Source organism: Sphingomonas sp. A2-49, from assembly GCF_025548555.1.
Classification (GTDB): domain Bacteria; phylum Pseudomonadota; class Alphaproteobacteria; order Sphingomonadales; family Sphingomonadaceae; genus Sphingomonas.
On the sequence record NZ_JAJLPA010000003.1, the window covers coordinates 1 to 54,705 of the forward strand.

Genomic DNA, 54,705 nt, shown 5'->3' on the forward strand with positions numbered 1-54,705 from the left:
GGCGCTGATCGACGATCCCAAGCTGCGCTGGATGTTCGGCAATTGCTATCCGAACACGCTCGACACCACCGTGCGGCTGACGACGCGCGACGGCAGGCCCGACGCATTCGTCATCACCGGCGACATCCCCTGCCTGTGGCTGCGCGATTCGTCGGCGCAGGTGAAACCCTACCTCCACCTCGCGCGGCAGGCGCCCGAGCTGCGCACGCTGCTGCGCGGGCTGATCGCGCGACAGGCGGCGTGCATCCTGATCGATCCCTATGCCAACGCCTTCATGGAGGATCCCGCCGCGCGCTCGACGCTGGAATGGTCGCAGAAGGACGAGACGGCGATGAAGCCCGGCGTCGCCGAGCGGAAGTGGGAGGTCGATTCGCTCTGCTACCCGATGCGCCTCGCGCACGGCTATTGGCGCGCGACGGGCGATGCGACGCCGTTCGACGCGCGATGGGCGGAGGCGGCCCGCGCGAGCGTGCGGACCTTCCGCGAACAGCAGCGCAAGGACGGCCCCGGCCCGTACAGCTTCCGCCGCGCCGCCGCCCAGCCGACCGAGACGCTGCTGTGGGGCCTCGGCAATCCGACCCGGCCGGTCGGGCTGATCCATTCGGGGTTCCGCCCGTCGGACGACGCGTGCCTCTATCCCTTCCTGATCCCCAGCAACCTGTTCGCCGTCACCGCGCTGCGCGAGCTGGCGCAGGTCGCCGGGGAGGCGCGCCGCGATACCGCGCTCGCCGCCGATGCGACCGCGCTGGCCGCGGAGGTGGAGGCGGCACTGCGCCAGTACGGCACGATGCGGCTGCGCGACGGGCGCGAGGTCTGGGCCTATGAGGTCGACGGCTACGGCAACGCCGTCTTCATGGACGATGCCAACGTGCCCTCGCTGTCGGGCCTCGGCTATCTCGGCTGCGTTCCCGCCGGCGATCCGCTGTGGCAGCGCACGAGCGAAGCCTGCTGGAGCGACGCCAACCCCTGGTTCTTCCGCGGTCGCGCGGGCGAGGGGATCGGCGGCCCGCACGTCGGCGCCGGCCAGATCTGGCCGATGTCGCTGACCATCCGCGCGCTGACCGCCACCGACAACGCCACCATCCGCGCCTGCCTGCGCATGCTGCGCGACACGGACGGCGGCACCGGCTTCATCCACGAAAGCTTCGACCGGGACGATCCCGCCAAATTCACCCGCGCCTGGTTCGCCTGGGCCAACGGATTGTTCGGCGAACTGATCGTCCACCTCGCCCGCACCCGTCCCGCCATCCTGAAGGCGCCGCTATGATCGACCGTCGTACCCTGCTCGCCGGCACCGCCGCGATCGGCCTGCCGCTGCCCGCGTTCGCCGCCGCCGCGGCGTCGCCCGCGCGGCCCAACCTGTTCGTCGGCACCGGCGGCCACGGCCATACCTATCCCGGCGCGACCCTGCCGTTCGGGATGGTGCAGCTGTCCCCCGACACCGACGTCGAGCGGTGGGATGCATGTTCGGGCTATCACCGCACCGACACGTCGATCATGGGGTTCAGCCACACGCACCTGTCGGGCACGGGCATCGGCGACATGCTCGACGTGCTGGTCGTGCCGACGCGCGGGCCGGTCAAGTTGCTGCCCGGGCCGCTCGCCGACCCCGACGCGGGCTATCGCCAGCGCTTCACCGCGGAGCATGCCGAGCCCGGCTATTACCGCGTGACGCTGGAAAGCGGGGTCCGCGCCGAACTGACCGTGACCGAGCGGACCGGCTATCACCGCTACACCTTCCCGGCGGGGCCGGGCCATATCCTCGTCGACCTGTCGCATCTGGTCCACGACAGCTCGGACCAGGCACCGCTCGTCACCGACGCACGGCTCGACCTTTCCGCCGACGGCACTCTGACCGGCAGCCGCACGGTCAACCGCTGGGCGAAGGGGCGCCGTATCCATTTCGCGATGCAGCTGTCGCGTGCACCCAGCCGCATCGTCTTCTACGGCGACGGCGACGCCGAACGCCCCGCCGGCACGCGCGGCGTCGCGGGCAACCGGCTGAAGGCGGTGCTGCATTACGACGATGCCGGCGCCGCGCCGGTGCTGATCCGCTGCGGCCTATCCGCGGTGGACGTCGCCGGCGCGCGGGCCAACCTCGCCGCCGAGGCGAAGGGCTGGGATTTCGACGGAGTCCGGGCCGCCGCGCAGGCGCGCTGGGCCGACGAACTCGCCGCCGTGCACGTCGAGGGCGGCACCGCCGACCAGCGCGTCATCCTGTCGTCCGCGCTCTATCACGCGCTGCTGGCGCCGACGCTGTTCTCCGACGTCGACGGCCGCTACGTCGGGCTCGACCGGCAGGTGCACCGCCTGCCCCCCGGCGACGCCGCCTACAGCACGCTGTCGCTGTGGGACACGTATCGCGCGCTGCATCCGCTGCTGACGATCGTCGCGCCGGCGAAGGTGAGGAGCATCGTCGCCGATGTCATTCGCCAGACGCGGCAGAGCCCGTACGGCCCGCCGGTCTGGCCGTTGCAGGGTGTCGAGACGGGGACGATGATAGGCTGGCACGGCGTCTCGGTTCTCGCCGAGGCGCAGGCGAAGGGCATTCCCGGCGATTATGCCGCGGCGTGGCCGGCGATCGCGCGGCGATCGTTCGATGTCTCCGCCCCGGACCTCGACAACAGCAAGGGCCGCGACCTGTACGACGCCAAGGGCTATGTTCCTGCGGACAAGGTGTTCGAAAGCGTCAGCCGGACGCAGGAATATGCCTATGACGACTGGGCGTCGGCGCACCTCGCCCGTGCCGCCGGGCGTCGCGAGGACGCCGACCGCCTGCTCCGGCGGTCGGGCAACTGGCGCAACGTCATCGACGGCAAGGCGGGCTTCGCCAGGCCGCGCTTCGCCGACGGCCGCTGGTGGGGGCCCTACGATCCGATCCAGCTCGGCCACATGCCCAAGCCATGGTGGCGCGATTATACCGAGGCGAACGGCTGGCAGGCGACGTTCCTCAACCAGCACGACGTCTATGGCCTGATCGCGCACATGGGCGGCGACGCCCGGTTCGAGGCGCGGCTGGATGCGCTGTTCACCGCGCCCTCGACCCTGCCCGCCAACGCGCCGCCCGACATCAGCGGGCTGGTCGGCCAATATGCGCACGGCAACGAGCCCGATCATCACGTCGCCTATCTCTATGCCTATGCCGGCGCGCCGTGGAAGACGCAGGCGATAATCCGCCGGCTGTGCACCGAAATGTATCGCAACGACCCCGACGGCGTCATTGGCAACGACGATTGCGGTCAGATGAGCGCCTGGTTCGTGCTGTCGTCGCTCGGCTTCTATCCGGTCGACCCGGTCGAGGCGGTCTACGTCTTCGGCTCCCCCCTGTTCGAGCGCGCGACGATCCGGCTTCCTTCGGCCAGGCGCCTGACGATCGAGGCGCCCGGCAACACCGCCGACACGCCCTACGTCCGTTCGGTGACCTTCGACGGCAAACCGTGGACGAAGAACTGGATCGCCCACGCCGAGCTGATGAAGGGCGGGCGCCTGGTCTTCACGATGAGCAGGACGCCGGTGAAGACCTTCGGCGCGGCGAAGGCGGACCGCCCGCCGTCGAACGGGCGCGCGGCGGGATGACGCCCCCGCCCGACGCCAACGCATCGATGGAACGCCCATTCTCCCGGAGCACCGACGTGACCGACCTCTCCCGCCGCACCCTGATCGCCTCCGGCCTCGCCGCCACCGCGACGGCCACGCCCGCCCTCGCGGCCACGCCGGCCACCGGACCGAAGCCCTGGGGCGCGACGCCGTCGGCGCGCCAGCTCGCCTGGCATGCGCGCGAACGCTACGCCTTCGTCCATTTCTCGATCAACACCTTCACCGATCGCGAATGGGGCTATGGCGACGAGAGCCCCAAATTGTTCGACCCGACCGACTTTTCCGCCGACCAGATCGTCGCCGCGGCGAAGGCGGGGGGCATGCGCGGCATCGTGCTCACCGCCAAGCATCATGACGGCTTCTGCCTGTGGCCGACGATGCTGACCGAACATTGCATCCGCAACAGCCCCTACCGGAAAGGAAAGGGCGACATCGTGCGCGAGATGGAGCAGGCGACGCGCCGCGCCGGCCTCGCGTTCGGCCTGTACCTGTCACCCTGGGATCGCAACCACCCCGAATACGGCCGGCCGGCCTATATCGATTACTATCGCAAGCAGGTGGTCGAGCTTTGCACCCGCTACGGCGAATTGTTCGAATTCTGGTTCGACGGTGCCAACGGCGGCGACGGCTATTACGGCGGCGCGAAGGAGACGCGCACGATCGACGCGCCGAAATATTACGACTGGCCCGCGATCATCGCGCTGGTGCACCGGCACCAGCCGATGGCCTGCACCTTTGATCCGCTCGGCGCGGATATCCGCTGGGTCGGCAACGAGGACGGCATCGCCGGCGATCCCTGCTGGCCGACGATGCCCGACCATTCCTATGTCCAGGCGGAAGGCAACAGCGGCGTCCGCGGCGCGCCCCTGTGGTGGCCGGCGGAAACCAACACCTCGATCCGCCCCGGCTGGTTCTACCACCCGGACGAGGACGCGCGGGTGAAGACGCCGGCCCGGCTGGTCCGCTTCTTCGACGAATCGGTGGCGCGCGGCACCAACATGCACCTCAACCTGCCGCCCGACCGCCGCGGCCGCATCCCCGATCACGACGCTGCCGTGCTGAAGAGCTTCGGCGACGCGATCGCCGCCAGCTTCGCCACCGACCTCGCGCAGGGCGCGGTCGCGGGCGCCAGCGCAACGCGTGGTCCGGCATTCGCCCCGGCGCGGGTGCTGGACGGGAACCGCGACACCTATTGGTCGACGCCGGACGCGGTCACCACGCCGACGCTGACGCTCGACCTGCCGCCGGGCCGCAGCTTCGACCTCATCCGCCTGCGCGAATATCTGCCGCTCGGCGTGCGCGTGACGCGCTTCGCGATCGAGGCGGAGGTCACCGGCCGCTGGCAGCGGCTGGCGACCCACGAATGCATCGGTGCGCAGCGCATCGTCCGCCTGCCCGCGCCGATCTCCGCCCGCCGCGTCCGGCTCGTCATCCTCGACGCGCCCGCCTGCCCCGCGATCAGCGAATTCGCCCTGTTCCGCAGCGTCGCGCCGGTCCCGGTCGCCGCGCCGCGCAGCACCGACACCGCGATCCTGTCGCCGCGCGGCTGGACGATCGTCGCGGCGAGCGCGCCGGGCGCGGAGGCGCTGCTCGACGGCGACGGATCGACGGTCTGGAGCCAGCCGGCCCCGGCCGGCACGCCGGCGAGCGTAACGCTCGACCTCGGCACCGCGCAGCGCGTCGCGGGCTTCAGCCTGACGCCCTGGCGCCATCCCGACAAGGCGAGCGCGCCCCCGCGCGGCTATCGCGCCGAAACCAGCCTCGACGGCAAGACATGGGCGCCGGCGGCGGAGGGCGAATTCCAGAACATCGCCTATGCACTGGCGACGCAGCGCATCCCGTTCACCGCCCCGCGGTCGCTGCGCTACCTGCGCCTGACCTTCGCGGCGACCGCGGTGCCGGCCGCGAAGCTCGCGATCGCCGATGTCGGCGCCTTCGCGAGGTAGCGGCGGCAGGATCATTGGCCCGGCCACCGCTGCCGCGGATCATGTGGCGGCCGGTCATCGGCCCATCCGTCATTGCGAGCGTAGCGAAGCAATCCAGACCAGGACGCCCCGAATTGCTTCGCTACGCTCGCAATGACGAGCATGGGACGCAGTTCCTGGTCCCCTCGCAGGAGAGCGTCAGATCCCCTCGGGGAATACCGTGCGGCCGCAGGCCTCGAGGTCGCGCGTCAGGTCCGCGATGCATTGCGCGACGAGCGCCGCATCGGGGCTGCGCACTACGAAGTTCGCGCCCGTCCGCCCTTCGCGAAAGAACGGATAGCTGCCGATCGAGACGCCCTCGTGCGTCTTTTCGGCGTTGCGCAGCAGGTCGGCGACCTCGCTTTCGGCGACCCAGCAGCCGATCGTCTCCGACACCACCGGCCGGCCGCCCTCCAGCGTACCGGTCAGAGCATCGAGCATGCCGGCGGTGATGTGCGGCACGCCCGCCATGATGAAGATGTTGCCGATGCGGATGCCCGGCGCCCCCGATACGCGATTGGGGATCAGCCCCGCCCCCGCCGGCACCCGCGCCATCCGCGCCCGCGCATCGTTCAGGCCGCCGCGAGTCGCATAATAGCGTTCCAGCACCGCCATCGCCTCCGGATGATGCTCGACGCCGACGCCCAGCGCCGCGGCGATCGCGTCGACGGTGATGTCGTCGTGCGTCGGGCCGATGCCGCCGGTCGTGAACAAATAGTCGTTGCGCGCACGCAGCGTGTTGACCGCCTCGACGATCGCCTCGGTCCGGTCGGCTACGACGCGGACCTCGACCAGCCGGATGCCCTGGACGTTGAGCCAGCTCGCGAGCTGCGCGACGTTGCGGTCCTGCGTGCGGCCCGACAGGATCTCGTCGCCGATGACGATCAGTGCGGCCGTCCAGATGCGTTCCTGTTCCATGCCCCCGCCATAGCCTCGCAAAACCGCGCCGACCACGCTATATCGCGGCCATGACCGAATACGTGACCGTCACCTCCGACGCGCCGGAAGGGCGCACCGGCGCCATCAAGCTGCACGGCCCCGCCGCCTTCGCCGGCATGCACAAGGCCGGGCGGCTCGCCGCCGAGACGCTCGACATGCTGACGCCGCACATGGTGCCCGGCGTGTCGACCGCGGAACTGGACCGGCTGATCTACGACTTCATCCGTGCCGGTGGCGGCGTGCCCGCGACGCTCGGCTACCGCGGCTATACGCATTCGACCTGCATCTCGATCAACCACGTCGTCTGTCATGGCATTCCGAGCGAGAAGACGCTGAAATCGGGCGACATCGTCAATGTCGACGTCACCCCGATCGTCGATGGCTGGCACGGCGATTCCAGCCGTATGTACCTGATCGGCGACGTACCGCTGAAGGCGCGGCGGCTGGTCGAGGTGACCTACGAATGCCTGATGCTGGGCATCGAGCAGGCACGGCCCGGCGCGCACATGGGCGATGTCGCCAATGCGATCCAGCGCCACGCCGAAAAGCATCGCTACGGCGTCGTCCGCGATTTCTGCGGGCACGGGCTCGGCCGCCTGTTCCACGACGCGCCGGAGGTGGTGCACGTCGGCAAGCCCGGCACCGGCCCGGAACTACGCCCCGGCATGATCTTCACGATCGAACCGATGATAAACATCGGCCGCCCCGACGTGAAGCTGCTCGACGACGGCTGGACGGCGGTGACGCGCGACCGGTCGCTGTCGGCCCAGTTCGAACATTCGATCGGCATCACCGAGGACGGGTGCGAGGTCTTCACCGTCTCGCCCGCAGGCTTCCACCAGCCGCCCTATTCCTTATCCGCCGCGCGCCGGCGCGAGCGGGGCCGCGGCCCCAGCGCGTCGAGCGCATCGGCATTGTCCCGGCCCCAGGCGTAGAGCCATTCGACCGGCGCGACGAAGCGCGCACCGAGCGGCGTCAGCCGGTATTCCACCGCCGGCGGCATCGTCCCCTGTACGTCGCGCGACACGAGGCCGCTGCCCTCCATCTCGCGCAGCGTCTGCGTCAGCATCTTCTTCGATATGCCCGGCAGGCTGCGCAGCAGCACCCCGGTCCGCGCCGCGCCGCCGTGACGGGCGTGCAGCGTGTGTAGGATCATGCTCGTCCATTTGGTCGCGAACAGATCCAGCACCCGCCGCGGCGCGCAATCCTCGCGCCATTCCGCCTCGTCGCTTCCTGCCTGCATCGCCGGTTACCTCCTGGTGCCTGGGTCCCCAGATGGTGCCGTCTGGCGGCACGCGCCACCGCTCCCTAGCTGGCGGGGACAGGATAATCGCGAAAGGACACAAAGCGAATGACCGGTACGGCTTTGATCGTGGGGGCGAGCGGCATCGTCGGCAGCGCGACCGCGGAGCTGCTCGTCGGCGAAGGCTGGACGGTGCACGGCCTCGCGCGGCGGCCGGTGACGCAGGCCGGCGTGCAGCCCGTCGTCGCCGACCTGCTCGATGCGGACGCGACCGCGACGGCGCTCGCGGATCTGCGGCCCGATGCGGTGTTCATCGCGACGTGGCTGCGGCAGGACAGCGAGGCGGAGAACATCCGCGTCAACGCGGCGATGGTCCGCAACCTGCTCGACGGGCTGCGCACGCACGGCGCCCCGCGCCACGTCGCGCTGGTCACCGGGCTGAAACATTATCTCGGCCCGTTCGAGGCCTATGGAAAGGGCAGCCTGCCGCAGACCCCGTTCCGCGAGGAACAGGGGCGGCTCGACGTCGAGAATTTCTATTATGCGCAGGAGGACGAACTGTTCGCCGCCGCCGCCCGCGACGGCTTCACCTGGAGCGTCCACCGGCCGCATACGGTGATCGGCAAGGCGGTCGGCAACGCCATGAACATGGGCACCACGCTCGCCGTCTATGCGACGCTGTGTCGCGAAACCGGCCGCCCCTTCCGCTTTCCGGGATCGGCGGCGCAGTGGAACGGCCTGACCGACATGACCGACGCCGCCCAGTTGGCGCGGCATATGCTGTGGGCGGCGACCACCCCCGCCGCCGCGAACGAGGCGTTCAACGTGGTCGATGGCGACGTCTTTCGCTGGAGCTGGATGTGGGGCCGGATCGCCGGCTGGTTCGGGCTGGAGCCCGCGCCGTTCGACGGCACGGTCCGTCCGCTGGAGACGCAGATGGCGGACGATGCCGCGACGTGGCGCCGGATCGCCGCGCGCGACGGGCTGGCCGAGGCCGACCTGTCCCGACTCGCCTCGCCCTGGCATACCGACGCCGATCTCGGCCGCCCGATCGAGGTCGTCACCGACATGTCGAAAAGCCGCCGGCTGGGCTTCACCGCATATCGGCCGACCGACGACGCCTTCTTCGCGCTGTTCGACCGGCTGCGTGCCGATCGCATCATCCCGTAACCGCGTGGCACGGGGGCGGCGCTGGTGCGTTCGGACTCACGGGCCACCGCCTCCGGTGCGCCCTGCCGCCCCGCCGGCCCGTTCTCGAAGGATCCGATCATGGCCGATGACAGCAATCCGCGCGGCCGCGCGGTTCCGAGTGGACGGCTCGCCCGGCTCGGCGCGTTCGGCCGGCTGGCGGCGGGCGTCGGCGGCGGCGTGGTCGCGGAGGGCGCGCGGCGGCTGGCGGCGGGCGAACGGCCGCGGATGGGCGACATGTTGCTCACCCCCGCCAATGCGTCACGCGTCGCCGACCAGCTGGCGCACCTGCGCGGCGCGGCGATGAAGCTCGGCCAGATGATCTCGATGGACGCGGGCGACATGCTGCCGCCGGAGCTGTCCGCGATCCTCGCCCGGCTGCGCAACCAGGCGCACCACATGCCGCCACGGCAGCTCGATACCGTGCTCGCCGCCGAATGGGGCCGCGACTGGCGGCGCCGGTTCGCGCATTTCCAGGCGCATCCGATCGCCGCCGCCTCGATCGGGCAGGTCCATCGCGCGCGTTTGCCCGACGGCACCGATCTGGCGATCAAGGTCCAGTATCCCGGCGTCAAGGCGAGCATCGACGCCGACGTCGACAATGTCGCGACGTTGCTGCGCGTGTCCGGGCTGCTGCCGAAGGAACTGGATGTCGCGCCCCTGCTGGGCGAGGCCAAGCGCCAGTTGCACGAAGAGGCGGATTATCTGCGCGAAGGCGCGATGCTGACCCGCTACCGCGCGCTGCTCGCCGACGCGCCCGGCTTCGTCGTGCCAGAGCTGCACGCCGATCTCACCACCCCGCGCGTGCTGGCGATGGGCTTCGTCGCAGGCGGGCCGATCGAGGCGCTGGAGACCGCCGACCAGCCGGTCCGCGACGCGGCGATGCATGCGCTGATCGGGCTGGTGCTGCGCGAACTGCTCGACTGGGGGCTGATGCAGACCGACCCCAATTTCGCCAATTATCGCTGGCAGCCGGACACGGGGCGGATCGTATTGCTCGATTTCGGCGCGACGCGGGACATTCCCGCGGCAACTGCGGAGGGCTATCGCACGCTGCTCGCCGCGGGCCTGTCGGGCCGGCGCGATGCGGTACGCGAGGCGGCGATCGGCGCCGGATTCCTGGGGGCCGCGGCGGCGGAACGGCATCGTGCGCTGGTCGACCAGATGATCGATATCATCCTCGCCAACCTCAACCGGCCCGGGCTGTTCGACTTCGGCGACCGCGCGTTCGTCGGCGTCGTCCGCGAGCAGGGGATCGAGATGGCGCGCGACCGGACGACGTGGCACATTCCGGCCGCCGACACGCTGTTCGTACAGCGCAAGATCAGCGGCACGGCCCTGCTCGCCGCCCGGCTGAAGGCACGCGTCGACATCCGGACCATGGCCGAGGCCGCGGTCGGCGCGCGCGCGCTGCCGGCCTAGTGGCGACCGCGGCGGGCTTCGGCCTGCCGCGCCGAGGCGATCGTGTCGACGACCAGTTCGTAGAATGCGGGGGAATAGCCCGCCGCGACGAACGCCTTCACCTCGGCGGATGCGATCGAATAGCCGCGCTTCCAGCTCAGCACGGCGATGCGGCGCAGCGCCTCCAGCTTGGGGTCGGCGAGCTGCGGGCTGATCCGCACGCCGAACACCAGTCCCAGCCAGCGCGACAGCCGCCCGGGCTGGCGCAACGTCGCCATGCCGTCCTGCCGCGCGATGCCGATCACCGAGCGTTCGAGTTCCGTCAGCACCGGCCGCACCTCCCCCAGGTCTGTCGTCACGGGCGCCACGGTCGCGACGTACTCCACCGGCGGACGCACCGGCGGACGCACCGGCGCGCTGGCGCGGGCGTAACCGGCATTGCCGGGTTCGGCGAAAGCAAGAAAGGCCATGGCGTAACTCCCTTTTCGGACCGCAGGCGAGCGTGCCGCATCGACCGGGATGCAGCGGCGTACCGCAGGATTGTTGCGTCCCTTTTGCCGACGTCGACCGACAGGCTTCCGGGATGTTGCGAAACCACGACCGGCCCTGACCGCCCCGTGTTTCTATACTGGCCGGTATATAAGCCCGTCCGGATCGCGTCAACGGGTTTTGTACCGGTCGGTAGTGAAAAGTTCGACCAGCCTGCCGGCCGGCACCGTCCGCCCCGCCGGCGCGTTGAGGACGTCCCGGACAACAGGAGCGCAGCGATGATCGATACCCCCGACACGACGCCGGACGACGCCGACATTCCCCCCGACAACGGCCGCCGCGCCTCGATCGACCCACGGACGGGCGAGGTCCACGGCAGCGGCAGCGGCGCCGGCGGCGGCAATCCGGGCGAGGACTTCGCGAGCGATGCCGCGGGCGGAGACGGCTATCCGGTCGACGGCGGCGAGGGACGTACGAAAGGCGCACCGGTGGACAAGCAGGCGACCCGGCCCTGATGCCCGGCCCGGCGAGGCCGGTCGTCACGCTATTTGAGCGGGACGATCACCTCGTCGGGATGCGCGACGTTCAGTTCCTTGCGCACCATTTCGTCGACCATGTCCGGATTGGCATGGTCGGGATCGAGCAGCGCGACGCGGTTCTTGAGCACCGCACGCCGCTGGTCGAGCGCCGAGAACTGCTTCTCGCGTCGCGCCAGCTGCTTCTTGTAGTCGCCATAGGCGAGCATGCCGTTCGGCCCGAGCACCGCATAGGCGCCGAAGAACGCCATGATCGTCAGGCCGAGCGCGGGCAGCGCGGCCCGGCGCATCACCTTGTGGAATGTCGATCGCCTGATGACCCGCGCCATGGCCGCTATCCTCGCCTGCTACGATCCGCGGATCAAGCCCTGAGGACGTCGCGGCCCGCATAGCGCGCCGCATCGCCCAGCTCTTCCTCGATCCGGATCAGCTGGTTGTACTTGGCGAGCCGGTCGCTGCGTGCAAGGCTGCCGGTCTTGATCTGGCCGCAGTTCGTCGCGACCGCGAGGTCGGCGATCGTCGCGTCCTCGGTCTCGCCCGACCGGTGGCTCATCACCGCGGTATAACGCGCGCGCTGCGCCATGGTCACCGCCTCCAGCGTCTCGGTCAGCGTGCCGATCTGGTTGACCTTCACCAGCAGCGAATTGGCGTAGCCGCCCTCGATCCCGCGCTTCAGGCGCTTGGGGTTGGTGACGAACAGGTCGTCGCCGACCAGCTGGACCGTGTCGCCGATCAGGTCGGTCAGCGCCTTCCAGCCCTCCCAGTCGTCCTCGCTCATGCCGTCCTCGATCGAGAAGATCGGGTAGCGGCGCGTCAGGTCGGCGAGATATTCCGCCATCGCGCCGCTTTCCAGCACCTTGCCCTCGCCCGAGATGTCGTAGCGGCCGTTCTTGTAGAATTCGGTCGCGGCGCAATCGAGCGCCAGCATCACGTCGTCGCCCGGGGTATAGCCCGCCTTCTCGATGCTCTGCATGATGAAGCCCAGCGCCTCGTCGGTCGATGCGATGTTGGGGGCGAAGCCGCCCTCGTCGCCGACGCCGGTCGCAAGGCCCTTGTCGTGCAGCGCCTTCTTGAGCGTGTGGAAGATCTCCGATCCGCAGCGCACCGCCTCGACGATATTTTCCGCGCCGACCGGCACGATCATGAATTCCTGGAAATCGATGGGGTTGTCGGCATGCTCGCCGCCGTTGATGATGTTCATCATCGGCACCGGCAGCACATGCGCCGACACGCCGCCGACATATTTGTACAGCGGCATGCCGCGCGCCTCCGCCGCGGCCTTGGCGGCGGCAAGGCTGACGCCGAGGATCGCATTGGCGCCCAGTCGCCCCTTGTTCTCGGTCCCGTCGAGTTCGATCATCGCGCGGTCGAGGTCCGCCTGATCCTCGGCATCGAGCCCGATGAGCGCCTCGACCAGTTCGCCGTTGACCGCCTCGATCGCGTCGTCGACGCCCTTGCCGCCCCAACGGCTCGCGTCGCCGTCGCGCTTTTCGACCGCCTCGTGCGCGCCGGTCGATGCGCCCGAGGGCACCGCGGCACGACCGAAGCTGCCGTCCTCCAGCAGCACGTCGACCTCCACCGTCGGATTGCCGCGGCTGTCGAGGATCTGGCGGCCATGGATGTCGATGATTGCGGTCACGTAACGAAGCTCCTACCTCTGCCGGCGTATGCGGCGCCCTCTACCCTGCCGCACCGGGCGCGGCAATCTCCCCGACCGTCAGGGAACCGCACTCGTGGCGGCGGGGTTGAGGGTGTCGGACAACAGCAAAGGGCGCGTCATGGCCGATAACGACCTGAAACCGATCACCGACGGCGACATCGCGCCGCCGCCGTCGACCACCACCTTCACCCCGGCCGAACCGCTCAAGACGGCGGGCGTCGATTTCGATCCGGCGCCGGGCAGCAAGACCGAACAGGTCAAGCAGACGGTGAAGGACTATTCGGCCAAATACGGCACGCAGGCGAGCGATCGTGTCCGCAGCCTCGCCGACACCGGCAAGGAGCGCGCGGTCGGCGGGCTCGACCAGCTGTCGCAGATGATTACCGACGCGGCGGGCCAGGTCGACGAGAAGCTGGGCGCGCAATATGGCGAATATGCACGCTCTGCGGCGGGCGCGGTGTCCAATTTCTCCGACCAGATCAGGGGCAAGGACGTCGACCAGCTGCTCGACGAGGCCCGCGAATTCGTCCGCAAGAGCCCCGGTGTCGCGGTCGGCGTCGCGGCGGCGCTCGGTTTCGCGGTCGCGCGCCTCGTGCAGTCGGGGATCGACGGCAACAGCACCGACGGCCGGAACTGAACGGCCAATGGCGGTGATCGAGCCGGTGACGGGCGATGAAGGCATCGGCACGTTGGTGTCCCAGCTGGTGGAGGACGTCCGCGGCCTTGCCGGCGCCGAGGTGGCGCTGGTCAAGGCGCGCGTCGGCGAGCGTGCCAGTGCCTACCGGAATGCGGCGATCTTCTTCGCCGTGGCGGGCGTGCTGGCGCTGGCGGCGCTCGTCGCGCTGCTCGTCGGCATCATCATGGCGCTCGCCACGCTGATCGGTCCCGGGCTCGCGACCGCCGCGGTGGTGCTCGCGACGCTGGCGATCGCCGCGGTGCTCGCGATCGTCGGCAAGGGCCGGCTCGCGCCGGGGGTGACGCGATGAGCGTGATCGACCCCGCCGCCCGCCTTGCCGAGGCGGAGGCACAGGCCGCCGCGGCCCGCGAGCGCCTGTCCGGTACGCTCGGGCGGCTTCAGGTGAAGCTCAATCCGCGCACGCTGGCGTTGCAGGCTGCACGCGACGTCGCGGATCGTGGCAATGCCGCGGCGCAGGCGGGCCTCGACACGGCGGTGCGCAATCCCGGCGCGGTGGCGGGCGTCACCGCCGTGGCGGGGCTGTTCCTCGCGCGTCACCGGATCGCCACGCTCTTCCGCCGCAAGCCTAAGCCGCACAAGCCGGGCTACCGCGACCACGAACCGGGCCTCGGCCCCCAAGACGACCCCTCACAAGGATGACCTCCATGCCAGACATGCACACGCAGGAACGACTCGACGACGCCAAGCATGCAGCTTCCGATGCCGCCCGCAAGACCGTCGACGCGATCGAGGCAAACCCGCTCGCGATCGTCGCCGGCGGGCTCGCCATCGGGGCACTTGCCGGCGCATTGATCCCGCGGTCGGCGAAGGAGCGCGAATTGCTCGCGCCGCTCGGCCGCAGCCTCGGCGAACGCGCGCGCGGCGCGATCCAGGCGGCGCGCGACGCCGGCTCGGACGAACTGCAGAATGCCGGCCTGTCGAAGGACGCGGCGAAGGATCAGGTCAAATCCCTGTTCCAGGGCGTGCTGAAGGCGGCGACCACCGCAGGCTCCGCCGCCGCACGGACCGCGGCCAACAAGGGCTGACGCGATCCCGGCGTCGCGCGCCGGGCGCGGCGCCGGGGGTTCAATATTGCACCGCAACACGCTAGAGGCGGTCGCCGAACCTCACACCCGGGACACTCGCATGAGCAAGCTCCACCTCGTTTTCGGCGGCCGCGTCAAGGACCCCCGCACCCTCGAATTCGCCGATCCGTCGAAGCTGGAAGTGGTCGGCATCTTTCCCGACTATGCGAGCGCCGAAAAGGCATGGCGCGCGAATGCGCAGCGCACCGTCGACGATGCCGAGATGCGCTTCGTCGTCGTCCACCTGCACCGCCTGCTCGAACCGGAACTGCTGGCGCCGCCGGCGGCGTAAGGCTGCGGCGACGTCCGGGTGCGAGGGATTGCGGAGCGGTCTATGCCGGTCGGAGACTGCAAGCGGGATCGAACCCGTACGTCCCACCCGTCCTTCGCCCAAAGGACCGTTCCGAAGTCCACGGCGCCGCAGGGTGACCGTACTGGGCTCCGAACCGGCCTGAGCCACACGGCGCACCCCGGAACAAGGCCGGGATGACGGGACATCGGAGCAGCACGCCCCAACGTCGATCGTCAACCGGGCGGCGACCGACCGCCCGGCACCCGGATCAGATGAACTCGATCTTCGAAACGACGTAATACCGGTCGCCTGCGGGCACCGACACCTCGACCTCCTCGTCGACCTTGCGCCCGATCAGCGCGCGGCCGAGCGGCGAATTGTACGAGATGCGCCCGGTCTTGGCATTCGCCTCGGTCTGGCCGACGATCTGGTATTTCACCGGCTTGTCGTCGTCGTCGAGCAGCGTCACCGTCGCCCCGAACACCACCTTGTCGCCCGACAGGTCGCGCGGGTCGATGATCTGCGCGCGGGACAATTTGTCCTCGATGTCGCTGATCGTCGCCTCGTTCTGGCCCTGCTGCTCCTTGGCGGCGTGATATTCGGCGTTTTCCGACAGGTCGCCGTGCGCGCGCGCTTCCTCGATCGCGTCGACGATCAGGGGACGCTCCGTTTTCAGACGCTTCAGGTCCGCGACGAGCGTGTCATAGCCCTCCTGGAGCATCGGCATCTTTTCGACGGTCGCCATATCTACGTCCCCAATTCACTCGTTCCCCGTGCGGCCCGCCGGGCCGCCCGCACACATTACATTATGTCGGGATCAGTTGTGCGACTGCGAATAGTAGGATTGCAGAGGCCGCACTTCAAGATGCACGACCCCGATTGCCGCCGCCGCCTGCACGCTGGCGGGCGCCGTCGTGAAGTACGGGATCTTCTGCGCCAGCGCCGCCTGGCGGATCGGCTTGGAGTCCTTGAGGCTCTGCCACCCTTCGGTGGTGTTGAAGATCAGCGTCACCTCGCCGTCCATGATCCGGTCGAGGATGTGCGGCCGCCCCTGCGCGACCTTGTTGACCTTTTCGACCGCCAGGCCCGCGATTTCCAGATAGTCCGCGGTCCCGCCGGTCGCCAGCACCCTGAAACCGTGGTCCAGCAACGCCCTGACCGCCGGCACGATATGCGGTTTGTCGCCGTCCTTGACGCTGACGAAGGCGGTGCCCGACGTCGGCAGCACGGTGCCGGCGCCAAGCTGCGACTTGGCGAAGGCGGTGGTGAAATCGGGATCGATCCCCATGACTTCGCCGGTGCTCTTCATCTCCGGTGACAGGACCGGGTCGATGCCGGGGAAGCGGTTGAACGGGAACACCGCTTCCTTCACCGCATAATAATCGATGTGCCGATCGATCGGCGGCAGGTCGCGCAGCATCTCGCCCGCCATCACCCGCGCGGCGATCTTGGCGATGGGCACGCCGATCGCCTTGGCGACGAACGGCACCGTCCGGCTGGCGCGCGGATTGACCTCGATCAGATAGACCTCGTCCTTTCCGTCGGCCTCGCGGCCGTTGGCCTTCACCGCGAACTGGATGTTCATCAGCCCCTTGACCGACAGCGCATGCGCCAGCGCGACCGTCTGCCGCTCGATCTCGGCGATCGTCTCGGGGGTCAGCGAATAGGGCGGGATCGAACAGGCGCTGTCGCCCGAATGGACGCCGGCCTCCTCGATATGCTGGAGCAGGCCGGCGACGACCACGTCCTCGCCGTCGCAGATCGCATCGACGTCGACCTCGATCGCGTCGCGCAGATACTGGTCGATCAGCACCGGGCTGTCGCCCGACACCTGCACCGCGGTCTGGATGTAGTCGTCGAGCTGCTGGAGCGAATCGACGATCTCCATCGCCCGCCCGCCGAGCACATAGCTCGGCCGCATCAGCACCGGATAGCCGATCCGCTCGGCGGCGGCGACCGCCTCGTCGCGGCTGCGCGCGAGGCCGTTCGCCGGCTGCCGGAGCCGCAGCTTGTTGACCAGCGCCGCGAACCGCTCGCGATCCTCGGCCAGGTCGATCGCATCGGGGCTGGTGCCGAGGATCGGGATCCCCGCCTTCTCCAGCGCCCGCGCCAGGTTGAGCGGCGTCTGCCCGCCGAACTGGACGATCACGCCGACCAGCTCGCCGCGCGACTGTTCGACGTGCAGGATCTCCAGCACGTCCTCGGCGGTCAGCGGTTCGAAATACAGCCGGTCCGACGTATCGTAGTCGGTCGACACCGTCTCCGGGTTGCAATTGACCATGATCGTCTCATAGCCCGCGTCCGCCAGCGCGAAGCAGGCGTGGCAGCAGCAATAGTCGAACTCGATCCCCTGCCCGATCCGGTTCGGCCCGCCGCCCAGGATCACGACCTTGCGACGGTCGGACGGCATGCTCTCGTCCTCCGGTTCGCCGAAGCTCGGCGCCTCGTAGGTCGAATACATGTACGGCGTCTTCGCATCGAATTCCGCGGCGCAGGTGTCGATCCGCTTGAACACCGGGCGCACGCCGAGCCGATGGCGCAGGGCGCGCACCTCCTCCTCGGTCACGCCGCCGGTCATCGCGACCACCGCCTCGTGGATCAGGCCGGAGCCGCGCGCGATGCCGCGCTCCATCCCGCGCAGGTTAGCGGACTTCAGCGCGAGATAGGCGAGCCGCTTGTCGCTGAAGCCCATCGACTTGAGCCGCCGCAGTCCGGCGGCCTCGATCGGCAGGCCGTTGCGGCACACCTCTTCCTCCGCCCGTACGATCTCGGCGAGGCGTTCGAGGAACCACGGGTCGAAGCGCGCGATGGCATGCACCTCCGCCACGGTGAAGCCCTCGCGCAGCGCCTGCGCCGCGACCAGCAGCCGGTCGGGCGTCGCGACCGCCAGTGCCGCCTCGATCTCTGCGCGCGGCGCGCCGACCAGCCGGTCGACCGCGTTGAAGCCGGACAGGCCGGTTTCCAGACCACGCAACGCCTTCTGCATCGATTCGTGGATATTGCGGCCGATCGCCATGACTTCGCCGACGCTCTTCATGGCGGTTCCAAGCACGGATTCCGCGCCCTTGAACTTCTCGAAGGCGAAGCGCGGGATCTTGGTGACGACGTAATCGATCGTCGGCTCGAACGACGCCGGGGTCGCGCCGGTGATGTCGTTGACGATCTCGTCGAGCGTATAGCCGACCGCCAGCTTCGCCGCGACCTTCGCGATCGGGAAGCCGGTCGCCTTCGACGCGAGCGCCGACGAGCGCGACACGCGCGGGTTCATCTCGATGACGACGAGGCGGCCGTCCTTCGGATTGACCGCGAACTGCACGTTTGAACCGCCTGTTTCGACGCCGATCTCCCGGAGTACCGCGATCGATGCGTTGCGCATGATCTGATATTCCTTGTCGGTCAGCGTCAGCGCGGGCGCGACGGTGATCGAATCGCCCGTATGGACGCCCATCGGGTCGACGTTCTCGATCGAACAGATGATGATGCAATTGTCGTGGCGGTCGCGCACGACCTCCATCTCATATTCCTTCCAGCCGAGCAGCGATTCCTCGATCAGCACCTCGGTGGTGGGCGACGCGTCGAGCCCCTTGCGGACCATGTCGACGAATTCGGACCGGTTGTAGACGATGCCGCCGCCCGACCCGCCCATGGTGAAGCTCGGCCGGATGATCGCCGGCAGTCCGGTGATCTCGAGCCCCGCCAGCGCCTCCTCGACGGTGTGCGCGATCGCGGAGCGGGCGCTCTCCAGCCCGATCCTGGTCATCGCGTCCTTGAACTTCAGCCGGTCCTCGGCCTTGTCGATCGCCTCGGCATCGGCGCCGATCATGGTGACGCCGAACTTCTCCAGCGTGCCGTCGTGGAACAGCGCCAGCGCGGTGTTGAGCGCGGTCTGGCCACCCATCGTCGGCAGGACGGCGTCGGGCCGCTCCTTCTCGATGATTTTGGCGACGATCGCAGGCGTGATCGGTTCGACATAGGTCGCATCGGCCAGCTCGGGATCGGTCATGATCGTGGCGGGGTTCGAATTGACGAGGACGATGCGATAGCCCTCCTCCTTCAGCGCCTTGATCGCCTGCGTGCCCGAATAGTCGAACTCGCACGCCTGACCGATGACGATCGGCCCGGCGCCGATGACGAGGATGGAGGAGATGTCGGTGCGTTTTGGCATTTAGTGCCCCTTAAGCAGCGGATGCCCGCCGGCTATTCCTATGATTGCCGACCACTCAGGCCGAAAAGCCGAGACGATTTCCCCCGCCTGAGCGTCCGGAATTTCGCCAATTTCGATGGCGATCACGCCATCATCACGATCATAAACTCGACTCGGCGCGATCTTCGCATCCGCCAACATCGCGAGGACATCGTCCACGTGCGCCGGCTTGATGCGCAACCGCATCACTCGTTCGTACCCCGCAGCGATTCCACAAACTTCTCGAACAGGTACAAACTATCCTGCGGCCCCGGGCTCGCCTCAGGGTGATACTGAACCGAGAACGCCGGCCGGTCGGTCAGTTCCAGCCCCGCGTTCGATCCGTCGAACAGCGACACGTGCGTCTCACGCACGTTCGCCGGCAGCGACTCTTGCTCGACCGCGAAGCCGTGGTTCATGCTGGTGATTTCGACCGCGCCGTCGGACAGGCGCTTGACCGGGTGGTTGGCGCCGCGATGGCCCTGGAACATCTTGGTCGTGCTCGCGCCGACCGCCAGCCCGAGCAACTGGTGGCCGAGGCAGATACCGAACAGGGGCTTCCCCGTTTCCAGCAACTGCCGGATCACCGGGACGGCATAGTCGCCGGTCGCGGCAGGATCGCCGGGGCCATTGGACAGGAAGATGCCGTCCGGATTCTGCGCCATCACCTGCTCGAACGTCGCCTCCGCGGGCAGCACCGTCACCTTCGCACCGGCGTGAACAAGGTTGCGGAAGATATTGTGCTTGCTGCCGTAATCGATCGCCACGACGTGCGGGCGTGCGCCGCCGTCGCCCGCGCCATAGCCGAAGCCCAGCCGCCACGGCCCGCCCTCGCGCGTCTCGCCCCAGGCGTAATGCGTCTCGGTCGACACGCTTCTGGCGAGGTCCATGCCCTCGAGGCCCGGCCAGGCCCGCGCCATCGCGAGCAGCGCGTCGAGGTCGAACTCGCCCGCCGCCGAATGCGCGACGACGCCGTTGGGCGCGCCGCCCGTGCGGATGCGCCGCGTCAGCGCGCGGGTGTCGATCCCGGACAGGCCGATGCGCGCGTGCCGCTGCATCCAGCCGTCGAGCCGCTCGACGCTGCGGAAGTTGGAGGGCTGGGTCACGTCCTCGCGCACGATCATGCCCAGCGCATGGGGCGCGTCCGCCTCGATATCGTCGGGGTTGACTCCGACGTTGCCGATGTGGGGGAAGGTGAAGGTGATGATCTGGCCCGCGAACGACGGGTCGGTCATGATCTCCTGATACCCGGTCATCGCGGTATGGAAGCACACCTCGCCCACCGCGGCGCCCTCCGCGCCGAAACCGCGGCCCCAGGCCACGTCGCCGCTCGCGAGGACCAGGACGCCCGTCGCGCCCGCCGGGGTAGCAAGGTTGGCGGGTTTGCCGGGCATGACAATGGGCTTGGCGTCGGCCATGGCTTGGCGGGCACTCCTACAGGTTTCGTCAGCGATGTCGCTAAGCCGCGCCCGCTAGACCCCCGCCCCCGTCAGGTCAACCGGTTCACGGGGGCGCGTTCCTCCGCTAGGCTGGTCCGCTTCACGCAGGCACGAGAGTTTCCCCATGATTCGCGACGACATCAAGGCCGCCCAGGTCACCGCCATGAAGGCCGGCGACAAGGAATCGCGGAACGCGATCAGCCTGATCCAGGCCGCGATCAAGAACCGCGACATCGAACTGCGCACCGGCACGGCGAACCCGGACGACGACGCGGTCGTGGTCGAGGTGCTGCAAAAGATGGTCAAGCAGCGCCGCGAATCGATCGCGATGTACGAAAGCGGCGGTCGTCAGGAACTGGCCGACGCCGAAAAGGCGGAGGTGCGGTGATCGAACGCTTCCTGCCCGCGCAGATGAGCGAGGCGGACACCACCGCCGCGATCCTCGCGATCAAGGACGAACTCGGCGCCACGGGCATGAAGGACATGGGCCGGGTGATGGCCGAACTGAAGGCCCGCCACGCCGCGAGCCTCGACATGAGCAAGGCGAGCGGGCTGGTGAAGGCGGCGCTGTCGTGATCGTCCCCCCTCCCGCTTGCGGGAGGGGTCGGGGGAGGGCAGTATCCGCGGCATGGAGCAGCGCACGCGGGCACGCCAACTCCGAAACGATGCCACCGACGCCGAACGTCGCCTGTGGCAGCAATTGTCGGCGCGCCAGATGTGCGGCATCCGTTTCAACCGGCAGGTGCCGGTCGGCCCCTTCATCTGCGATTTCGTCGCGCGATCCGCAAAGGTGATCGTCGAGGTGGATGGCGGCCAGCATGCGTGGCGCAACGGGCAAGACGCGGAGCGCACGCGCTATCTGGAAGGCTTGGGTTTCACGGTGCTGCGGTTCTGGAACAACGACGTGCTGGAGCGGACCGACGGAGTCGTCGAAGCGATCGCCTCGGTGTTGGCGCGCTTGCCCTCCCCTGGCCCCTCCCGCGAGCGGAAGGGGAATCCATGAGCCTTTCGCCGCAGTTCCTGGACGAACTCCGCGCCCGTACCTCGCTGTCGGCGCTGGTCGGCAAGACGACGAAGTTGCAGAAGGCGGGGCGCGAGATGCGCGGCTGCTGCCCGTTCCATAACGAGAAGACCCCCAGCTTCTACGTCAACGACGACAAAGGCTTCTACCATTGCTTCGGCTGCTCCGCGCACGGCGACGCGATTCGATGGATGACCGACCAGCGCGGCCTGCCCTTCATCGACGCGGTCAAGGAACTGGCGCAGGCCGCCGGCATGGACATGCCCGCGCAGGACCGCGCATCGGCGGTCAAAGCGGAGCGGGCGAAGGGCCTTCACGATGCGATGGCGGATGCCGCGGCGTGGTTCACCGAGCAGCTCAACGGCATCGGCGGCACCGAGGCGCGCGGCGTGCTGGCGAAGCGCGGCATCGCGCCCGACACGGCGCGCGCGTTCGGCATGGGCTTTTCGCCCGACAGCCGCGGCAAGCTGAAGACCGCGCTGAAGGACTATGGCGACCCGGCGCTGGTCGAATGCGGCCTCCTGATCCAGGTCGAGGGCAAGGACCCGTACGACCGGTTCCGCAGCCGGCTGATGATCCCGATCCGCGACGCGCGCGGCCGGACGATCGCGTTCGGTGGCCGGGTGATCGGCGACGGCGAACCCAAATATCTGAATTCCCCCGACACGCCGCTCTTCGACAAGGGCCGCACGCTCTACAACCTCGATCGCGCCGCGCCCGCCGCGCGCAAGGCCGCCCGGGTGCTGGTGGTCGAAGGCTATATGGACGTGATCGCGCTGGCGCAGGCGGGGATCGAGGAAGCCGTCGCCCCGCTCGGCACCGCGCTGACCGAGGCGCAGCTGGAACGGCTGTGGCGGATGGTCGACGTGCCGATCCTGTGCTTCGACGGCGATGGCGCGGGGCAGAAGGCGGCGTTGCGGGCGGCGCAGCGCGCGCTGCCGCTGCTCGGCAACGGCCGCAGCCTGTCGTTCGTCACGCTGCCGCAGGGACAGGATCCCGACGACCTCGTCAAGGCAGGTGGCGCGCCGGCGATGGAGGCGCTGTTGCAGGCGCCGCAGGCGCTGGTCGACCGCCTGTGGCACAGCGAAGTCGCCGCCGGCCCGCTCGATACGCCGGAACAGCGCGCCGGCCTGAAGCAACGGCTCGCCGAACTCGCCGCGACGATCGCGGACGCATCGGTGCGCAAGGAATATGAGAGCGACTTCAAGAACCGCTTCTACGAACATTTCGCGCCCAGGCGCCGCGCCTTCACGCCGTTCGCGCCGCGTCCGCAGGGCAAGCGCGGCGCCGACGGCCAGTGGAAACAGCCGATCGCGCCACCGACCGAGGACGTGAAGGCCTTCCATGCGATCGGCATCGACCGCGTGCTGGCCAAGGCGGTGCTCGCCGGGCTGATCCGCCACCCGGTGGAGATCGCGCGGCACATGGAGGTGCTGGGCAGCCTCAAGCTGGTCGACGGCGCGCTCGGCCGCCTGTTCGAGGCGGTGGTGGACGTGGCACTGGAGGATCAGGCGCTTGATAGCGCGCGTTTGCGTACCATATTGGCGAGAACCGGTTTCGATTCGGTCGCTGGTGACCTGCTGAGAGCCGATACGATGCCCTATTCGTTCACGCAGAGCGGCGGAGATCCGATCCGCGCCAGAGCAGACCTCGACGAGGCGATCGCCATCATGGTGGCGCGGCCCGAGGTCGACATGGCGCTGGGCGAGGCGACCGCTTCGATGCAGGCGCACTTCACCGACGAGGCGTTCGAGCGGCAGGTGGCATTGGTGAAAGAGAAACAGGCGTTGGAGCTTCGGCTTGCAAATTTGGTGCAGTCGAACGAAGACGCCCGAGCGTTGGGATCCGAGGGCAATTGATGGCGAAAGTTAACGGTAGCGGTGGCGATGAAGGTGGCGATGTGACCGACGCGCCGCTGATCGACCTCAATGATGCCGATATCAAGAAGCTGGTCGCCCGCGCCAAGAAGCGTGGCTACATCACCTACGACCAGCTGAACGAGGCGCTGCCGCAGGACCAGATGTCCTCCGACCAGCTCGAGGACATCATGTCCGCGCTCAACGAGATGGGCGTCAACATCGTCGAGAACGAGGAAGCCGGCGAGGACGGCGACGAGAAGGAACAGGCCGACGACGACGAGGCGGAAACGCCCGAAGTCGACGGCGACGGCACCGCCGCGCCCGCGCTCGAGACCAAGAAGAAGGAAACCGTCGATCGCACCGACGATCCGGTTCGCATGTACCTGCGCGAGATGGGGGCCGTCGAGCTGCTGTCGCGCGAGGGCGAGATCGCGATCGCCAAGCGGATCGAGGCCGGTCGGGACACGATGATCCTCGGCCTGTGCGAATCGCCGATCACGTTCAACGCAATCATCGACTGGTCGACCGCGCTCAACGAAGGCACGATGCAGCTGCGCGAGATCCTCGATCTCGACGCGATGCTGTCCAAGGGTCCGTCGGCCGAGCAGGTCGAGGGCGCCGAGGACGACGATTCGGCCGAGATCAGCGAAAAGACCGCCGGCGCGAGCTTCAAGGACGAGCCGGAACCCGAAGAGGCCTCCGCCGACGAGGACGACGAATCGGGCGAGCCGCGCGCCCCCCGCCCGTCGGACGACGAGGACGAGGACAACACGCTCAGCCTCGCGCAGATGGAGGAAACGCTCAAGCCGCAGGCGCTCGAGCGGTTCGCCAACATCACCGCGCTCTACAAGAAGTTCAGCAAGATCCAGCAGGCGCGCCTCGATGCGATGACCGCGGGCGGCGAGCTGTCGGCGTCGGACGAGCGCAAGTATCACAAGCTGCGCGAGGACCTGACCGCCGAGGTCGAGAGCGTGCAGTTCCACAACGCGAAGATCGAATATCTCGTCGACCAGCTCTATGCCTACAACCGGCGCCTGACGGCGCTTGGCGGCCAGATGCTGCGCCTCGCCGAGCGACACAAGGTCAGCCGCAAGGACTTCCTCGACCGTTACGTCGGCCACGAACTCGACGACACCTGGCTGCAATCGGTCGGCAAGCTCGACAAGAAGTGGACGGCGTTCGCCACCAACGAGGCCGATGCGGTCGACCGCATCCGCGGCGAGATCAGCGAGATCTCGCAGCAGACCGGCATGGCGCTCACCGAGTTCCGCCGCATCGTCAACATGGTCCAGAAGGCGGAGCGCGAGGCGCGGATCGCCAAGAAGGAAATGGTCGAGGCGAACCTGCGCCTCGTGATCTCTATCGCGAAGAAGTACACCAACCGCGGCCTGCAGTTCCTGGATCTGATCCAGGAGGGCAACATCGGCCTGATGAAGGCGGTGGACAAGTTCGAGTATCGCCGCGGCTACAAGTTCAGCACCTATGCGACCTGGTGGATCCGCCAGGCGATCACCCGCTCGATCGCCGACCAGGCACGGACGATCCGCATCCCGGTGCACATGATCGAGACGATCAACAAGCTGGTGCGCACGAGCCGCCAGTTCCTGCACGAGCAGGGCCGCGAACCGACTCCGGAAGAGATGGCCGAGCGCCTCTCGATGCCGCTCGAGAAGGTTCGCAAGGTGATGAAGATCGCCAAGGAGCCGATCAGCCTCGAGACGCCGATCGGCGACGAGGAGGACAGCCATCTCGGCGACTTCATCGAGGACAAGAATGCGGTCATCCCGGTAGACGCGGCGATCCAGGCGAACCTCAAGGAAACGGTCACCCGCGTCCTCGCCAGCCTGACCCCGCGCGAGGAGCGGGTGCTGCGCATGCGCTTCGGCATCGGCATGAACACCGATCATACGCTGGAGGAAGTCGGCCAGCAGTTCAGCGTGACCCGCGAACGCATCCGGCAGATCGAGGCGAAGGCGCTGCGCAAGCTGAAGCACCCGAGCCGCAGCCGCAAGATGCGCTCGTTCCTCGACCAGTGAGGTGACGGAGGGGTCGCGGCGAAGATGCGCGGCCCCCTCCCCACCGGATCGGCAAAGGACGGGCAGGACGGAGAGGCGACATCGTGGACCATCGGGCGGTAGCGATCATCCCGTGCAGCGATATCGACGCGAGTGTGGCGTTCTACGCCCTGCTCGGCTTCGCGGTCGTCGGTGATTTCGGCGAATACCGCATCCTCGCCGACGGTCGCGGCTGGCATCTGCACCTGACGCTGACGCCGGGCTGGCCGCCGCATATCGAGGCCAATCCGTTCGGCCTTTACCTGTACGTCGACGACGTCGACGCGGTCGCCGACCGCGTTCGCGACCGGATCATCGAGCGTGGCGCGCCACATCGCAAGCCATGGGGCACCTACGAATTCGCGGTCAGCGATCCGAGCGGGCTGCTGGTGCGGATCGGCCGGATCCTCGACCCCGCCTGACCCACCGCGTCCGCCGATCGGTCAGTCGGGGATCTGCCCGAACGGCAGCAGGCGCGCGGCGAGCACCCTGGTCGCGGTCGCGTTGCCGGCCTGGATCGACGCAAGGATCAACGTCGCCGAACGCCGCATCATGCGATCGAACGCAGTCGGCGTCGCCGCCTTGCTGGCGAAATCCGCAAGCGCCCGCCCCTTCGGATCATGCGCGTCCTGCTCCAGCCGCAACAGCGCCGCGACACCGGCGTAGATCGCCCGATCGCCGCCCGTCGCCACCGCGCGGTCCAGCGCGGCGAGGCCGACGCTCTTCTGCGCGCCGAGCGCGGCACGGCCGATCATCCCGCCGAGCTTGAACACCGCGCCCATATGCCACGCGCCCAGGCCCAGTTGCGGTTCGGGGTCGTGCGGCGCACGGGTGGCCAGCGCCTCGAACATCCTGCGCGCCGCGATCGCGTCGGCCCGGCTGCCGCTCAGCTTGGCCCGATAGCTGCGCGCCGTCGCCTGCATCAGCAACGCCTCGCGATCGTCGGGCGCCCGCGCGAGGGCCGCCGCCGCCAGCCGCTCCGCCTCGCCGATGCTCTGCAACGCCGCCACCTTGCTGCGCGCCGCGAACGAGGCCTGCGTCAGCACGTCCCGCGCCGTGTCCGCCGCAGCGGGGGTGGCGGTGGCCGTCATGGCGATCGCAACGCCCAATCCTGTCCCTATCGCGCGCATGCTGTCCCCTGCTCCTGACGCACAGACAGCACATGCCGGCGCCCCGCGCAACGATCTGGAGCAAGCAGCAAAAAGGGTGCGGAGATCGCTCCCCGCACCCCTCGTGCAATCCCGGACGGGTCGCGGAGATTATTCCGCGGCGACGGTGCCCTTGGCCGGACGCGTGTCGCGGCGCTCGGCGATACGCGCCGACTTGCCGGTACGACCACGCAGGTAATACAGCTTGGCGCGACGCACGGCACCCTTGCGGACGACGTCGATCGAATCGATGTTGGGCGAATAGAGCGGGAAGACGCGCTCGACGCCCTCGCCGAAGCTGATCTTGCGGACGGTGAACGACGAGCCCATGCCCTTGTTCGAGCGCGCGATGCACACGCCTTCGTAATTCTGGACGCGGGTGCGCTCGCCCTCGACGACCTTCACGCCGACCTTCAGCGTGTCGCCGGGACGGAATTCGGGGATCGCGCGCTTGGCGGTGAGCTTCTCGATCTGCTCGGCTTCGAGCGTCTGGATCAGGTTCATGACTTCGTGTCCTTCTCGTGCCGCGCGCCAGAGGGAGGCTGGACCCGAGCGCCCTCATGGCGCTCCCAAAGGTCCGGCCTCCGTAGCCGTGTATCGGTCTCGGCCTGTCGCTTGCGCCAGGCCGCGATCCTCGCATGATCCCCCGATCGCAGCACTTCGGGGATCGTGCGCCCTTCCCATTCATATGGTCGGGTATATTGCGGATATTCGAGCAGCCCCGTTTCGAAGCTCTCGTCCACACCGCTTGAAGCCGCGCCCATTACGCCGGGCAGCAGGCGAATGCAAGCGTCCAGCAGCACCAGCGCCCCCATCTCGCCCCCCGACAGGACGTAGTCGCCGATCGACACCTCCTCGATCCGGCGGCCGTCGAAGATGCGTTCGTCGAAGCCTTCGAACCGGCCGCACAGGACGACGACGCCCGGCCCGGCCGCAAGGTCGCGTACCCGCCGCTGCGTAAGCGGCCGACCGCGCGGCGTCATCGCCAGCACGGGGCGATCGTCGGCGACGCTGTCCAGCGCGGCCGCGAGCACGTCGGCGCGCAGCACCATCCCCGCGCCGCCGCCCGCGGGCGTGTCGTCGACCGAGCGATGCCGGTCGGTGGCGAAATCACGGATCTGCACGGGACCGCACGTCCAGCCGCCCTCGCGCAGCGCGCGCCCGGCGAGCGATAGACCGAGCGGTCCGGGAAACATCTCCGGATAGAGCGTCAGGATCGTCGCGGCGAAGGTCATCGGGTCCAGTTCTCCAAGGACAGGCCGGGGATATCGGCGAAATCGCCCTCGTTGTTGGTGACGACGGTCAGGCCGGCCGCCAGCGCATGGGCACCGATCAGGCGGTCAAACCGCGCACGCCTGAAGGGGATATGACAATAGGCGTCCGCTGCGCCGGCCTCGAACGGCAGGATAGGACAGACGGCAAAGAACGCCCGTGCCGCTGCCATCGCATGGGCATCCGTCGCGTCGATGCCCCGCAACACTTCCGCATAGGCGATCGCAGACACGACGACTTCGCCCGGTGCACATCGCTCGACCCGGGTTCGCGCAACGTCCGATAGGCCCTGCAGCAGATAGATGCACACGTTCGAATCGAGCATGTACCGTGGTTCAGTCACGTTGCAGGAGCTTTCCATCCCAATCCAGCTCCCGCGGCTCGATCAGCCGCTCATCCCGCGCGATCGGCCTCATCCCCGGGCACGAGCCGTAGATTCCCGTGAGGTCGATCGTCTTCCGCTCGGGCCGGGCGGGCTCGACGGTGAAGCTGCCGCGCTCCTCGCGCAGCACCATCTCGTCGCCCTCCTTCAGCCCCAGCGCCTTGGGCAGGCGCAACGCGACGGAATTTCCCGATTTGAACACCTTGGCGCGATATTCGTTACCCATGCCAGCCTCCGTATACACAGGATGTATATACATGAACGACGCCGGACAAGACCAGATAGACGATTGCATCATCGTCGGCGCCGGCCCGGCGGGGCTGACCGCGGCGATCTATCTCGCGCGCTTCCATCTGACGATCCGGCTGTTCGACAGCGGGTCGAGCCGGGCGGCGCTGATCCCGTGCACGCGCAACCATGCCGGCTATCCGGAAGGCATCGCGGGCACCGACCTGTTGGCGGCGATGCAGGCGCAGGCGGCGAAATACGGCGCCTTTCGCGAGGAGCAGCGCGTCACCGCGATCGAACCCGACGGCGACGGCTTCCGGATCGTCACCGACCGCGGCACCTATGGCGCGCGGACCGTCCTGCTCGCGACGGGCGTGGTCAACCACCGGCCCGACATGCCGCCCGAGGTGCACGACCCGGCGCTCGCGCGGGGGCTGATCCGCTATTGCCCGATCTGCGACGGGTATGAGGTGACCGACACGCGCGTCGGGGTGGTCGGCACCGGCGATCACGGCATGCGCGAGGCCCTGTTCCTGCGCGGGTTCACCCGCGACGTGACGCTGATCGCCCCGGAGGCGCGGCACAGCCTCGACGACCGCTGCGTCGCCACGCTCGAGGATGCGGGGATCGTCCGGGTCGAGGGGCCCTGCGGCGGCTGGGCGATCGAGGGCGACCGCATCGCGCTCGACACCGCGGACGGGCGCATGGCGTTCGACAGCGTCTATCCGGCGCTGGGATCGCGCATCCGCTCGCACCTGGCGGTCGCGGCGGGTGCGCGGGCGAGCGAGGAAGGCTGCCTGGAAGTCGACGACCATCAGCGGACCACGGTTCCCGGCCTGTTCGCCGCGGGCGACGTGGTGAAGGGCCTGGACCAGATCAGCCACGCGATGGGCGAAGCGGGCGTCGCCGCCACCACGATCCGCAACCTGCTCGCCGAGCGGCAACCGATCCGGCGATAGGTCGCCGGGTCAGGCCGCGCCGGTCATTCGACGAAATCGGCGTTCACGACCATGCGTTCGCCGTTCCAGTCCGGCACCGCGTCGGCGTTCATCGGCACCATGAACCGCTTGCCGTCGGGCCGCTCGATCTCGATCACGTCGCCCGCGCCGAAATTCTCGACGAGCACCACCGTACCCAGCGCGCCGCCGTCGGTCGAGACGACCGGCAGGCCCATCAGGTCGGCGTGATAATATTCGCCATCGGCCAGCGGCGGGAGCGCCGCGCGCGGCACCGTCAGTTCGGTACCGCGGAGTGCCTCGGCGGCGTTGCGGTCGGCGACCTCGGCAAAGCGCGCGATCGTCCCGTTGTTGCCCGCCTGCGACGCCTTCAGCGTCAGCGTGCCGCCATTGAAGCTCTTGTAGCTGCCGAAATCCTCGGCGAAGACCTTGAGGCGCACCTGGCCGTTGATGCCGTGCGCCCCGATCACCACCGCCAGCGTCACGCTGGGCTCGGCACCCGATCTATTCGGGCGATCCGTCGCCTCCTGTGGGGGCATCGTCGTCACCTTCTGCGGGATCGGTGGAGGAAACGCCACGGTTGGTGGCGTCGTCGGTCGCACCATCCCCGCTATCGTCGGGGGCGGTACGGGGATCGGGTTCGATGGCCATGGCGCGTGCACTCCTTCGTTGCGAAGACTCACAACGCACCATGGCCGATCGGGATGCTTACGCCTCGGTGGTCTCGGCGTCGGCGTCGGCGGCGGGCGCCTCGTCAGCTGCCGGTGCGGCGGCGGCGGCCGCTGCTGCCTCTTCCTGCGCCTTCAGCTTCTCGGCACGCTCCTCGGCGCGCTCGGTCGCCTTCTCGCCGGGCTTGCCCTTGTTCGGGTTCGAGCGGGCAGCGCGCTCGCGCACGCCGGTGACGTCGAGGAAGCGGGCGACGCGGTCGGTCGGCTGGGCGCCGTTCGCGAGCCAGTACTTCGCACGCTCGGTGTCGAGCACGATGCGGTTTTCCGCATCCTTGGCGAGCAGCGGGTTGTAGTTGCCGATCTTCTCGATGAACTTGCCGTCGCGCGGGCTGCGCGCGTCGGCGACGACGATACGGTAATAGGGACGCTTCTTGGAGCCGCCACGCGACAGACGAATGCTGAGTGCCATTGTAGATAGTCCTTCGTTTAAAGTCGGTTGTTACTTTTTCTTCAAAAGATTTTCGAAGCCGGGGGGCAGCTTGGGCATGCCGTCCTGACCGCCGCCGAGGCCGGGCAGACCCTTGGGCAGGCCGCCGCCGGCCTGCTCCATCATGTCGCCGAGCCCCTGACCGCCGAGCGCATTGCCAAGACCGCCCATGCCGCCCTTGCCGAGCATGGCCATCATGCCCTTCAACCCGCCCATCTTCTTGATCTTCTTCATGGCGGTCGACATTTCCTGGTGCATCTTCAGGAGCTTGTTGATCTCCTGCACCGTGGTGCCCGATCCCTTGGCGATCCGGATCTTGCGCTTGGCGTTGATGAGTTCGGGCTTCGTCCGCTCCTTCAGCGTCATCGAACCGATCATCGCATCCATGTGGATCAGCATCTTGTCGCCGCCTGCGGTCGCGAGCGCGCCCTGCGCCTTCTTCATCCCCGGCATCATGCCGGCAAGCGCGCCGAGGCCGCCCATGCGACGCATCTGCGCGAGCTGGCCGCGCAGGTCGTTCATGTCGAACTGACCCTTGGCGAGCCGCGCGGTCATCCGCTCGGCGTCTTCCTGCTGGATCGATTCGGCCGCGCGCTCGACCAGGCTGACGACGTCGCCCATGCCCAGGATGCGGCCGGCGACGCGATCCGGATGGAAGGCCTCGAGCGCGTCGAGCTTTTCGCCGGTACCCGCGAACTTGATCGGCTTGCCGGTCACCGCGCGCATCGACAGCGCCGCACCGCCGCGCGCATCGCCATCCATCCGGGTCAGCACCACGCCGGTCAGCGGCACCTGTTCGGAAAAGTTCTGCGCGACGTTGACCGCGTCCTGGCCGGTCAGCGAATCGACGACGAGCAGGATCTCCTGCGGCACGGCGATGTCGGCAACGGCCTTCATCTCGTCCATCAGCGCCTGGTCGACGTGCAGCCGGCCCGCGGTGTCGAGCATCAGGACGTCGTAGCCCTGCAGCTTCGCCGCCTGGAGCGCGCGCCGCGCGATATCCACCGGCTGCTGACCCGGCACGATCGGCAGCGTCGCCACCTCGATCTGCGTCCCCAGCGTCGCCAGCTGTTCCTGCGCGTTCGGGCGGTTGACGTCGAGCGACGCCATCAGCACCTTCTTGCGGTCGCGCGTCGTCAGCCGCTTCGCGATCTTGGCGGTGGTGGTGGTCTTGCCCGAGCCTTGCAGGCCGACCATCATCACGACGGCCGGCGGCGCGACCGCGAGTTCGAGTTCGGACGCGTCCGCGCCGAGCATCTCGATCAGCGCATCGTTGACGATCTTGACGACCTGTTGCCCCGGGGTGACCGAGCGGAGCACGTTCTGGCCGACCGCCTGTTCGGTGACCGTGTCGACGAAGCTGCGCGCGACCGGCAACGCGACGTCCGCCTCGAGCAGCGCGACGCGCACCTCGCGCATCGCCGTGCGCACATCGGCTTCGGTCAGCGCGCCACGGCCGCGAAGGCGGTCGAATACGCCGCCAAGCCGGTCGCTCAGACTGTCGAACATCGCGTCGAAACCTCCATCATCCCCGCGCAACGCAAACGACGCCGGCGGGCGAAACCTCGCCGGCCAGCGCGCACCCGAAGGCGCTTCATCGATCGCATCCCGTGGTGGAACGTTCGGCGCCTGTAGGGGAATGTGCGGCGCAAGGCAAGTTCGGGGATTTCCAGCCACGCGTGCGGGGCTGGCGAGAGGCGGTCGCGCCCGTCTCGTCACGCCCGCCCCACCCCGTCATGGACTTGCCGCCCTCCCGCGCCTAAATCGCGAGCCATGCATGCTTCCGCGCCAGAGGTGATTTCCCTCGGCTGCCGCCTCAACATCGCCGAGAGCGAGACGATACGGACGCTGGTCGCGGGCCGGGACACGGTCGTCGTCAACAGCTGCGCGGTCACCAACGCCGCGGTGAAGGCGACGCGCACCGCGATCCGTCGCGCGCGCAGAGCCCGCCCGGGGGCGGAGATCGTCGTCACCGGCTGCGCTGCGCAGATCGACCCCGCGAGCTTCGCCGCCATGCCGGAGGTGGACCGGGTGATCGGCAATGGCGAGAAGCTGCTGCCCGCCGCCTGGGCCAGCGCCGAACCCGTCGTCGTCGGCGACATCATGGCGCTGCGCGACACCGCACCGCACCTCGCCGCCAGCTTCGGCAGCCACGCCCGCGCCTTCGTCGAGGTGCAGAACGGGTGCGACCATCGCTGCACCTTCTGCGCGATCCCGTTCGGCCGCGGGCCGAGCCGGTCGGTGCCCGCGGGCGCGGTGATCGAACGGATCGCCGGCCTCGTCGATGCGGGGCATGCCGAGGTGGTGCTGACCGGCGTCGATCTCACCAGCTACGGCCACGACCTGCCCGGCGCGCCGACGCTCGGGTCGCTGGTCGATCGCATCCTCGTACACGTGCCCGCCCTGCGTCGCCTGCGCCTGTCGTCGCTCGATTCGATCGAGATCGACGACCGGCTCTTCGAGCTGGTCACCGGCGAACCGCGGGTGATGCCGCACCTCCACCTGTCCTTCCAGGCGGGCAACGACCTGATCCTGAAGCGGATGAAGCGCCGCCACACCCGTGCGCAGGCGATCGATACGGTGCGCCGGCTGAAGGCGGCGCGGCCCGACATCGCGATCGGCGCCGACCTGATCGCCGGTTTCCCGACCGAGGATGCGGCGATGGCGGCGGACACGCTGGCGCTGATCGACGACGCGGACATCGTCCATGCGCATATCTTTCCCTATTCGCCGCGCGCCGGCACGCCCGCCGCGCGCATGCCGCAGGTCGATCCCGCGATCGTCCGCACCCGCGCGGAGCGACTGCGTGCCGCCGCCGCGCGGCGCAGGGCCGCATGGCTCGCCGATGCGGTCGGCACGTCGCACGCGATCCTCCTCGAACGCCCCGGGACCCGCGGCCATGCGGACAATTTCGCCGACGTCCTGCTCGACGCCGCGGGCGAACCCGGCACCCTCGTCATTGCCCGCATCACGGGCGCCACCGACACCCAGCTTCTAGGTACGATTGCATGAGCACCATCCCCACCTGGCACGAACGCCTGCTCGGCGGCTTCAGGAAGACGTCCGACCGCCTCGTCGGCAACCTCGCCGGCCTCGGCGGGGCACGGCTCGACGACGCGACGCTCGACGATATCGAGGAGGCGCTGATCGCCTCCGACCTCGGCCCCGACACGGCCGGCAAGATCCGGACGCGGCTCGCCGAGGGCACGTTCGAACGCAACATGGAGGAACTCGGCATCCGCCTCGTCGTCGCGGAGGAGGTCGAGCGCGCATTGGCGCGCGTCGCCACCCCGCTCGAAGTCACCGCCTTTCCCCGGCCGCAGGTGATCCTGGTCATCGGCGTCAACGGATCGGGCAAGACGACGACGATCGCCAAGCTCGCCCACCTGCTGATGGAGCAGGATTACGGCGTCATGCTCGCCGCCGGCGACACCTTTCGCGCCGCGGCGATCGGCCAGCTGCGCACCTGGGCCGACCGCGTCGGCGTGCCGATCGTCACCGGGCCGGAGGGCGGCGATGCCGCCGGCGTGGTATGGGACGCGGTCAAGAAGGCGACCGAGACGGGCATCGACGTGCTGATCGTCGACACCGCCGGCCGGCTCCAGAACAAGCGCGAGCTGATGGACGAGCTCGCCAAGATCCGCCGCGTGCTGGGGCGGATCAACCCCGCCTCGCCGCACGACGTGGTGCTCGTGCTGGACGCGACGACCGGCCAGAACGCGCTGTCGCAGATCGAGGTGTTCAAGGAGGTCGCGGGCGTCACCGGCCTCGTCATGACCAAGCTCGATGGCACCGCCCGCGGCGGCGTGCTGGTCGCGGCGGCGGAGAAATACGGCCTGCCGATCCACGCGATCGGCGTCGGCGAGGGGATGACGGACCTGCGCCCGTTCGACGCCAACGAGGTCGCGCGGATCATCGCCGGCGTCGATCAGGGCGCGCGCAAGTGACCGCCCTCGCACCCCCCGCCCCGACCCCTCGTGACCAGGCCCGTGCGGAGATGACGGCATGACGCGCGCACGATCCTCCCCCGGCCTGCGGATGGGCGTCGAATACGGACCGCTGCTCGTCTTCTTCGCGGTCAATTTCCTGTTTCCGGCAGCGCTGGCCATGCGGCTGGTGGGCGCGGGCACCGGCTTCCTGTCGGACCTCGATCGCGCGGGCGCGCTGGTGATCGCCAAGGTCATCGTCGCCACCACCGCCTTCGTCATCGCCACCGTCGCGGCGATGATCGTGTCGAAGACGCGGCTCGGCCACATCTCGCCGATGCTGTGGATCTCCGGCGGGTTCGTGGTCGTGTTCGGCGGGCTGACCGTCTATTTCCACGACCCGCGATTCATCCAGATGAAGCCGACCTTCGTCTACGCGATGTTCGCCGCCGTGCTGGGGTTCGGATTGCTGACCGGCCGCCCGCTGCTCCAGGGGCTGCTCGGCACCGCCTATCCCGGCCTCACCGCCGTGGGGTGGGCCAAGCTGACGCGCAACTGGGCGCTGTTCTTCCTGTGCATGGCGGCGCTGAACGAGGCGGTGTGGCGCAACACCAACTGGGACTTCTGGGTCGGGTTCAAGCTGTGGGGTGCGATTCCGCTGACCTTGCTGTTCGCCTTCGCCAACATCCCGATGCTGCTGCGCCATGGCCTCAGCACAGGCGAAACCCCGGTCGCCGACGTTCCGCCGGAGTGACCGGCGCCGGGGCCGCGGGTCCCGCACGAGCCGAAAGACGTACCGCGGAACCAAAAAGCCCGCCCGGGTCATGCGACCGGGGCGGGCTGATATGGTGGGCGCGACAGGGATTGAACCTGTGACCCCACCCGTGTGAAGGGTGTGCTCTACCGCTGAGCTACGCGCCCGAAACCTGTCGGAGGCGGGCCTTTACGCGAGGCCGGCGCTCCCTGTCCAGTCTCAGTTCACCGAATCTTTCAGGCCCTTGCCGGCCTTGAACTTCGGCTGGCTCGACGCCTTGATCGTCATCGGCTCGCCCGTGCGCGGATTGCGACCGGTCGACGCCTTGCGCTTCGAGACGGAGAAGGTGCCGAAGCCGACCAGGCGCACTTCGTCGCCCTTTTTCAGGCTTGCCGAAATCGCGTCGAACACCGCCTCGACCGCCTTGATCGCGTCGCCCTTGGCGAGTCCCGAGGTATCGGCGACGGTCGCGATCAGCTCTTGCTTGTTCATGGAAATACTGCCCCCTTCGTACATTCAACAGAATCGTTGCCCAGCCAGAACAACGAGTAAGGCCGTCCTGTCGGGCGAAGTCAACGGCTACCGCCGGGACATGGCGGTCCCGGCGGTTCCAAACCGTCAATCACCCGACCCTAAAGTTCCGCGATCAGTGATGCAACTCGCCGCCCGCGGGCGCAACCCCTGCCGGCGGCAGCGCGGCGAGCTCGTCCGCATCGGTCCAGTCGATCGCCTCCAGCGGTTCGGTCAGGGCGAGCGTCAGCACCTCGTCGACATGGCTGACCGGCACGATCGTCAGGCCGTCCTTGATGTTCTGCGGAATGTCGGCGAGGTCCTTCTCGTTCTCCTGCGGGATCAGCACCGTCGTGATGCCGCCGCGCAGCGCCGCGAGCAGCTTCTCCTTCAGACCCCCGATCGGCAGCACGCGACCGCGCAGCGTCACCTCGCCGGTCATCGCCACGTCCTTCTTCACCGACACGCCGGTCAGCGTCGACACGATCGAGGTGACGAGGCCGATACCCGCCGACGGGCCGTCCTTGGGCACCGCACCTTCGGGCAAATGGATGTGCAGGTCCTTGCGGTGGAACAGCGACGGCTTGATGCCGTAGCTCGGCGATCGCGCCTGCACGAAGCTGAAGGCGGCCTGCACCGATTCCTTCATCACGTCGCCCAGCTTGCCCGTCGTCTTGACCGCGCCCTTGCCCGGCACCGTCACGCTCTCGATCGTCAGCAACTCGCCGCCGACCTCGGTCCACGCCAGCCCGGTGACCGCGCCGATCTGATGCTCGGTCTCGCCGAGGCCATGGCGATATTTCTGCACGCCCGCGAATTCGCCGAGATTGTCCGGCGTGACGGTGACGCTCGCCACCTTGCCCTCGAGGATCTGGCGCAGTGCCTTGCGGCACAGTTTCGCGATCTCGCGCTCCAGCGTGCGCACGCCGGCCTCGCGCGTGTACTTCTGGATCAGCGCGCGCAGCCCCTCGTCGGTCAGCACGAACTCGCCGGCCTTCAGCCCGTGCGCCTCGATCTGCTTCTCGATCAGATGCCCCTTGGCGATCTCGACCTTCTCGTCCTCGGTATAACCCTCCAGCCGGATGATCTCCATCCGGTCGAGCAGCGGCTGCGGCAGGTTGAGCGTGTTGGCGGTGCACACGAACATCACGTCGCTGAGGTCGATGTCGATCTCGAGATAATGGTCGTTGAACTTGCCGTTCTGTTCGGGGTCGAGCACCTCGAGCAGCGCCGACGCCGGATCGCCGCGGAAATCCTGACCCAGCTTGTCGATCTCGTCGAGCAGGAACAACGGGTTGGACGTCCCCGCCTTCTTCAGGTTGGTGACGATCTTGCCCGGCAGCGACCCGATATAGGTGCGGCGATGGCCGCGGATCTCGGCCTCGTCGCGCACCCCGCCCAGGCTCTGGCGGATGAACTCGCGTCCCGTCGCCTTGGCGATCGACTTGCCGAGGCTGGTCTTGCCGACGCCGGGCGGACCGACGAGGCACAGGATCGGCCCCTTCAGCTTGTTGGTGCGCGCCTGCACGCCCAGATATTCGACGATCCGGTCCTTGACCTTCTCCAGCGCGTAATGGTCCTCGTCCAGCACCGCCTGCGCGGCGGCGATGTCCTTCTTGACCTTCGACTTCTTGCCCCAGGGCAGGCCGAGCAGCACGTCGAGATAGTTGCGCACCACCGTCGCCTCGGCGCTCATCGGCGCCATCGTCTTCAGCTTCTTCAGCTCCGACGTCGCCTTGGTCCGCGCCTCCTTGCTAAGCTTCAGCGTCGCGATCTTCTGCGTCAGCTCGGCGATCTCGTCGCCGTCGCTTTCGTCGTCGCTGTTGCCCAGCTCGCGCTGGATCGCCTTCAGCTGCTCGTTGAGGTAATATTCGCGTTGCGTCTTTTCCATCTGCCGCTTGACGCGGCTCTTGATCTTCTTTTCGACGTGCAGGACGCCGAGCTCGCCCTCCATCAGCGCATAGGCCATCTCCAGTCGCTTGACCGGATCGAGCTCGACCAGCAGCGCCTGCTTGTCGGCGACCTTCACCTGGACGTTGGCCATGATCGCATCGGACAGCTTCGCCGCCTCGACCAACTCGCCCAACTGCTGCGCCGTCTCGCTCGGCAGCTTCTTGTTGAGCTTGGCATAGGTTTCGAACTGCTCGACCGCCGAACGCATCAGCGCCTCGACCTCGATCCCCTCGGCCTCGCGCTCCTCCAGCATCTGGACGGTCGACTGGAGGAAGGCATCGCCCTCCGACAGCTCGCCCAGCCGGCCGCGCGCCTTGCCCTCGACCAGCACGCGCACGGTGCCGTCGGGCAGCTTCAGCAATTGCAGCACGGTCGCCGTGACGCCGACCTCGTACAGGTCCTCGCGGCCGGGATCGTCCTCGGCCGGATCGAGCTGCGCGACGAGGAATATCTCCTTGTCGGCACCCATCGCCGCCTCCAGCGCGGCGACCGATTTGTCGCGTCCGACGAACAGCGGCACGATCATGTGCGGGAAGACGACGATATCGCGCAGCGGCAGAACGGGAAATGTGGTCATGGATACTCCGGTGCCGCTTCGAACGGGGCGGCTTTGGTACACTATATGGGGACGGGCCGGCATCCATCAATCGTTGCGCGCGCGACACGGCGGGACTTGTCATCGCGGCGGCGAGCGTCGAAACCGCGCATGTCCAACCGGGAGTACAGAATGTCGCCTCGCCTGCCGTTCGCGGCCCTGTTGCTGCTGTCGACCGGCGCCATCGCCGCCGAACCGGGCAAGCCGGCGCTGACCGCGCAGACCGCGGCATCGGGCGGGACGCTCGACCCGGCGCAGAAAAAGGTGACGTTCGACACCGCCGACCTGGCGATCGAGGTCGATGCGGAGCGCGAGGTCATCAACGCGACCGCGACGCTCGTCTTCACCGTCCTCGAAAAGACCGACCGGCTCGTCGTCGATCTCGACAAGAACTACACCGTGACCGCGGTGACCGTCGACGGCGCCGATTCCGCCGGCTTTACCAATCCCGAAGGGCGGATGACGGTCAAGCTGCTGAAAAAGGCGGCGAAGGACGCCAGGCTCACGCTGAAGATCACCTATGGCGGCCGCCCGCATACCGCCGTGCGCGCGCCGTGGGACGGCGGCTTCGTCTGGGCAAAGACCCCCGACGGCCAGCCCTGGATCGCGACCGCGGTGCAGAACGAGGGCTGCGACCTGTTCTGGCCGTGCATCGACTATCCGACCTATGAACCGCAGAAGGTGACGCTGCACATCACCGTGCCCAAGGGGCTGAAGGCGCCGTCGAACGGCAAGCTGCTGAGCGTCGACCAGATCGACGATGGCCGCACGACATGGAACTGGGAGGTCGCGCATCCCAATCCCTATAGCATCGCGCTCAACGTCGGCCCGTACGAGGACGTTTCGGGCACGTACAAGAGCCGCTTCGGCAACACGATCCCGATGATCTACTGGTTCCTGCCCGGCGAGAAGCCGAAGGCGGAAAAGCTGTTCGCCGAATTCGCGCCGGTGCTCGATTTCTACGAGGCGACCGTCGGCCCCTACCCCTGGGCGTCGGAAAAGGTCGGCGTCGTGGAGACGCCGCACCTCGGCATGGAGCACCAGACGATCAACGCCTATGGCAACAAATACGCCAAGGCGCCGGAGGGCTTCGACTGGCTGTTCCAGCATGAATTCGGCCACGAATGGTTCGCCAACCAGATGACCGCGCCCAATTGGGACGATTTCTGGCTGCACGAGGGTTTCACCGAATATATGCAGCCGCTCTACGGCCGGTGGCGCGACGGCGACGCGCGCTATGCGGCGATGATGCTCGACATGCGGCCGAAGATCCTCAACCAGTCGGCCCTGGTCACCGGCAAGCCGCAGACCGCGGACGAGGTATACAGGAAGTCGCCCGGCCGCGGCGGCGACATCTACTACAAGGGCGCGTGGGTGCTCCACACCCTGCGCAACGCGATCGGCGACGCCGCCTTCCACCGCATCCTCCAGCTGACCGTCTATGGCCGCGCCGATCCCGCGCCGGGCAATTTCGCCCCGGTGTTCCGCACGACGCCCGAATTCATCGGCTATGTGAAGCAGGTGACCGGGCAGGACTGGCAATGGTTCTTCGACGTCTATCTGTACCAGGCGGCGCTGCCCAGGCTCGCGGTCAACCGCAACGCGACACAACTGACGCTGAAATGGGTGGTGCCGGGCGGCAAGCCCTTCCCGCTGCCGGTGGAGGTCGCGGTGGACGACGCGGTGCAGAAGGTCGCGATGACGGGCGGTGTCGCTACGATCACCGTGCCGGAGGGCGCGCATATCGTCGTCGATCCGATGGCGCGGCTGCTGAAGCAGGATGACGCCATCGACGCGTTCCAGGCGTGGAAGGCCGAACAGAAGCCGGCGAAATGACCGCCGCCGGCCTGCCCGCGCTCGCTGTCCTGTCGCTGGGTCTGCTCGCATTCGCGATCGCGCTGGTCGCGGCCCGGTGGCGCCGCGCGCGCGAGGCCGGCGGCGGCGGGCGGCGCGATCCCGCATCCCTGATCGGCATCGCCGTCCAGGGTGCTGCCTTCGTCCTTGTGGCGTCAGGCGGCGCGCGGGCGACGCTCGATCCCCTCGGCGGACCCGCGCTGGCGGCCGCCGCGATCACCGCCGTCCTGATGGTGGGCGCGCTGGCGCTGTTTCTCTGGTCGACCGCCACGATGGGGCGCAACTGGAGCCTCGTCGCCCGGACCCGTGCCGACCACGTTTTGGTGACCGCCGGCCCCTTCGCGCACCTGCGTCACCCGATCTACACCGCGCTGGCGCTCGTCGTGATCGCCATCGCGGTGGCGACGGGGCATGTCGCGCGGCTGCTGCCGGCGCTTCCCGTCTACGCATCGGGCACCTGGCTGCGCGTGCGGAGCGAGGAGCGCCTGCTGCACGCGCTGTTCGGCACGGACTACGAACGCTACGCCGCGCGGGTGAAGCGGTTCGTGCCGGGGCTGTTCTGACCGACGCCGCCTGCCGCTGTCGTCGCCGTCAGGGGATCACCGTCGTGAACAGATAGGCGGCGAAGATGACGAGGTGCACCACGCCCTGCAACACCGTCGTCCGGCCCGTCCCCAGCGAGATCGTCGTGACGAACAGCGACAGCGCGAGCAGCACCATGCTCTTCGCGTCGATGCCCATCGCCAGCGGCAGGCCGAGGACGAGGCTGACGATCGCGACCGCCGGGATGGTCAGGCCGATCGTTGCGAGCGCCGACCCCAGCGCGAGGTTCAGGCTCGTCTGCAACCGGTCGCGCCGCGCGGCATTGTAGGCGGCGAGGCTTTCCGGCGCCAGCACCAGCGCAGCGATCACGACGCCGACGATCGCGAGCGGCAGGCCCGCCGCCAGGATCGCCGCCTCGACCTGCGCCGACAGGCCCTTGGCGAGCATCACGACGACCACGAGCGCGACCAGCAGCACGCCGAACGCGGTCCAGGCGGTGGCATCGCCCGGCGGGGCGGCATGCGCCTCCGGCTCGACGTCGCCGGCGGGCAGGAAATAGTCGCGATGGCGCACCGTCTGCACCAGCACGAACGTGCCGTAGAGCACGAGGCTGACGATCGCGACGAAGATCAGCTGCGATGGCGCATAGGTCGGCCCGGCGACACTGGTCGTGTAATTGGGCAGGATCAGCGACAGGACCACCAATGCCGCCAGCGTCGCCAGCGCGGCGCTGATCCCGCGCAGCGTGAAGCGCTGCTCGCCGTGCTTCAGGCCGCCGGTGAGCAGGCACAATCCGATGATGAAGTTCAGGATTATCATGATCGCCGCGAACACGGTGTCGCGTGCCAGCGCGGCGACGTCGCCCGATCCCGACAGCATCAGCGACACGATCAGCGACACCTCGATCACCGTCACCGCGACCGCGAGCACCAGCGTCCCAAACGGTTCACCCACCCGGTGCGCCACCACCTCGGCATGATGCACCGCCGCCACGACCGACCCGACGAGCACCAGTGCGGCGACGATCGTACCGACCGTCCCCATCGCATAGACCGACAGCAACACCGCGGGCACGCCCAGCGCCGGGAACAGGATCGACCAGAGCGGCAATCCGCGCCATCCGACCTTCGCGGTCGTCCCGTCGTTCGTTGCTGCTGCCATCGCGGTCCCCCTTGTCGTCCGCCCGAACCAATGCTTCGGGGGCGCCAAAGTGTCCGTCACGGCCCCGTCCCGCGCCCGCCGTTCACGTTTCGATACAATGCCGCGCGACGCGATACCCTACCGGCGCCCTGCGGCCTGAGCGATCGCCACCCGGTCGAAGGCATGGTCCGCATATCGGCCATCCTTTTCCACCCAGTGCAGGAACAGGTGCGCGGACCAGCTGTTCGGGTTGGGATCGAGCCGGCCGTGGCGATGATGCGTGCCCTGATACAGGACGCCGTCACCCGCCGCCATCGCGACCGACCGGAACGGCTGTCCGGCGAAATCCTCGGCCACCACCGGCCGGGGGACATCCGTCCGTTCCGTCGCGACCGACAGGGCCCAAGGCCGCTCGTCGCCATAGGCGATCGTCAGCGAAAGGCTGTGCTCGCACGCCTGCCGATCCGAATGCACCCGACAGACGTCGCCTGCCTGATATGCGCGGAAATAGGCATAAGTCGGCAGCAGCGGCCGCCCGACGACGTCCGCGACCCGCGGCGTCAGGCCCCACAGGAACGTCAGCATCGGAGCGTATTGCATCGCATAGACCTCGATCGCCGGCCGCCGCAGCAACGGCCCCTGCGCAGTGAAGCCCTGCAACGGCCGCCCCGCCGCCTGGAGGTCGCGCTGCATCATCTGGTAGAAGGCGAGCAGTACCTCCGGCGGGAACAGGGCCGGCAGGGCAACGCTGCCGTCGCGACGATAGGTTTCGGCAAGGCTCATGATGCGGCTCGTACTGGAATGGTTGACCCTGCCTAGGCGGGTGCCGGGTCCAGCGCCAGACCTGCCCCGCGATCAGTGCCGCAGGACGATCAGCAGCGCGGGAAACAGGTTCTGGAGGACGTGCACCGCCACGACGATCCCCACCGCGCGCCAGAAACCCCGCGGCGCCCAGCTGACGTACAGCGTCGAAAAGATCAGGAACGGCCACCAGATCACCGCGCCCCACAACGGCGCGGCGAGGCTATGCAGGACACCCCACACGACAGCGCTCGCCACCACCGCCTGCCACGCGCCGAGAAACCGGAGCAGCAGCGACAGGATGCCCGCCATCATCAGCGTCTCGACCACCGGGCTGAAGCCGGCGATCAGGAACAGTTTCATCGATGCGGACGCATCGCCCAGATCGGGGCCGGGATGATCCGGCGCGATCCACGCGATAACGAAACCGAGCAATGTGCTGCCCGCGATCGTCAGCCCCCAGCCGATCAGGATCGCGAGCCACGCTTGACGATCGCGGAACACCGGCCCCGGCAGGATCGCCAGCGGCCCCCTGCCGCCCCGCCAAGCCGGGCTGTACGAAAGCGCGCGATCGTCGCCGTCGAAAGTCATGGTCGCCCCCACCTCAGGCCCCGCGCGGGGCTGCAAGGCGTCATGACCCGCAGCGCGTTAACGCCGGATGAGGATCGTGGCGGGGCGGTCGACTGCGCGAGATAGGCTGCCACCTGGCAGTCAGGGCGCGCGGCCGGTCGATTCGGGGTCAGGCACGTGGGCGCGTGGCTATCGGGGAAAATCCTGCGATCGCGGCCGTCAGCCGTCCCGGCCGTTCTCTTCAATTGGGGTGGAAGGCACTTCACGCGGTGCCGAACGTCGACGGTCGATGGCGTGGGCACGTGGCGACAGACCGGACCTATCGGTGTGACCCTGCGGCAAGGGGAATCTTTGGGGCAGGTCGCCCGCCGGCATCGCCGACGGCCGCTGCGTTCGGGACGCCGGGTTCGTCGAAACCTCACCAACCGCGCGCGCGTGCGGCGGGTCCGGTCGTCATGGCGGGCGTGGCACCGCAATGCAGGGCGTCTCGCGGGCTCTGTCGCACAGAACTCCTGACCGCCGGGACGGGCCAGCGTCGCGCGGCGATCCGGGCGTCCGCCTCCGCCGCTGGATCGCTTTGCTCCGCTGCCATGACGATCTGCGGTCGGACGATGCCCCCTCGACACAAAAAGGGGCGCCGCTCGCGCGACGCCCCTGTCCTGCATCGGGTCGACGTCGTCAGGCGGCGGCGCCCGCCTCGTCCTTCTTCTTTTCCGCATAGACGCGGATCGGTTCCTTGCGGCCCTCGATCACGTCCTTGTCGATCATCACCTCGTCGATCCCGTCCATGCCGGGCAGGTCGAACATCGTGTCGAGCAGTACGGCCTCGAGGATCGATCGCAGGCCGCGCGCGCCGGTCTTGCGCTCGATGCCCTTCTTGGCGACCGCGACCAGCGCGTCGTCGGTGAAGCCCAGATCGACCGACTCCATCTCGAACAGCTTCTGGTACTGCTTCACTAGCGCGTTCTTCGGCTCCTTCAGGATCTTCACCAGCGCGTCGATGTCGAGATCCTCAAGCGTCGCGATCACCGGCAGGCGACCGACGAATTCGGGGATCAGGCCGAACTTGAGCAAATCTTCCGGCTCGGTCTGGCGCAGCATCTCGCCGGTCCGACGCTCCTCCGGCGCCGCCACATAGGCGCCGAAACCGATCGACTTGCCCTGCAAACGATCGCCGATGATCTTTTCGAGACCCGAGAAAGCGCCGCCACAGATGAACAGGATGTTGGTCGTGTCGACCTGGAGGAATTCCTGCTGCGGATGCTTGCGCCCGCCCTGCGGCGGTACGCTGGCGGTGGTGCCCTCCATGAGCTTGAGCAGCGCCTGCTGCACGCCCTCGCCCGACACGTCGCGCGTGATCGAGGGGTTTTCCGCCTTGCGGCTGATCTTGTCGATCTCGTCGATGTAGACGATCCCGCGCTGCGCCCGCTCGACGTTATAGTCGGATGCCTGGAGCAGCTTCAGGATGATGTTCTCGACATCCTCGCCGACATAGCCCGCCTCGGTCAGCGTCGTCGCGTCCGCCATCGTGAACGGCACGTCGAGGATGCGCGCCAGCGTCTGCGCGAGCAGCGTCTTGCCGCAGCCGGTGGGGCCGACGAGCAGGATGTTCGACTTGGCGAGCTCGACGTCCGCGCCCTTGGCGCCATGGTTCAGCCGCTTGTAATGGTTGTGCACCGCCACCGACAGCACGCGCTTCGCCTGCTTCTGGCCGATGACGTAATCGTCGAGCACGTTGCAGATCTCGAGCGGCGTCGGCACGCCGCCGTCCTTCTTGCTGACCAGCGCGGACTTGGTTTCCTCGCGGATGATGTCGTTGCACAGCTCGACGCACTCGTCGCAGATGAACACGGTCGGTCCTGCGATGAGCTTGCGCACCTCGTGCTGCGACTTGCCGCAGAACGAGCAATAGAGGGTGCTCTTCGAGTCGCCACCGCTCAGTTTCGTCATTCACACTTCCTTGTCGCGGGATCGGACCCGCTGGTGAGGCCGGGCATGGTAGCCCGGCCGATACGCAATTCACAACGCCCAAACATGCCTAACGGTCACGGCCGGACGCCGGTTCGCGCCTTTACGCCGCTTTGGCGGCATCCTCGGCCGGCGCCGGACGCTTGTCGAACACCTCGTCGACCAGGCCGAAGGCCTTGGCCTCATGCGCCTCCAGGAACGTGTCGCGGTCCATCCGGCGTTCGATCTCCTCGATCGGCTGGCCGGTGTACTGCGCGTAGAGCTGGTTCATCCGCGCGCGGATGCGCAGGATTTCCTTTGCCTGGATCTCGATGTCGCTGGCCATGCCCTGCGCCCCGCCCGACGGCTGGTGGATCATGATCCGCGCGTTGGTGAGCGCGACGCGCATGCCCGGTTCGCCGCTGGCGAGCAGGAAGCTGCCCATCGACGCCGCCTGGCCGATGCACACCGTGCCGACGCGCGGCCGGATATATTGCATCGTGTCGTGGATCGCCATGCCCGCCGTGACGACGCCGCCCGGCGAGTTGATGTACATGAAGATGTCCTTCTTCGGGTTCTCGGACTCGAGGAAGAGCAGCTGCGCCGTGATGAGGCTGGCCATGCCGTCCTCGACGCCGCCGGTGACGAAGATGATGCGTTCCCGCAGCAGGCGGCTGAAGATATCGAACGACCGCTCGCCGCGGTTCGACTGCTCGATGACGATCGGCACCAGCCCCGCGTTGGGGGTCTGCTGCAAGCCAAGGCCGGCGTGGGCGATCGGGCTCATGAAATCGCCGGTCTCGAACGGATTGTGCATGGGTGTCTCTCTTATGCCCTCAGAAGCGCCAACATCGGCGCTCCGGCTGGGGAGTTCAACCCCCGCTGGCGGGGGCGGGCTGTGCCAGATACGCCAGCCGCCGCACCTCGCGACGCCCGCGCACCACCGTGTCGAGGATCAGCCCGGCGAAGACGCACAGCGCCGCGATAATCATCAACCCGGTGATGAGCACCGCCGTCGGAAAGCGCGGCACCAGATGCGTCTGCACATAGGTCAGCGCGAGCGGGATGCCGAGCGCCACCGCGACCGCCGCGAACAGCATGCCGATCGCACCGAAGAACAGCAGCGGCCGCTCGATGCGATACAGCGTCACGATCGTGCCGAGGATGCGGAAGCCGTCGCCATAGGTGCTGAGCTTCGACGCCGATCCCTCCGGCCGGGCATAATAGGGCGTCTCCACCTCCGCGCAGGGCATCTTCAGTTCGAGCGCGTGGACGCTGATCTCGGTCTCGATCTCGAACCCCGACGACAGCGAGGGGAAGCTCTTGACGAAGCGACGCGAAAACACCCGATACCCGGACAGGATGTCGGTGAAGCTGCGCCCGAACAACCGCGCGAGCATGCCGGTCAGCACCGCATTGCCGAAACGATGCCCGCGGCGATAGCTTTCCTGCGCCTGGCTGATCCGGCTGCCGACGATCATGTCGCATTGCTCGTCGAGCAAACGCGCGACCAGGGCGGGGGCGGACGCGGCGTCATAGGTCGCGTCGCCATCGGCCATGACGTAGACGTCGGCGTCGATGTCGGCGAACATCCGCCGCACGACGTTGCCCTTGCCCTGGATCCGCTCGGTGCGGACCACCGCGCCCGCGGCGCGCGCGACCGCGATCGTGTCGTCGGTCGAATTGTTGTCGTAGACGTAGACGGCGGCGCCGGGCAGCGCCGCGCGGAAGCCGGCGACCGTCTGTGCGATGGCCGCGGCTTCGTTGTAACAGGGCAGCAGGACGGCGATGGTCGGTTGCGTCACATACGTCCTTTGCGTCGCGATGGGCCGGGCGCCCGCCTGCCCCCGATCGTCATTCCCGCGCAGGCAGGGATCCATACACGCTACCGTCGCACGCCCTGCGAAGACCTGCGTCTATGGATCTCCGCCTGCGCGGCAATGACACGGATTCGAGGGGACGACCGCCCCCCCGATCACCTTCAGCCCTCGGTCTTCGCCGCGGCCTTCTTCGCGCGCGGCTTCTTCGCCGGTGCGTCGGCGGCGTCCGTGCCTTCGGCCGCCTCGGCCGCGACGGGCGACGATTCGGTCACCGCGGTCTCGGCCTCGACCGGCGCTGCGGCCTTCTTGGCGCGCGGCTTCTTCGTGGGGGCCTCGTCGGCGACCGCGTCCGTTGCCGGCTCGACCTCGGCACCGGCATTGTCGTCCTGCGCGACCGGCTTCTTGGCTGCGGCCTTCTTGGGCTTCGCCTCGCCGTCGGTCTTGGCCTTCTTGCCCTTGGGCTTGTGGTTGTCGTGATCGTGGCTGTGCGTGCCGGTCGCGAAACCGTCCTCGCTCTCGATCGCGGCTTCCAGTTCCTCGCGCGTCGCCTCCCGGTCGGTGACCTCCGCCTTCTCGAACAGGAAGTCGACGACCTTGTCCTCGTACAGCGGCGCACGCAGCTGGGCGGCCGCCATCGGCTCCTGCTGGACGTACTGGATGAAGCGCTGCTGGTCCTCGCCGCGATATTGCTGCGCGGCCTGCGCGATCAGGCGGTTCATCTCCTGCTGCGACACCTCGACGCCGTTCGCCTGGCCGATCTCGGACAGCAGCAGCCCAAGGCGGACGCGGCGCTCGGCGATCTTGCGGTAATCGTCGCGCTCGGATTCCATCTCGGCCAGCGCCGCGGCGGGATCCTCCTCGTGCGTCGCCTCATGCTCCAGCTGCTGCCAGATCTGCGCGAACTCCGCCTCGACCATCGACGGCGGCACCTCGAAGTCGTGACCCTCGGCGAGCTGGTCGAGCAGCTTGCGCTTCATGTGGGTGCGCGTCAGGCCGTTATGCTCCTGCTCGATCTGCCCCTTGATGAGGCCGCGCAGCTGCTCGAGGCTCTCGAGCCCCAGGTTCTTGGCCAGATCCTCGTCGATCTTGCTCTCGGCCGCGACCTGGATCTTCTTGACGGTGATGTCGAAGGTCGCGGGCTTGCCGGCGAGTTCCTTGGCGCCGTAATCCTCGGGGAAGGTGACGTTCAGCGTCTTTTCCTCGCCGAGCGTCACGCCGACCAGCTGGTCCTCGAACCCCGGGATCAGGCGGCCCGAGCCCAGCTCGACACCCATGTCGGTGCCGGTGCCGCCGTCGAACGCGACGCCGTCGGCGGTCTTGCCGACGAAGTCCACGGTGACGAGGTCGCCCATCTCGGCCGCCTTGTCGTCGGCGTCGTCCCACTTCTTCGACTGGTCGGCGAACTTCTGCAGCTGCTCGTCGACCGACGCGTCCGCGACGGGCACGGTCAGCCGCTCCAGCTTCAGCGCGTCGATCGCCGGCGCCGGCACGGTCGGCAGGACCTCCATCTCGACGGTGACCGCGGCATCCTTGCCGGGCGCGTAATCGTCGGCGAGCGCCACCGACGGCTGCATCGCGGGACGCAGGCCCTTGTCGGCGAGCAGCTGCTGCACGCCCTGCTGGATCGCGGTGTTGAGCGCGTCCGCGGCAAGCGATTCCCCGTGCATCTTGCGCACCAGGTTGGCGGGCACCTTGCCGGGGCGGAAACCGGGCATCTTCACCTGCGGCGCGACGCGCTTCACCTCGGCGTCGACCTTGGCGTCGATATCCTTGGCGGTGATGGTCAGCGTGTAGGCGCGCTTCAGGCCCTCGTTCAACGTCTCGACAGTCTGCATATCCGGCCTTCAATCTTGAGAAATCTGACGAAAATTCTTTAAGGCTGCCGCCCCGCGCTGAAACCGGCGGGACTGGTGCGGGCGAAGGGACTCGAACCCCCACATCTTGCGATGGCAGGACCTAAACCTGCTGCGTCTACCAATTCCGCCACGCCCGCACGAAGGACCCGCCGTTGGGCCCCGCCTGCACGATCGACCCGTGCAGGGGCACCCTTGGGCGCGCGTCTATACCAGCGTGGCGTGTGCAGGCAAGCGCAGAGGCAACCAGCGCCGGCCACCGGGCGTTGGGGTGGTCGAAGGAGAAACCACCATGGCCACCCAGCCTCCCCCCGAGACGCCCGCCCCCTCGACCCAGCCGGTGCAGCCCGACGGCCCGCCGCCGGAAGTTACCACGCCCGCGCCCGACATCGACATTCCCTCGCCCGCCACGCCCGCGGGCGATCCGGGCACGGCGCAGCCGGCGGAGATCTGACGATGGCCGACCGCGATCACGACAGCGAAACCGGCAGCGACGGCCCGGACGGCACCCGCAAGGATCCGCGCAGCGACCTCCAGCAGGCGGTCGAGGCCCGGGCCGACGCCGTCGCCCGCGGCGAGGGTGGCGCGGAACCCGCACGCTTTACCGACACCGGCGAGCCCGACGGCAACAGCGGCACCGGCGGCGAGGTCAAGAACCAGGACCTGACGCAGCAATAACGGGTCAGCCAACGACATGCGGGGCGGTCCGGGCGGCCGCCCCGTTCGCGCGTCCCGAGGCGATTATGACGGGGGCGTGGCCGGCACGACGGGCGGTGCAGGCGCGGCGATGCGCCGGGCCGTGCGGATCGTCACGATCGTGGCCGGCACCTCGCCCCGGAACGATCCGCGAATGGTCGCGGTCGGCGACACCGGCTGGTCGAGGATCGCAACGATCGTGTCCATCCCCTCGACCACCCGGCCGAACGCCGCATAGCCCAGATTGTCGCCGGGTTTCGCCGGATCGGCATCCAGCGATGGCCGCTGGTCGCCGACGCTGATCGTAAAATCGCCGCTGGCGGTGCCCGGCGCGAAGCGTGCGACGGAGATCGCCCCCTCGACATGATGCAGCCCCGTCTGCGTCGTCGGCTCGTGCCGGATCGGCGGCAGCACGCGTTTCGGATCGCCGTTGGTGCCGAACTGCACGAAGCCGAACCGGTCGGCCGCCTTGACGACGCGATAGAAGACGACCCCGTCGAGCCGCCTGCCGTCGACATATTTCAGGAAATTGCCGGCCGTGACCGGCGCGTGCAGCGTATCCGCCTCGATCACGATCCGCCCCGCGGTCGTGTCGAGCGCGACGCGTGGCAGGGGCTGCGGCGTCGGCGGGGCGGAGGGGGACTGCGCCGCGAGCGGAGCCGCCAGCATCGCCAAGCCAGCAACGAGGGCGCGCCGCCACATCAGCCGGCGAGTGCCGTCTTGAGCAGGTCGTTGACGACCGCCGGATTGGCCTTGCCGCCCATCGCCTTCATCGTCTGGCCGACGAAGAAGCCGAACAGCGCCTCCTTGCCACCGCGATACTGCGCCAGCTGATTGGGGTTCTTCGCGATCACCTCGGCGATCACCGCCTCGATCGCGCCGGTGTCGCTCGTCTGCTTCAGGCCGCGATCCTCGACGATCTTCGCAGGCGCGTCGCCGGTATCCAGCATCACCTCGAACACCTGCTTGGCGAGGCTGCCGGACAGCGTGCCGTCGGCGACCAGCGCGAGCAGCTCCGCCGCCTGCGCCGGCGACACCGGCGAGGTCGCGATGTCGCGCCCGGTACGGTTGAGCGCGCCGAACAGTTCGGACGTCGTCCAGTTCGCCGCCGCGACCGGCTTCGCGCCCGCGTCGAGCAGCGCGTCGAACCAGCGCGCCGCCTCGACCTCCGCGGTCAGCACGTCGGCCTGATAGGCGGAGATGCCCAGCCCGTCGTACCGCTTGCGCTTGGCGTCGGGCAGTTCGGGAAGGCTCGCGCGGCAATCCGCCAGGAATGCCTCGTCCAGCTCCAGCGGCAACAAATCGGGATCGGGGAAGTATCGGTAATCGTGCGCGTCCTCCTTGGACCGCATCGACCGCGTCGTGCCGCTCTCGACGTTGTACAGGCGCGTTTCCTGGACGATGCGGCCGCCGTCCTCGATCACCTCGACCTGCCGCTTCGCCTCATATTCGATCGCTGCCATGACGAAGCGCACCGAATTGACGTTCTTCGTCTCGGTCCGGGTGCCCAGCGCGTCGCCCGGCTTGCGAACGCTGACGTTGACGTCGGCGCGCATAGAGCCTTCCTCCATGTTGCCGTCGCAGCTGCCGACGTAGCGCAGGATCGCGCGCAGCTTGCGCAGATACGCCCCCGCCTCCGCCGGCGAACGCATGTCCGGGCGGCTGACGATCTCCATCAGCGCGACGCCCGACCGGTTGAGGTCGACGTAGGAGCGCGTCGGATGCTGGTCGTGCATCAGCTTGCCCGCATCCTGCTCGACATGGATGCGCTCGACGCCGATCGTCTTGGTCGCGTCGGGACGCTTGTCGTCCGGGCTGATCTCGATCGCGCCCTCGCCGACCAGCGGATGATAGAGCTGGCTGATCTGGTAGCCCTGCGGCAGGTCGGCGTAGAAATAATTCTTGCGGTCGAACCGCGACCAGCGGTTGATCTGCGCATCGATCGCCATGCCGGTCCTCACCGCCTGGCGGATGCATTCCTGGTTCGGCACCGGCAGCATGCCCGGCATCGCCGCATCGACCAGCGACACCTGCGTATTGGGCTCCGCCCCGAACGCGGTCGCGGCGCCCGAGAACAGCTTGGCGTTCGACGTTACCTGCGCATGGACCTCCAGGCCGATCACGACCTCCCATTCGCCGGTGGCGCCCTGGATGCGATAGCTGGTGTCGGTCATGAATGCGTCTCTGGCGTGATGAGGGGAAGGTCGGGGAAATAGCGGCGATAGATCCGGGTGTCGCGGGTGAGCAGCGATGCACCCGCGGTCAGGGCATGCGCACCGATGAAGAAGTCGGCGAGCGGGCGCTTCGCCTCCCCACCCCCCCGTTCGGCGCGCGCCGTCAGGAACCGATGTCCGGCCTCAAAGGCGGCGGCCGCGTTCAGCGGGCTCAGGGTCAATTCCAACGGCGCGATGGCCCCATGCAACGCCATCAGCGTCGGATAATCGCGGCTGAGCTCCGCGATCACGATGACGTCGATCAGCAGTTCGCCGTCGGCACGCGCATCCCCCAGTCGCTCGAGGGACCACGATCGCCAGTCCGGATCGTCCTGCAATACATCGATGATAACATTGGTGTCGACGAAGATCACCAATCCTCCAGCCGATGCGGCCTGATGTAATCCATATATTCGTCGGTCGTCGCAAAGCCCGTGTCAAGCGTACCCACCACCGACTGGATCTGCGCGAGATACTTCGCCTTCCGCTCGGCTCGGGTTTCGCCGGTCTGGCGTGGCACGACGGTTACCTGCCCTTCGGCATTCAGGCCGACGGTAATCTCTCCGCCGGGCACGAGCCCAGCGTGGTCGCGCAAATGCTTGGGGATCAGCACCTGGCCCTTGCTGGTCATGTTGCCGTCGGCCGTATCGGTTATCGGACCATGGACATTCATCGGATCACTCCAGTGTTACCAAGGTAACACCTCTACCGCCGACCGTCTACCACCAAGCATCCGGCCGCGCGGTGAAGCCCGCGCGCTGCTCGATCGCGAGGCCGGCGTTAAGCACGCCCTGCTCGTCGAGCGGCCGGCCGATGATCTGCAACCCCAGCGGCAACCCGTCCTTGTCGAGCCCGCCCGGCACGCTCATCGCCGGCAGCCCGGCGAGGCTGGAGGGCACCGTGAACACGTCGTTGAGGTACATCGCGATCGGATCCGCCGATTTCTCGCCGAGCGCGAACGCCGCCGACGGCGCGGTCGGGGTCAGCAGCACGTCGCACGCATCCCACGCACGCTCGAAATCGCGCGCGATCAGCGCCCGCACCTTCTGCGCCTGCGTGTAATAGGCGTCGTAGAAGCCCGCCGACAGCACATAGGTGCCGATCATGATCCGCCGCTTCACCTCCGCGCCGAAGCCGTCGGCGCGGGTCGCGGCATACATGTCCTGCAACCCCGCCCCCTCGGGCAGGTCGCGCAGGCCGTAGCGGACGCCGTCGTAGCGGGCGAGGTTCGACGACGCCTCCGCCGGCGCGATGATGTAATAGGCGGGCAGCGCATATTTCGTGTGCGGCAGCGACACCTCGACGATCTCTGCGCCGGCGTCCTTCAGCCAGTCGATCCCCTGCTGCCACAGCGCATCGATCTCGGCCGGGCTGCCATCGACGCGATATTCACGCGGGATGCCGACGCGCCTGCCGCGCAGGTCGGCCGACAGCCCCTGCTCCCAGCGCGGCACGTCGAGCTTGAGCGAGGTGGCGTCCTTGGCGTCGAACCCCGCCATCGCCTCCAGCATGATCGCGCAGTCGCGCACGTCGCGCGCCATCGGCCCCGCCTGGTCGAGGCTGGAGGCGAAGGCGATCGTGCCCCAGCGCGAGCAGCGGCCATAGGTCGGCTTGATCCCGCTGATCCCGGTGAACGCCGCCGGCTGGCGGATCGAGCCGCCGGTGTCGGTGCCGGTCGCGCCCGGACACAGGCGCGCCGCCACCGCCGACGAGCTGCCCCCCGACGAGCCGCCCGGCGCCAGACTGGCATTCCCGCCCGCCTTGCGCCACGGCGAAACGACATTGCCGAACGCGCTCGTCTCGTTCGACGAGCCCATCGCGAACTGGTCCATGTTGAGCTTGCCGAGCATGCCCGCGCCCGCATCCCACAGGTTCTGCGACACCGTCGATTCGTAGGTCGGCACGAACCCTTCGAGGATATGGCTCGCCGCCGTGGTCGCCACGCCCCTGGTGCAGAACAGGTCCTTCATCCCGATCGGCACGCCGGCGAGCGGCTTCAGCGTCTCGCCCGCCGCGCGCGCGGCATCGGCGGCGCGCGCGGCGGCCAGCGCATGGTCGGGGGTTTCGACCAGGAAGGCGTTGAGCGGCTTGGCCTTGGCCACCTTCACCACGAACGCGTCGGCGACGTCGAGCGCGGAAAAGGCGCCGCTGCGCACGCCGTCGCGGATGCCGGCGATGCCGAGATCGGTCAGGTCGGCCATTATTCGATCACCTTGGGAACGGTAAAGAAGCCGTGTTCGGCCTGGGGTGCGTTGGTCATCAGCGCGTCGCGGATGCCGCCGCCGGTCAGCGGGTCGGCGTTCACGACGTCGTCGCGCAGGCGCAGCGTGTTGGGGATGACCGCGGTCATCGGCTCGACGCCGGTCGTGTCGACCTCCCCCAATTGCTCGATCCAGCCGAGGATGTTGCTGAGTTCGGGGGCGAGGCGGCCGGCGTCCTCGTCGGTGATCGCGATGCGCGCGAGCGCGGCGACCTTCTTCACGGTGGCGGTGTCTACGGACATGGCGTGCGGCTAGCAGAGGCGGCTCCCACAGCGCAACCGCGTGTTGCCGTTTCGGCGGGGCTCGTTCATCAGGGCGGCCGTCCCCTGCCCCACCGGAACCCGACGCCTTGGCCCGCAAATTCCTCTACGTCTTCGCGTTCCTGATCGCGCTCGTGATCGCCGGCGCCTTCGCCTATCGCCTCTACGGCGTCGAGATCCTGCGCATGGCGCTGGTGCCGTCGGAGCAGTTCCGGGCGCAACCGCGCGTCGATCCGAAGGTC

Annotated in this window: 57 protein-coding genes, 2 tRNA genes and 1 pseudogene (1 of these 60 only partly in view); 26 read left to right on the plus strand and 34 right to left on the minus strand. The window is 68.3% G+C overall.

The window, feature by feature from the left end:
* The 3 genes from LPN01_RS05060 to LPN01_RS05070 form a co-directional block, all read left to right on the plus strand.
* On the plus strand, positions 1-1,267 hold a 1,267-nt coding region (locus tag LPN01_RS05060), incomplete at its 5' end, for a glycoside hydrolase family 125 protein (protein WP_262827277.1).
* Entirely contained in the window at positions 1,264-3,576 is a 2,313-nt protein-coding gene (locus LPN01_RS05065; RefSeq protein ID WP_262827278.1) for a GH92 family glycosyl hydrolase, read from the plus strand. The genes LPN01_RS05060 and LPN01_RS05065, both read left to right, overlap by 4 nt.
* A gap of 56 nt (positions 3,577-3,632) precedes the next feature.
* The gene (locus LPN01_RS05070) at positions 3,633-5,543 is read left to right on the plus strand and encodes an alpha-L-fucosidase (protein WP_262827279.1); all 1,911 of its coding nucleotides are present in this window, start codon (positions 3,633-3,635) and stop codon (positions 5,541-5,543) included.
* Between the two features lie 177 nt (positions 5,544-5,720).
* On the opposite strand, the gene LPN01_RS05075 is transcribed toward LPN01_RS05070, so the two are convergent.
* On the minus strand, positions 5,721-6,479 hold the full coding sequence (locus LPN01_RS05075; RefSeq protein WP_262827280.1) for a competence/damage-inducible protein A: 759 nt from the start codon (positions 6,477-6,479) through the stop codon (positions 5,721-5,723).
* A 50-nt stretch (positions 6,480-6,529) separates the two neighbouring features.
* On the opposite strand from LPN01_RS05075, the gene map reads away from it, so the two are divergent.
* Positions 6,530-7,435: a type I methionyl aminopeptidase gene (gene map / locus LPN01_RS05080; RefSeq protein WP_262827281.1), complete on the plus strand. Its 906-nt coding sequence runs from the start codon at positions 6,530-6,532 to the stop codon at positions 7,433-7,435.
* Here the strand turns inward: map and LPN01_RS05085 are convergent.
* A complete protein-coding gene (locus LPN01_RS05085; protein WP_262827282.1) occupies positions 7,348-7,743 on the minus strand; it encodes a winged helix-turn-helix transcriptional regulator in 396 nt (131 codons plus the stop codon). The two genes, map and LPN01_RS05085, sit on opposite strands and share 88 nt — an antisense overlap.
* Before the next feature lie 108 nt (positions 7,744-7,851).
* On the opposite strand from LPN01_RS05085, the gene LPN01_RS05090 reads away from it, so the two are divergent.
* Together LPN01_RS05090 and LPN01_RS05095 are read left to right on the plus strand one after the other, a co-directional pair.
* Positions 7,852-8,913 (plus strand): SDR family oxidoreductase, encoded by a 1,062-nt coding sequence (locus LPN01_RS05090; protein WP_262827283.1) that lies wholly within the window; start codon positions 7,852-7,854, stop codon positions 8,911-8,913.
* 99 nt (positions 8,914-9,012) lie between these two features.
* Positions 9,013-10,353 (plus strand): ABC1 kinase family protein, encoded by a 1,341-nt coding sequence (locus LPN01_RS05095; protein ID WP_262827284.1) that lies wholly within the window; start codon positions 9,013-9,015, stop codon positions 10,351-10,353.
* Here LPN01_RS05095 and LPN01_RS05100 read toward each other — a convergent pair.
* A complete protein-coding gene (locus LPN01_RS05100) occupies positions 10,350-10,802 on the minus strand; it encodes a hypothetical protein (RefSeq protein WP_262827285.1) in 453 nt (150 codons plus the stop codon). The two genes, LPN01_RS05095 and LPN01_RS05100, sit on opposite strands and share 4 nt — an antisense overlap.
* Before the next feature lie 297 nt (positions 10,803-11,099).
* On the opposite strand from LPN01_RS05100, the gene LPN01_RS05105 reads away from it, so the two are divergent.
* On the plus strand, positions 11,100-11,336 hold the full coding sequence (locus tag LPN01_RS05105; RefSeq protein WP_262827286.1) for a hypothetical protein: 237 nt from the start codon (positions 11,100-11,102) through the stop codon (positions 11,334-11,336).
* A gap of 29 nt (positions 11,337-11,365) precedes the next feature.
* Here LPN01_RS05105 and LPN01_RS05110 read toward each other — a convergent pair whose 3' ends face one another.
* The gene (locus LPN01_RS05110; RefSeq protein WP_262827287.1) at positions 11,366-11,686 is read right to left on the minus strand and encodes an FtsB family cell division protein; all 321 of its coding nucleotides are present in this window, start codon (positions 11,684-11,686) and stop codon (positions 11,366-11,368) included.
* A 32-nt stretch (positions 11,687-11,718) separates the two neighbouring features.
* On the minus strand, positions 11,719-12,996 hold the full coding sequence (gene eno / locus LPN01_RS05115) for a phosphopyruvate hydratase (protein WP_262827288.1): 1,278 nt from the start codon (positions 12,994-12,996) through the stop codon (positions 11,719-11,721).
* Positions 12,997-13,135: 139 nt separating this feature from the next.
* Between eno and LPN01_RS05120 the strand changes: the two genes are divergently transcribed.
* From LPN01_RS05120 to LPN01_RS05140, 5 genes are all read left to right on the plus strand, one after another.
* Positions 13,136-13,654 carry a hypothetical protein gene (locus tag LPN01_RS05120; RefSeq protein ID WP_262827289.1) on the plus strand — a complete coding sequence of 173 codons (519 nt, stop codon included), beginning with the start codon at positions 13,136-13,138 and terminating at the stop codon, positions 13,652-13,654.
* A 7-nt stretch (positions 13,655-13,661) separates the two neighbouring features.
* On the plus strand, positions 13,662-14,003 hold the full coding sequence (locus tag LPN01_RS05125) for a phage holin family protein (RefSeq protein ID WP_262827290.1): 342 nt from the start codon (positions 13,662-13,664) through the stop codon (positions 14,001-14,003).
* Complete coding sequence (locus tag LPN01_RS05130; RefSeq protein ID WP_262827291.1) at positions 14,000-14,353, plus strand: DUF3618 domain-containing protein; 354 nt, start codon at positions 14,000-14,002, stop codon at positions 14,351-14,353. The genes LPN01_RS05125 and LPN01_RS05130 overlap by 4 nt, the downstream gene beginning before the upstream one ends.
* A gap of 5 nt (positions 14,354-14,358) precedes the next feature.
* On the plus strand, positions 14,359-14,739 hold the full coding sequence (locus LPN01_RS05135; protein WP_262827292.1) for a hypothetical protein: 381 nt from the start codon (positions 14,359-14,361) through the stop codon (positions 14,737-14,739).
* Between the two features lie 100 nt (positions 14,740-14,839).
* Entirely contained in the window at positions 14,840-15,070 is a 231-nt protein-coding gene (locus tag LPN01_RS05140; RefSeq protein ID WP_262827293.1) for a DUF4170 domain-containing protein, read from the plus strand.
* 268 nt (positions 15,071-15,338) lie between these two features.
* Here LPN01_RS05140 and greA read toward each other — a convergent pair whose 3' ends face one another.
* From greA to carA, 4 genes are all read right to left on the minus strand, one after another.
* Positions 15,339-15,815, minus strand: a complete 477-nt coding sequence (greA, locus tag LPN01_RS05145) for a transcription elongation factor GreA (protein ID WP_262827294.1) — start codon at positions 15,813-15,815, stop codon at positions 15,339-15,341.
* 72 nt (positions 15,816-15,887) lie between these two features.
* Positions 15,888-19,235, minus strand: coding sequence for a carbamoyl-phosphate synthase large subunit (gene carB / locus LPN01_RS05150; RefSeq protein WP_262827295.1), 3,348 nt, complete (start codon positions 19,233-19,235; stop codon positions 15,888-15,890).
* The gene (locus tag LPN01_RS05155) at positions 19,236-19,460 is read right to left on the minus strand and encodes a hypothetical protein (protein ID WP_262827296.1); all 225 of its coding nucleotides are present in this window, start codon (positions 19,458-19,460) and stop codon (positions 19,236-19,238) included. It lies immediately after the preceding gene.
* The gene (gene carA / locus LPN01_RS05160; protein ID WP_262827297.1) at positions 19,460-20,671 is read right to left on the minus strand and encodes a glutamine-hydrolyzing carbamoyl-phosphate synthase small subunit; all 1,212 of its coding nucleotides are present in this window, start codon (positions 20,669-20,671) and stop codon (positions 19,460-19,462) included. Before carA ends, LPN01_RS05155 begins: the two co-directional genes overlap by 1 nt.
* Positions 20,672-20,816: 145 nt before the next feature.
* Here carA and LPN01_RS05165 point away from each other — a divergent pair.
* The 5 genes and pseudogenes from LPN01_RS05165 (at position 20,817) to LPN01_RS05185 (ending at position 26,048) form a co-directional block, all read left to right on the plus strand.
* A pseudogene (locus tag LPN01_RS05165) lies at positions 20,817-21,268 on the plus strand (GatB/YqeY domain-containing protein).
* Between the two features lie 52 nt (positions 21,269-21,320).
* The gene (locus LPN01_RS05170) at positions 21,321-21,695 is read left to right on the plus strand and encodes an endonuclease domain-containing protein (RefSeq protein ID WP_262827298.1); all 375 of its coding nucleotides are present in this window, start codon (positions 21,321-21,323) and stop codon (positions 21,693-21,695) included.
* Entirely contained in the window at positions 21,692-23,572 is a 1,881-nt protein-coding gene (gene dnaG / locus LPN01_RS05175; protein ID WP_262827299.1) for a DNA primase, read from the plus strand. The genes LPN01_RS05170 and dnaG overlap by 4 nt, the downstream gene beginning before the upstream one ends.
* Positions 23,572-25,608 carry an RNA polymerase sigma factor RpoD gene (gene rpoD, locus LPN01_RS05180; protein ID WP_262827300.1) on the plus strand — a complete coding sequence of 679 codons (2,037 nt, stop codon included), beginning with the start codon at positions 23,572-23,574 and terminating at the stop codon, positions 25,606-25,608. Before dnaG ends, rpoD begins: the two co-directional genes overlap by 1 nt.
* Before the next feature lie 83 nt (positions 25,609-25,691).
* Entirely contained in the window at positions 25,692-26,048 is a 357-nt protein-coding gene (locus LPN01_RS05185; protein WP_262827301.1) for a VOC family protein, read from the plus strand.
* A gap of 21 nt (positions 26,049-26,069) precedes the next feature.
* Here LPN01_RS05185 and LPN01_RS05190 read toward each other — a convergent pair whose 3' ends face one another.
* The 5 genes from LPN01_RS05190 to LPN01_RS05210 all read right to left on the minus strand — a co-directional run bounded on the left by LPN01_RS05190 (position 26,070) and on the right by LPN01_RS05210 (position 28,654).
* Positions 26,070-26,717, minus strand: coding sequence for a hypothetical protein (locus LPN01_RS05190; RefSeq protein WP_262827302.1), 648 nt, complete (start codon positions 26,715-26,717; stop codon positions 26,070-26,072).
* A 168-nt stretch (positions 26,718-26,885) separates the two neighbouring features.
* A complete protein-coding gene (rplS, locus tag LPN01_RS05195) occupies positions 26,886-27,278 on the minus strand; it encodes a 50S ribosomal protein L19 (RefSeq protein ID WP_262827303.1) in 393 nt (130 codons plus the stop codon).
* On the minus strand, positions 27,275-28,009 hold the full coding sequence (gene trmD / locus LPN01_RS05200) for a tRNA (guanosine(37)-N1)-methyltransferase TrmD (RefSeq protein WP_262827304.1): 735 nt from the start codon (positions 28,007-28,009) through the stop codon (positions 27,275-27,277). Before trmD ends, rplS begins: the two co-directional genes overlap by 4 nt.
* Entirely contained in the window at positions 28,006-28,371 is a 366-nt protein-coding gene (locus tag LPN01_RS05205) for a type II toxin-antitoxin system VapC family toxin (protein ID WP_262827305.1), read from the minus strand. Before LPN01_RS05205 ends, trmD begins: the two co-directional genes overlap by 4 nt.
* Before the next feature lie 10 nt (positions 28,372-28,381).
* A complete protein-coding gene (locus LPN01_RS05210; protein ID WP_262827306.1) occupies positions 28,382-28,654 on the minus strand; it encodes an AbrB/MazE/SpoVT family DNA-binding domain-containing protein in 273 nt (90 codons plus the stop codon).
* A gap of 31 nt (positions 28,655-28,685) precedes the next feature.
* Here LPN01_RS05210 and LPN01_RS05215 point away from each other — a divergent pair, with 31 nt between their 5' ends.
* A complete protein-coding gene (locus LPN01_RS05215) occupies positions 28,686-29,615 on the plus strand; it encodes an NAD(P)/FAD-dependent oxidoreductase (protein WP_262827307.1) in 930 nt (309 codons plus the stop codon).
* A 23-nt stretch (positions 29,616-29,638) separates the two neighbouring features.
* On the opposite strand, the gene rimM is transcribed toward LPN01_RS05215, so the two are convergent.
* From rimM to ffh, 3 genes are all read right to left on the minus strand, one after another.
* The gene (gene rimM, locus LPN01_RS05220) at positions 29,639-30,151 is read right to left on the minus strand and encodes a ribosome maturation factor RimM (protein ID WP_262827462.1); all 513 of its coding nucleotides are present in this window, start codon (positions 30,149-30,151) and stop codon (positions 29,639-29,641) included.
* Between the two features lie 169 nt (positions 30,152-30,320).
* Positions 30,321-30,749 carry a 30S ribosomal protein S16 gene (rpsP, locus tag LPN01_RS05225; RefSeq protein ID WP_262827308.1) on the minus strand — a complete coding sequence of 143 codons (429 nt, stop codon included), beginning with the start codon at positions 30,747-30,749 and terminating at the stop codon, positions 30,321-30,323.
* 30 nt (positions 30,750-30,779) lie between these two features.
* Positions 30,780-32,276: a signal recognition particle protein gene (ffh, locus tag LPN01_RS05230; protein ID WP_262827309.1), complete on the minus strand. Its 1,497-nt coding sequence runs from the start codon at positions 32,274-32,276 to the stop codon at positions 30,780-30,782.
* 264 nt (positions 32,277-32,540) lie between these two features.
* Here ffh and mtaB point away from each other — a divergent pair, with 264 nt between their 5' ends.
* Genes mtaB through LPN01_RS05245 form a run of 3 tightly spaced genes read left to right on the plus strand, consistent with a single transcriptional unit; the run spans position 32,541 to position 35,447 of the window.
* The gene (gene mtaB / locus LPN01_RS05235; RefSeq protein ID WP_262827310.1) at positions 32,541-33,779 is read left to right on the plus strand and encodes a tRNA (N(6)-L-threonylcarbamoyladenosine(37)-C(2))-methylthiotransferase MtaB; all 1,239 of its coding nucleotides are present in this window, start codon (positions 32,541-32,543) and stop codon (positions 33,777-33,779) included.
* Positions 33,776-34,714, plus strand: a complete 939-nt coding sequence (ftsY, locus tag LPN01_RS05240; RefSeq protein ID WP_262827311.1) for a signal recognition particle-docking protein FtsY — start codon at positions 33,776-33,778, stop codon at positions 34,712-34,714. Before mtaB ends, ftsY begins: the two co-directional genes overlap by 4 nt.
* Positions 34,715-34,772: 58 nt before the next feature.
* Complete coding sequence (locus LPN01_RS05245) at positions 34,773-35,447, plus strand: inner membrane-spanning protein YciB (RefSeq protein WP_262827312.1); 675 nt, start codon at positions 34,773-34,775, stop codon at positions 35,445-35,447.
* A gap of 92 nt (positions 35,448-35,539) precedes the next feature.
* Here the strand turns inward: LPN01_RS05245 and LPN01_RS05250 are convergent.
* The 3 genes from LPN01_RS05250 to lon all read right to left on the minus strand — a co-directional run bounded on the left by LPN01_RS05250 (position 35,540) and on the right by lon (position 38,487).
* Positions 35,540-35,614 (minus strand) — tRNA-Val (locus LPN01_RS05250).
* A 52-nt stretch (positions 35,615-35,666) separates the two neighbouring features.
* The gene (locus tag LPN01_RS05255) at positions 35,667-35,939 is read right to left on the minus strand and encodes an HU family DNA-binding protein (protein ID WP_163958216.1); all 273 of its coding nucleotides are present in this window, start codon (positions 35,937-35,939) and stop codon (positions 35,667-35,669) included.
* A gap of 154 nt (positions 35,940-36,093) precedes the next feature.
* The gene (gene lon / locus LPN01_RS05260; RefSeq protein ID WP_262827313.1) at positions 36,094-38,487 is read right to left on the minus strand and encodes an endopeptidase La; all 2,394 of its coding nucleotides are present in this window, start codon (positions 38,485-38,487) and stop codon (positions 36,094-36,096) included.
* Between the two features lie 150 nt (positions 38,488-38,637).
* Here lon and LPN01_RS05265 point away from each other — a divergent pair, with 150 nt between their 5' ends.
* Both LPN01_RS05265 and LPN01_RS05270 read left to right on the plus strand, forming a co-directional pair.
* Complete coding sequence (locus tag LPN01_RS05265; RefSeq protein WP_262827314.1) at positions 38,638-40,341, plus strand: M1 family metallopeptidase; 1,704 nt, start codon at positions 38,638-38,640, stop codon at positions 40,339-40,341.
* Positions 40,338-40,922 (plus strand): methyltransferase family protein, encoded by a 585-nt coding sequence (locus LPN01_RS05270; RefSeq protein WP_262827315.1) that lies wholly within the window; start codon positions 40,338-40,340, stop codon positions 40,920-40,922. Before LPN01_RS05265 ends, LPN01_RS05270 begins: the two co-directional genes overlap by 4 nt.
* A 28-nt stretch (positions 40,923-40,950) precedes the next feature.
* Here LPN01_RS05270 and LPN01_RS05275 read toward each other — a convergent pair whose 3' ends face one another.
* The 8 genes from LPN01_RS05275 to LPN01_RS05310 form a co-directional block, all read right to left on the minus strand.
* On the minus strand, positions 40,951-42,063 hold the full coding sequence (locus tag LPN01_RS05275; protein ID WP_262827316.1) for a calcium:proton antiporter: 1,113 nt from the start codon (positions 42,061-42,063) through the stop codon (positions 40,951-40,953).
* A 117-nt stretch (positions 42,064-42,180) separates the two neighbouring features.
* Positions 42,181-42,825, minus strand: a complete 645-nt coding sequence (locus LPN01_RS05280; RefSeq protein ID WP_262827317.1) for a hypothetical protein — start codon at positions 42,823-42,825, stop codon at positions 42,181-42,183.
* Positions 42,826-42,897: 72 nt separating this feature from the next.
* Positions 42,898-43,434, minus strand: coding sequence for a hypothetical protein (locus LPN01_RS05285; protein ID WP_262827318.1), 537 nt, complete (start codon positions 43,432-43,434; stop codon positions 42,898-42,900).
* Positions 43,435-44,091: 657 nt separating this feature from the next.
* Complete coding sequence (clpX, locus tag LPN01_RS05290) at positions 44,092-45,363, minus strand: ATP-dependent Clp protease ATP-binding subunit ClpX (RefSeq protein WP_262827319.1); 1,272 nt, start codon at positions 45,361-45,363, stop codon at positions 44,092-44,094.
* A gap of 121 nt (positions 45,364-45,484) precedes the next feature.
* A complete protein-coding gene (locus tag LPN01_RS05295) occupies positions 45,485-46,177 on the minus strand; it encodes an ATP-dependent Clp protease proteolytic subunit (RefSeq protein WP_316746922.1) in 693 nt (230 codons plus the stop codon).
* Between the two features lie 55 nt (positions 46,178-46,232).
* Complete coding sequence (locus LPN01_RS05300; RefSeq protein WP_262827320.1) at positions 46,233-47,165, minus strand: glycosyltransferase family 2 protein; 933 nt, start codon at positions 47,163-47,165, stop codon at positions 46,233-46,235.
* Positions 47,166-47,341: 176 nt separating this feature from the next.
* Entirely contained in the window at positions 47,342-49,015 is a 1,674-nt protein-coding gene (gene tig, locus LPN01_RS05305; RefSeq protein ID WP_262827321.1) for a trigger factor, read from the minus strand.
* Between the two features lie 73 nt (positions 49,016-49,088).
* Positions 49,089-49,173: transfer RNA gene (locus tag LPN01_RS05310), tRNA-Leu, on the minus strand.
* 152 nt (positions 49,174-49,325) lie between these two features.
* Between LPN01_RS05310 and LPN01_RS05315 the strand changes: the two genes are divergently transcribed.
* Positions 49,326-49,487: a hypothetical protein gene (locus tag LPN01_RS05315; protein WP_262827322.1), complete on the plus strand. Its 162-nt coding sequence runs from the start codon at positions 49,326-49,328 to the stop codon at positions 49,485-49,487.
* 2 nt (positions 49,488-49,489) lie between these two features.
* Entirely contained in the window at positions 49,490-49,711 is a 222-nt protein-coding gene (locus LPN01_RS05320) for a hypothetical protein (protein ID WP_262827324.1), read from the plus strand.
* Between the two features lie 63 nt (positions 49,712-49,774).
* Here the strand turns inward: LPN01_RS05320 and LPN01_RS05325 are convergent, their stop codons facing one another.
* Genes LPN01_RS05325 through gatC form a run of 6 tightly spaced genes read right to left on the minus strand, consistent with a single transcriptional unit; the run spans position 49,775 to position 54,445 of the window.
* The gene (locus LPN01_RS05325) at positions 49,775-50,398 is read right to left on the minus strand and encodes a peptidylprolyl isomerase (protein ID WP_262827325.1); all 624 of its coding nucleotides are present in this window, start codon (positions 50,396-50,398) and stop codon (positions 49,775-49,777) included.
* Positions 50,399-50,430: 32 nt separating this feature from the next.
* Positions 50,431-51,903 carry an Asp-tRNA(Asn)/Glu-tRNA(Gln) amidotransferase subunit GatB gene (gene gatB / locus LPN01_RS05330; RefSeq protein WP_262827326.1) on the minus strand — a complete coding sequence of 491 codons (1,473 nt, stop codon included), beginning with the start codon at positions 51,901-51,903 and terminating at the stop codon, positions 50,431-50,433.
* A complete protein-coding gene (locus LPN01_RS05335) occupies positions 51,900-52,316 on the minus strand; it encodes a type II toxin-antitoxin system VapC family toxin (RefSeq protein ID WP_262827327.1) in 417 nt (138 codons plus the stop codon). Before LPN01_RS05335 ends, gatB begins: the two co-directional genes overlap by 4 nt.
* Positions 52,313-52,615, minus strand: coding sequence for an AbrB/MazE/SpoVT family DNA-binding domain-containing protein (locus LPN01_RS05340; RefSeq protein ID WP_262827328.1), 303 nt, complete (start codon positions 52,613-52,615; stop codon positions 52,313-52,315). The genes LPN01_RS05335 and LPN01_RS05340 overlap by 4 nt, the downstream gene beginning before the upstream one ends.
* Before the next feature lie 46 nt (positions 52,616-52,661).
* Positions 52,662-54,143 (minus strand): Asp-tRNA(Asn)/Glu-tRNA(Gln) amidotransferase subunit GatA, encoded by a 1,482-nt coding sequence (gatA, locus tag LPN01_RS05345; RefSeq protein WP_262827329.1) that lies wholly within the window; start codon positions 54,141-54,143, stop codon positions 52,662-52,664.
* Positions 54,143-54,445, minus strand: a complete 303-nt coding sequence (gene gatC / locus LPN01_RS05350; protein WP_262827330.1) for an Asp-tRNA(Asn)/Glu-tRNA(Gln) amidotransferase subunit GatC — start codon at positions 54,443-54,445, stop codon at positions 54,143-54,145. The genes gatA and gatC overlap by 1 nt, the downstream gene beginning before the upstream one ends.
* A gap of 107 nt (positions 54,446-54,552) precedes the next feature.
* Here gatC and LPN01_RS05355 point away from each other — a divergent pair, with 107 nt between their 5' ends.
* Positions 54,553-54,705 carry the 5' end (the start) of a DUF3089 domain-containing protein gene (locus tag LPN01_RS05355; RefSeq protein WP_262827331.1) on the plus strand. The gene runs 957 nt beyond the window's last position, so the window shows 153 of its 1,110 coding nt (coding positions 1-153); it begins with the start codon at positions 54,553-54,555; its stop codon lies beyond the right edge, outside the window.

Excerpts from the sequence above, each read along its gene's own strand:
- LPN01_RS05210 (WP_262827306.1), bottom strand. The coding sequence starts at position 28,654 with ATGGGTAACGAATATCGCGCCAAGGTGTTCAAATCGGGAAATTCCGTC.
- LPN01_RS05215 (WP_262827307.1), top strand. The coding sequence starts at position 28,686 with ATGAACGACGCCGGACAAGACCAGATAGACGATTGCATCATCGTCGGC.
- trmD (WP_262827304.1), bottom strand. The coding sequence starts at position 28,009 with ATGACCTTCGCCGCGACGATCCTGACGCTCTATCCGGAGATGTTTCCC.
- lon (WP_262827313.1), bottom strand. The coding sequence starts at position 38,487 with ATGACCACATTTCCCGTTCTGCCGCTGCGCGATATCGTCGTCTTCCCG.
- LPN01_RS05110 (WP_262827287.1), bottom strand. The coding sequence starts at position 11,686 with ATGGCGCGGGTCATCAGGCGATCGACATTCCACAAGGTGATGCGCCGG.
- LPN01_RS05100 (WP_262827285.1), bottom strand. The coding sequence starts at position 10,802 with ATGGCCTTTCTTGCTTTCGCCGAACCCGGCAATGCCGGTTACGCCCGC.
- rpsP (WP_262827308.1), bottom strand. The coding sequence starts at position 30,749 with ATGGCACTCAGCATTCGTCTGTCGCGTGGCGGCTCCAAGAAGCGTCCC.
- LPN01_RS05190 (WP_262827302.1), bottom strand. The coding sequence starts at position 26,717 with ATGACGGCCACCGCCACCCCCGCTGCGGCGGACACGGCGCGGGACGTG.
- LPN01_RS05280 (WP_262827317.1), bottom strand. The coding sequence starts at position 42,825 with ATGAGCCTTGCCGAAACCTATCGTCGCGACGGCAGCGTTGCCCTGCCG.
- LPN01_RS05105 (WP_262827286.1), top strand. The coding sequence starts at position 11,100 with ATGATCGATACCCCCGACACGACGCCGGACGACGCCGACATTCCCCCC.
- clpX (WP_262827319.1), bottom strand. The coding sequence starts at position 45,363 with ATGACGAAACTGAGCGGTGGCGACTCGAAGAGCACCCTCTATTGCTCG.
- LPN01_RS05120 (WP_262827289.1), top strand. The coding sequence starts at position 13,136 with ATGGCCGATAACGACCTGAAACCGATCACCGACGGCGACATCGCGCCG.
- LPN01_RS05205 (WP_262827305.1), bottom strand. The coding sequence starts at position 28,371 with ATGCTCGATTCGAACGTGTGCATCTATCTGCTGCAGGGCCTATCGGAC.
- LPN01_RS05275 (WP_262827316.1), bottom strand. The coding sequence starts at position 42,063 with ATGGCAGCAGCAACGAACGACGGGACGACCGCGAAGGTCGGATGGCGC.
- LPN01_RS05255 (WP_163958216.1), bottom strand. The coding sequence starts at position 35,939 with ATGAACAAGCAAGAGCTGATCGCGACCGTCGCCGATACCTCGGGACTC.
- LPN01_RS05075 (WP_262827280.1), bottom strand. The coding sequence starts at position 6,479 with ATGGAACAGGAACGCATCTGGACGGCCGCACTGATCGTCATCGGCGAC.
- LPN01_RS05315 (WP_262827322.1), top strand. The coding sequence starts at position 49,326 with ATGGCCACCCAGCCTCCCCCCGAGACGCCCGCCCCCTCGACCCAGCCG.
- LPN01_RS05295 (WP_316746922.1), bottom strand. The coding sequence starts at position 46,177 with ATGCACAATCCGTTCGAGACCGGCGATTTCATGAGCCCGATCGCCCAC.
- greA (WP_262827294.1), bottom strand. The coding sequence starts at position 15,815 with ATGGCGACCGTCGAAAAGATGCCGATGCTCCAGGAGGGCTATGACACG.
- carB (WP_262827295.1), bottom strand. The coding sequence starts at position 19,235 with ATGCCAAAACGCACCGACATCTCCTCCATCCTCGTCATCGGCGCCGGG.
- LPN01_RS05270 (WP_262827315.1), top strand. The coding sequence starts at position 40,338 with ATGACCGCCGCCGGCCTGCCCGCGCTCGCTGTCCTGTCGCTGGGTCTG.
- rimM (WP_262827462.1), bottom strand. The coding sequence starts at position 30,151 with ATGCCCCCACAGGAGGCGACGGATCGCCCGAATAGATCGGGTGCCGAG.
- LPN01_RS05090 (WP_262827283.1), top strand. The coding sequence starts at position 7,852 with ATGACCGGTACGGCTTTGATCGTGGGGGCGAGCGGCATCGTCGGCAGC.
- LPN01_RS05265 (WP_262827314.1), top strand. The coding sequence starts at position 38,638 with ATGTCGCCTCGCCTGCCGTTCGCGGCCCTGTTGCTGCTGTCGACCGGC.
- LPN01_RS05135 (WP_262827292.1), top strand. The coding sequence starts at position 14,359 with ATGCCAGACATGCACACGCAGGAACGACTCGACGACGCCAAGCATGCA.
- gatC (WP_262827330.1), bottom strand. The coding sequence starts at position 54,445 with ATGTCCGTAGACACCGCCACCGTGAAGAAGGTCGCCGCGCTCGCGCGC.
- LPN01_RS05340 (WP_262827328.1), bottom strand. The coding sequence starts at position 52,615 with ATGAATGTCCATGGTCCGATAACCGATACGGCCGACGGCAACATGACC.
- LPN01_RS05095 (WP_262827284.1), top strand. The coding sequence starts at position 9,013 with ATGGCCGATGACAGCAATCCGCGCGGCCGCGCGGTTCCGAGTGGACGG.
- LPN01_RS05130 (WP_262827291.1), top strand. The coding sequence starts at position 14,000 with ATGAGCGTGATCGACCCCGCCGCCCGCCTTGCCGAGGCGGAGGCACAG.
- LPN01_RS05245 (WP_262827312.1), top strand. The coding sequence starts at position 34,773 with ATGACGCGCGCACGATCCTCCCCCGGCCTGCGGATGGGCGTCGAATAC.
- dnaG (WP_262827299.1), top strand. The coding sequence starts at position 21,692 with ATGAGCCTTTCGCCGCAGTTCCTGGACGAACTCCGCGCCCGTACCTCG.
- gatB (WP_262827326.1), bottom strand. The coding sequence starts at position 51,903 with ATGACCGACACCAGCTATCGCATCCAGGGCGCCACCGGCGAATGGGAG.
- LPN01_RS05125 (WP_262827290.1), top strand. The coding sequence starts at position 13,662 with ATGGCGGTGATCGAGCCGGTGACGGGCGATGAAGGCATCGGCACGTTG.
- LPN01_RS05320 (WP_262827324.1), top strand. The coding sequence starts at position 49,490 with ATGGCCGACCGCGATCACGACAGCGAAACCGGCAGCGACGGCCCGGAC.
- gatA (WP_262827329.1), bottom strand. The coding sequence starts at position 54,143 with ATGGCCGACCTGACCGATCTCGGCATCGCCGGCATCCGCGACGGCGTG.
- ffh (WP_262827309.1), bottom strand. The coding sequence starts at position 32,276 with ATGTTCGACAGTCTGAGCGACCGGCTTGGCGGCGTATTCGACCGCCTT.
- LPN01_RS05285 (WP_262827318.1), bottom strand. The coding sequence starts at position 43,434 with ATGACTTTCGACGGCGACGATCGCGCGCTTTCGTACAGCCCGGCTTGG.
- LPN01_RS05170 (WP_262827298.1), top strand. The coding sequence starts at position 21,321 with ATGGAGCAGCGCACGCGGGCACGCCAACTCCGAAACGATGCCACCGAC.
- LPN01_RS05085 (WP_262827282.1), bottom strand. The coding sequence starts at position 7,743 with ATGCAGGCAGGAAGCGACGAGGCGGAATGGCGCGAGGATTGCGCGCCG.
- LPN01_RS05140 (WP_262827293.1), top strand. The coding sequence starts at position 14,840 with ATGAGCAAGCTCCACCTCGTTTTCGGCGGCCGCGTCAAGGACCCCCGC.
- carA (WP_262827297.1), bottom strand. The coding sequence starts at position 20,671 with ATGGCCGACGCCAAGCCCATTGTCATGCCCGGCAAACCCGCCAACCTT.
- LPN01_RS05065 (WP_262827278.1), top strand. The coding sequence starts at position 1,264 with ATGATCGACCGTCGTACCCTGCTCGCCGGCACCGCCGCGATCGGCCTG.
- ftsY (WP_262827311.1), top strand. The coding sequence starts at position 33,776 with ATGAGCACCATCCCCACCTGGCACGAACGCCTGCTCGGCGGCTTCAGG.
- mtaB (WP_262827310.1), top strand. The coding sequence starts at position 32,541 with ATGCATGCTTCCGCGCCAGAGGTGATTTCCCTCGGCTGCCGCCTCAAC.
- rplS (WP_262827303.1), bottom strand. The coding sequence starts at position 27,278 with ATGAACCTGATCCAGACGCTCGAAGCCGAGCAGATCGAGAAGCTCACC.
- map (WP_262827281.1), top strand. The coding sequence starts at position 6,530 with ATGACCGAATACGTGACCGTCACCTCCGACGCGCCGGAAGGGCGCACC.
- LPN01_RS05325 (WP_262827325.1), bottom strand. The coding sequence starts at position 50,398 with ATGCTGGCGGCTCCGCTCGCGGCGCAGTCCCCCTCCGCCCCGCCGACG.
- tig (WP_262827321.1), bottom strand. The coding sequence starts at position 49,015 with ATGCAGACTGTCGAGACGTTGAACGAGGGCCTGAAGCGCGCCTACACG.
- rpoD (WP_262827300.1), top strand. The coding sequence starts at position 23,572 with ATGGCGAAAGTTAACGGTAGCGGTGGCGATGAAGGTGGCGATGTGACC.
- LPN01_RS05155 (WP_262827296.1), bottom strand. The coding sequence starts at position 19,460 with ATGCGGTTGCGCATCAAGCCGGCGCACGTGGACGATGTCCTCGCGATG.